The sequence below is a fragment of the Micromonospora sp. NPDC048830 genome, assembly GCF_043198215.1.
Taxonomy (GTDB): Bacteria; Actinomycetota; Actinomycetes; order Mycobacteriales; family Micromonosporaceae; genus Micromonospora.
In genome coordinates this window covers 289,603-345,695 of record NZ_JBICUP010000002.1, presented here as the reverse complement: position 1 = coordinate 345,695, position 56,093 = coordinate 289,603, and the positions used below count along the sequence as shown (strand labels likewise).

56 protein-coding genes (1 of these 56 running past the window's edge) are annotated in these 56,093 nt (G+C 74.9%); 27 read left to right on the top strand and 29 right to left on the bottom strand.

All coding sequences use genetic code 11. From position 1 onward, the window contains the following. The 6 genes from ACGFIZ_RS04030 to ACGFIZ_RS04005 all read right to left on the bottom strand — a co-directional run. On the bottom strand, positions 1–91 hold the start of the coding sequence (locus tag ACGFIZ_RS04030; RefSeq protein ID WP_393415567.1) for a BON domain-containing protein. Its footprint begins 578 nt before the window's first position; only the first 91 of its 669 coding nucleotides appear in the window; the start codon lies at positions 89–91; its stop codon lies beyond the left edge, outside the window. A 248-nt stretch (positions 92–339) separates the two neighbouring features. After that, a complete protein-coding gene (locus ACGFIZ_RS04025; protein WP_393415565.1) occupies positions 340–1,959 on the bottom strand; it encodes a S1C family serine protease in 1,620 nt (539 codons plus the stop codon). A gap of 62 nt (positions 1,960–2,021) precedes the next feature. Further along, positions 2,022–3,578 carry an ATP-binding protein gene (locus ACGFIZ_RS04020; RefSeq protein ID WP_393415563.1) on the bottom strand — a complete coding sequence of 519 codons (1,557 nt, stop codon included), beginning with the start codon at positions 3,576–3,578 and terminating at the stop codon, positions 2,022–2,024. Further along, complete coding sequence (locus ACGFIZ_RS04015; protein WP_347668631.1) at positions 3,575–4,276, bottom strand: response regulator transcription factor; 702 nt, start codon at positions 4,274–4,276, stop codon at positions 3,575–3,577. The genes ACGFIZ_RS04020 and ACGFIZ_RS04015 overlap by 4 nt, the downstream gene beginning before the upstream one ends. Before the next feature lie 76 nt (positions 4,277–4,352). Continuing rightward, entirely contained in the window at positions 4,353–5,234 is an 882-nt protein-coding gene (locus ACGFIZ_RS04010) for a lysophospholipid acyltransferase family protein (protein ID WP_393415560.1), read from the bottom strand. Further along, positions 5,231–6,061, bottom strand: a complete 831-nt coding sequence (locus ACGFIZ_RS04005; protein ID WP_393415559.1) for a GNAT family N-acetyltransferase — start codon at positions 6,059–6,061, stop codon at positions 5,231–5,233. The genes ACGFIZ_RS04010 and ACGFIZ_RS04005 overlap by 4 nt, the downstream gene beginning before the upstream one ends. A gap of 128 nt (positions 6,062–6,189) precedes the next feature. Between ACGFIZ_RS04005 and ACGFIZ_RS04000 the strand changes: the two genes are divergently transcribed. The 8 genes from ACGFIZ_RS04000 (at position 6,190) to ACGFIZ_RS03965 (ending at position 17,304) form a co-directional block, all read left to right on the top strand. After that, positions 6,190–6,849, top strand: coding sequence for a hypothetical protein (locus ACGFIZ_RS04000; protein ID WP_393415557.1), 660 nt, complete (start codon positions 6,190–6,192; stop codon positions 6,847–6,849). 235 nt (positions 6,850–7,084) lie between these two features. Continuing rightward, entirely contained in the window at positions 7,085–8,023 is a 939-nt protein-coding gene (locus ACGFIZ_RS03995; protein WP_393415555.1) for an ABC transporter ATP-binding protein, read from the top strand. Next, positions 8,020–8,847, top strand: coding sequence for an ABC transporter permease (locus ACGFIZ_RS03990; protein WP_393415553.1), 828 nt, complete (start codon positions 8,020–8,022; stop codon positions 8,845–8,847). Before ACGFIZ_RS03995 ends, ACGFIZ_RS03990 begins: the two co-directional genes overlap by 4 nt. A gap of 368 nt (positions 8,848–9,215) precedes the next feature. Next, on the top strand, positions 9,216–12,938 hold the full coding sequence (locus tag ACGFIZ_RS03985) for a multifunctional oxoglutarate decarboxylase/oxoglutarate dehydrogenase thiamine pyrophosphate-binding subunit/dihydrolipoyllysine-residue succinyltransferase subunit (protein ID WP_393415551.1): 3,723 nt from the start codon (positions 9,216–9,218) through the stop codon (positions 12,936–12,938). Between the two features lie 82 nt (positions 12,939–13,020). Continuing rightward, positions 13,021–13,197: a DUF6104 family protein gene (locus tag ACGFIZ_RS03980; protein ID WP_347668624.1), complete on the top strand. Its 177-nt coding sequence runs from the start codon at positions 13,021–13,023 to the stop codon at positions 13,195–13,197. A gap of 157 nt (positions 13,198–13,354) precedes the next feature. Then, entirely contained in the window at positions 13,355–14,056 is a 702-nt protein-coding gene (locus tag ACGFIZ_RS03975) for a DUF998 domain-containing protein (RefSeq protein ID WP_393415549.1), read from the top strand. Between the two features lie 69 nt (positions 14,057–14,125). Then, positions 14,126–16,192: a phosphate acetyltransferase gene (gene pta / locus ACGFIZ_RS03970; protein ID WP_393415547.1), complete on the top strand. Its 2,067-nt coding sequence runs from the start codon at positions 14,126–14,128 to the stop codon at positions 16,190–16,192. Beyond that, complete coding sequence (locus tag ACGFIZ_RS03965) at positions 16,189–17,304, top strand: acetate/propionate family kinase (protein ID WP_393415545.1); 1,116 nt, start codon at positions 16,189–16,191, stop codon at positions 17,302–17,304. The genes pta and ACGFIZ_RS03965 overlap by 4 nt, the downstream gene beginning before the upstream one ends. 42 nt (positions 17,305–17,346) lie before the next feature. On the opposite strand, the gene ACGFIZ_RS03960 is transcribed toward ACGFIZ_RS03965, so the two are convergent. Further along, positions 17,347–17,514, bottom strand: coding sequence for a hypothetical protein (locus ACGFIZ_RS03960; RefSeq protein ID WP_347668620.1), 168 nt, complete (start codon positions 17,512–17,514; stop codon positions 17,347–17,349). A gap of 159 nt (positions 17,515–17,673) precedes the next feature. Here ACGFIZ_RS03960 and ACGFIZ_RS03955 point away from each other — a divergent pair, with 159 nt between their 5' ends. Beyond that, positions 17,674–18,549, top strand: coding sequence for an alpha/beta hydrolase family protein (locus tag ACGFIZ_RS03955; protein WP_393415543.1), 876 nt, complete (start codon positions 17,674–17,676; stop codon positions 18,547–18,549). A gap of 84 nt (positions 18,550–18,633) precedes the next feature. Continuing rightward, positions 18,634–19,605: an alpha/beta hydrolase family protein gene (locus ACGFIZ_RS03950; RefSeq protein ID WP_393415541.1), complete on the top strand. Its 972-nt coding sequence runs from the start codon at positions 18,634–18,636 to the stop codon at positions 19,603–19,605. 80 nt (positions 19,606–19,685) lie between these two features. Here the strand turns inward: ACGFIZ_RS03950 and ACGFIZ_RS03945 are convergent, their stop codons facing one another. From ACGFIZ_RS03945 to ACGFIZ_RS03935, 3 genes are all read right to left on the bottom strand, one after another. Continuing rightward, a complete protein-coding gene (locus tag ACGFIZ_RS03945; RefSeq protein WP_393415539.1) occupies positions 19,686–20,648 on the bottom strand; it encodes a zinc-binding dehydrogenase in 963 nt (320 codons plus the stop codon). Between the two features lie 63 nt (positions 20,649–20,711). Beyond that, positions 20,712–21,890, bottom strand: a complete 1,179-nt coding sequence (locus tag ACGFIZ_RS03940; protein WP_393415537.1) for an NADP-dependent malic enzyme — start codon at positions 21,888–21,890, stop codon at positions 20,712–20,714. 149 nt (positions 21,891–22,039) lie between these two features. Beyond that, positions 22,040–22,432, bottom strand: a complete 393-nt coding sequence (locus ACGFIZ_RS03935) for a S24/S26 family peptidase (RefSeq protein ID WP_393415535.1) — start codon at positions 22,430–22,432, stop codon at positions 22,040–22,042. A gap of 35 nt (positions 22,433–22,467) precedes the next feature. Between ACGFIZ_RS03935 and sodN the strand changes: the two genes are divergently transcribed. Genes sodN through ACGFIZ_RS03920 form a run of 3 tightly spaced genes read left to right on the top strand, consistent with a single transcriptional unit; the run spans position 22,468 to position 23,720 of the window. Then, a complete protein-coding gene (gene sodN / locus ACGFIZ_RS03930) occupies positions 22,468–22,872 on the top strand; it encodes a superoxide dismutase, Ni (RefSeq protein WP_393415534.1) in 405 nt (134 codons plus the stop codon). Continuing rightward, the gene (locus ACGFIZ_RS03925; RefSeq protein WP_393415532.1) at positions 22,869–23,288 is read left to right on the top strand and encodes a GNAT family N-acetyltransferase; all 420 of its coding nucleotides are present in this window, start codon (positions 22,869–22,871) and stop codon (positions 23,286–23,288) included. Before sodN ends, ACGFIZ_RS03925 begins: the two co-directional genes overlap by 4 nt. A 24-nt stretch (positions 23,289–23,312) precedes the next feature. Next, entirely contained in the window at positions 23,313–23,720 is a 408-nt protein-coding gene (locus ACGFIZ_RS03920) for an ATP-binding protein (RefSeq protein WP_393415530.1), read from the top strand. A 151-nt stretch (positions 23,721–23,871) separates the two neighbouring features. On the opposite strand, the gene ACGFIZ_RS03915 is transcribed toward ACGFIZ_RS03920, so the two are convergent. After that, complete coding sequence (locus ACGFIZ_RS03915) at positions 23,872–24,303, bottom strand: hypothetical protein (protein WP_393415528.1); 432 nt, start codon at positions 24,301–24,303, stop codon at positions 23,872–23,874. Between ACGFIZ_RS03915 and ACGFIZ_RS03910 the strand changes: the two genes are divergently transcribed. Together ACGFIZ_RS03910 and ACGFIZ_RS03905 are read left to right on the top strand one after the other, a co-directional pair. Next, positions 24,302–25,252, top strand: coding sequence for a diacylglycerol/lipid kinase family protein (locus ACGFIZ_RS03910; protein ID WP_393415526.1), 951 nt, complete (start codon positions 24,302–24,304; stop codon positions 25,250–25,252). The two genes, ACGFIZ_RS03915 and ACGFIZ_RS03910, sit on opposite strands and share 2 nt — an antisense overlap. 447 nt (positions 25,253–25,699) lie before the next feature. Beyond that, complete coding sequence (locus tag ACGFIZ_RS03905) at positions 25,700–25,957, top strand: WhiB family transcriptional regulator (RefSeq protein WP_073834718.1); 258 nt, start codon at positions 25,700–25,702, stop codon at positions 25,955–25,957. 171 nt (positions 25,958–26,128) lie between these two features. Here the strand turns inward: ACGFIZ_RS03905 and ACGFIZ_RS03900 are convergent, their stop codons facing one another. The 4 genes from ACGFIZ_RS03900 to ACGFIZ_RS03885 form a co-directional block, all read right to left on the bottom strand. Then, complete coding sequence (locus ACGFIZ_RS03900; protein WP_347668656.1) at positions 26,129–26,860, bottom strand: CbiX/SirB N-terminal domain-containing protein; 732 nt, start codon at positions 26,858–26,860, stop codon at positions 26,129–26,131. A 149-nt stretch (positions 26,861–27,009) separates the two neighbouring features. Beyond that, positions 27,010–27,786 carry a phosphoadenylyl-sulfate reductase gene (locus ACGFIZ_RS03895; RefSeq protein WP_393415524.1) on the bottom strand — a complete coding sequence of 259 codons (777 nt, stop codon included), beginning with the start codon at positions 27,784–27,786 and terminating at the stop codon, positions 27,010–27,012. 110 nt (positions 27,787–27,896) lie between these two features. After that, a complete protein-coding gene (locus tag ACGFIZ_RS03890; RefSeq protein ID WP_145773481.1) occupies positions 27,897–28,055 on the bottom strand; it encodes an IS1 family transposase in 159 nt (52 codons plus the stop codon). A gap of 76 nt (positions 28,056–28,131) precedes the next feature. Further along, positions 28,132–29,844, bottom strand: coding sequence for a nitrite/sulfite reductase (locus ACGFIZ_RS03885; protein ID WP_393415521.1), 1,713 nt, complete (start codon positions 29,842–29,844; stop codon positions 28,132–28,134). 475 nt (positions 29,845–30,319) lie between these two features. On the opposite strand from ACGFIZ_RS03885, the gene ACGFIZ_RS03880 reads away from it, so the two are divergent. Next, positions 30,320–31,918 (top strand): glycosyltransferase family 39 protein, encoded by a 1,599-nt coding sequence (locus ACGFIZ_RS03880; RefSeq protein WP_393415519.1) that lies wholly within the window; start codon positions 30,320–30,322, stop codon positions 31,916–31,918. A 170-nt stretch (positions 31,919–32,088) separates the two neighbouring features. Here the strand turns inward: ACGFIZ_RS03880 and ACGFIZ_RS03875 are convergent, their stop codons facing one another. Together ACGFIZ_RS03875 and ACGFIZ_RS03870 are read right to left on the bottom strand one after the other, a co-directional pair. Next, positions 32,089–33,615: a sensor histidine kinase gene (locus ACGFIZ_RS03875; protein WP_393415517.1), complete on the bottom strand. Its 1,527-nt coding sequence runs from the start codon at positions 33,613–33,615 to the stop codon at positions 32,089–32,091. Positions 33,616–33,640: 25 nt separating this feature from the next. Next, positions 33,641–34,672 (bottom strand): SIS domain-containing protein, encoded by a 1,032-nt coding sequence (locus tag ACGFIZ_RS03870; RefSeq protein WP_393415640.1) that lies wholly within the window; start codon positions 34,670–34,672, stop codon positions 33,641–33,643. A 359-nt stretch (positions 34,673–35,031) separates the two neighbouring features. Here ACGFIZ_RS03870 and ACGFIZ_RS03865 point away from each other — a divergent pair, with 359 nt between their 5' ends. Next, a complete protein-coding gene (locus ACGFIZ_RS03865; RefSeq protein WP_393415515.1) occupies positions 35,032–36,867 on the top strand; it encodes a tetratricopeptide repeat protein in 1,836 nt (611 codons plus the stop codon). Positions 36,868–36,968: 101 nt separating this feature from the next. Here the strand turns inward: ACGFIZ_RS03865 and ACGFIZ_RS03860 are convergent, their stop codons facing one another. Beyond that, complete coding sequence (locus ACGFIZ_RS03860; RefSeq protein ID WP_393415513.1) at positions 36,969–38,558, bottom strand: MDR family MFS transporter; 1,590 nt, start codon at positions 38,556–38,558, stop codon at positions 36,969–36,971. 115 nt (positions 38,559–38,673) lie between these two features. On the opposite strand from ACGFIZ_RS03860, the gene ACGFIZ_RS03855 reads away from it, so the two are divergent. Beyond that, entirely contained in the window at positions 38,674–39,243 is a 570-nt protein-coding gene (locus ACGFIZ_RS03855) for a helix-turn-helix domain-containing protein (RefSeq protein ID WP_347668605.1), read from the top strand. A 72-nt stretch (positions 39,244–39,315) separates the two neighbouring features. Here ACGFIZ_RS03855 and ACGFIZ_RS03850 read toward each other — a convergent pair whose 3' ends face one another. After that, positions 39,316–39,831 (bottom strand): GNAT family N-acetyltransferase, encoded by a 516-nt coding sequence (locus tag ACGFIZ_RS03850; RefSeq protein ID WP_393415511.1) that lies wholly within the window; start codon positions 39,829–39,831, stop codon positions 39,316–39,318. After that, entirely contained in the window at positions 39,828–40,043 is a 216-nt protein-coding gene (locus tag ACGFIZ_RS03845; RefSeq protein WP_091068708.1) for a biotin/lipoyl-binding carrier protein, read from the bottom strand. The genes ACGFIZ_RS03850 and ACGFIZ_RS03845 overlap by 4 nt, the downstream gene beginning before the upstream one ends. A 264-nt stretch (positions 40,044–40,307) precedes the next feature. On the opposite strand from ACGFIZ_RS03845, the gene ACGFIZ_RS03840 reads away from it, so the two are divergent. Then, positions 40,308–40,382: a 50S ribosomal protein bL37 gene (locus tag ACGFIZ_RS03840; RefSeq protein WP_393415638.1), complete on the top strand. Its 75-nt coding sequence runs from the start codon at positions 40,308–40,310 to the stop codon at positions 40,380–40,382. Positions 40,383–40,501: 119 nt separating this feature from the next. Here ACGFIZ_RS03840 and rsrA read toward each other — a convergent pair whose 3' ends face one another. The 5 genes from rsrA to ACGFIZ_RS03815 form a co-directional block, all read right to left on the bottom strand. Continuing rightward, the gene (gene rsrA, locus ACGFIZ_RS03835; protein WP_393415508.1) at positions 40,502–40,789 is read right to left on the bottom strand and encodes a mycothiol system anti-sigma-R factor; all 288 of its coding nucleotides are present in this window, start codon (positions 40,787–40,789) and stop codon (positions 40,502–40,504) included. 1 nt (position 40,790) lies between these two features. Continuing rightward, positions 40,791–41,618, bottom strand: a complete 828-nt coding sequence (locus ACGFIZ_RS03830; RefSeq protein WP_347668602.1) for a sigma-70 family RNA polymerase sigma factor — start codon at positions 41,616–41,618, stop codon at positions 40,791–40,793. 299 nt (positions 41,619–41,917) lie between these two features. Next, positions 41,918–42,538, bottom strand: coding sequence for an alpha/beta family hydrolase (locus tag ACGFIZ_RS03825; protein ID WP_393415506.1), 621 nt, complete (start codon positions 42,536–42,538; stop codon positions 41,918–41,920). Positions 42,539–42,618: 80 nt separating this feature from the next. Continuing rightward, positions 42,619–43,011 carry a WhiB family transcriptional regulator gene (locus ACGFIZ_RS03820; protein ID WP_393415504.1) on the bottom strand — a complete coding sequence of 131 codons (393 nt, stop codon included), beginning with the start codon at positions 43,009–43,011 and terminating at the stop codon, positions 42,619–42,621. A gap of 215 nt (positions 43,012–43,226) precedes the next feature. After that, complete coding sequence (locus ACGFIZ_RS03815) at positions 43,227–43,934, bottom strand: SOS response-associated peptidase (RefSeq protein WP_393415502.1); 708 nt, start codon at positions 43,932–43,934, stop codon at positions 43,227–43,229. Between the two features lie 101 nt (positions 43,935–44,035). Here ACGFIZ_RS03815 and aroA point away from each other — a divergent pair, with 101 nt between their 5' ends. The 4 genes from aroA (at position 44,036) to ACGFIZ_RS03795 (ending at position 48,371) form a co-directional block, all read left to right on the top strand. Continuing rightward, positions 44,036–45,337, top strand: a complete 1,302-nt coding sequence (gene aroA, locus ACGFIZ_RS03810) for a 3-phosphoshikimate 1-carboxyvinyltransferase (protein WP_393415500.1) — start codon at positions 44,036–44,038, stop codon at positions 45,335–45,337. 132 nt (positions 45,338–45,469) lie between these two features. Beyond that, positions 45,470–46,450 (top strand): ribosome small subunit-dependent GTPase A, encoded by a 981-nt coding sequence (gene rsgA, locus ACGFIZ_RS03805; RefSeq protein ID WP_393415498.1) that lies wholly within the window; start codon positions 45,470–45,472, stop codon positions 46,448–46,450. 178 nt (positions 46,451–46,628) lie between these two features. Continuing rightward, on the top strand, positions 46,629–47,444 hold the full coding sequence (hisN, locus tag ACGFIZ_RS03800) for a histidinol-phosphatase (RefSeq protein WP_393415496.1): 816 nt from the start codon (positions 46,629–46,631) through the stop codon (positions 47,442–47,444). A gap of 27 nt (positions 47,445–47,471) precedes the next feature. Next, complete coding sequence (locus tag ACGFIZ_RS03795; RefSeq protein WP_393415494.1) at positions 47,472–48,371, top strand: hypothetical protein; 900 nt, start codon at positions 47,472–47,474, stop codon at positions 48,369–48,371. A gap of 20 nt (positions 48,372–48,391) precedes the next feature. Here ACGFIZ_RS03795 and ACGFIZ_RS03790 read toward each other — a convergent pair whose 3' ends face one another. Next, positions 48,392–49,594, bottom strand: a complete 1,203-nt coding sequence (locus ACGFIZ_RS03790; RefSeq protein WP_347668596.1) for a glycosyltransferase — start codon at positions 49,592–49,594, stop codon at positions 48,392–48,394. 161 nt (positions 49,595–49,755) lie between these two features. On the opposite strand from ACGFIZ_RS03790, the gene ACGFIZ_RS03785 reads away from it, so the two are divergent. The 3 genes from ACGFIZ_RS03785 (at position 49,756) to ACGFIZ_RS03775 (ending at position 52,259) form a co-directional block, all read left to right on the top strand. Continuing rightward, a complete protein-coding gene (locus ACGFIZ_RS03785) occupies positions 49,756–50,748 on the top strand; it encodes an SDR family oxidoreductase (protein ID WP_393415492.1) in 993 nt (330 codons plus the stop codon). Positions 50,749–50,807: 59 nt separating this feature from the next. Then, the gene (locus ACGFIZ_RS03780; protein ID WP_393415490.1) at positions 50,808–51,530 is read left to right on the top strand and encodes an ATP-binding protein; all 723 of its coding nucleotides are present in this window, start codon (positions 50,808–50,810) and stop codon (positions 51,528–51,530) included. 156 nt (positions 51,531–51,686) lie between these two features. Further along, positions 51,687–52,259, top strand: coding sequence for a DUF5709 domain-containing protein (locus ACGFIZ_RS03775; RefSeq protein WP_393415488.1), 573 nt, complete (start codon positions 51,687–51,689; stop codon positions 52,257–52,259). A 194-nt stretch (positions 52,260–52,453) separates the two neighbouring features. Here ACGFIZ_RS03775 and ACGFIZ_RS03770 read toward each other — a convergent pair whose 3' ends face one another. Both ACGFIZ_RS03770 and macS read right to left on the bottom strand, forming a co-directional pair. Next, positions 52,454–53,131, bottom strand: a complete 678-nt coding sequence (locus ACGFIZ_RS03770; protein WP_347668651.1) for a response regulator transcription factor — start codon at positions 53,129–53,131, stop codon at positions 52,454–52,456. 29 nt (positions 53,132–53,160) lie between these two features. Next, on the bottom strand, positions 53,161–54,294 hold the full coding sequence (macS, locus tag ACGFIZ_RS03765; RefSeq protein ID WP_393415486.1) for a MacS family sensor histidine kinase: 1,134 nt from the start codon (positions 54,292–54,294) through the stop codon (positions 53,161–53,163). A gap of 10 nt (positions 54,295–54,304) precedes the next feature. On the opposite strand from macS, the gene ACGFIZ_RS03760 reads away from it, so the two are divergent. Further along, complete coding sequence (locus ACGFIZ_RS03760; RefSeq protein ID WP_393415484.1) at positions 54,305–54,754, top strand: ATP-binding protein; 450 nt, start codon at positions 54,305–54,307, stop codon at positions 54,752–54,754. A gap of 144 nt (positions 54,755–54,898) precedes the next feature. On the opposite strand, the gene ACGFIZ_RS03755 is transcribed toward ACGFIZ_RS03760, so the two are convergent. Continuing rightward, on the bottom strand, positions 54,899–55,837 hold the full coding sequence (locus ACGFIZ_RS03755; RefSeq protein ID WP_393415482.1) for a ribose-phosphate diphosphokinase: 939 nt from the start codon (positions 55,835–55,837) through the stop codon (positions 54,899–54,901). Positions 55,838–56,093 lie beyond the last annotated feature (256 nt).

The following is a 56,093-nucleotide window of genomic DNA, read 5'->3' as shown; positions in this document are numbered from 1 at the left end:
TGGTCGGCGGTACCTGGGGGTCCCAGTCCAACTCGGCGAGGACGTCGCGCTGGATCTCCGGGTCGGTCCGGGTGGTCGCCGCCGTCGTCATGGCACTCCTCTCCCGCGCTGGGCGCTGCTGCCGTCACCGTGCCGGACGGCGGGGTGAGCGCGGCTCACCCGGACCGGGTGAGCCGGGCCGGGTGCCGCGGGATGCCGCCGAGTCGCCGACATGGGGATGTTCGAGCCCGTGGGATACCGCCATGCCGCCGACATGGCGCAGAAAAAGGCGGCGGGTGACGAGGCCAACCCCCTTGGCCCCGCCACCCGCCGCCAGGAGGAGGCAGGTCTGCGTGTCTGTTATGACGTCTCGGCGAGCGTCACGGTTGCCGTCGCCGGCGATCCGTTTCGCTGGTACTGCACCTCGACCTGGTCGCCCACCTTGCGAGACTGGACGGCGCCCACCAGGTCCTCGGAGTCGTTGACCACCGTGTCGCCGAACTTGGTGATCACGTCGCCCTGCCGGAGGCCGGCCTTCTCGGCGGCGCTGCCCGGCGTCACGGCCGCGACCACCGCCCCGCCGTTCTCGGCCGCGGTCACGCTCACCCCGAGCGAGGGGTGGCTCACCTTCTCGCCCCGCTGGAGCTTGCCGGCGACGTCCTTGGCCTTGTTGCTCGGGATGGCGAACCCGACGCCGATGTTGCCGGTGCTCTGCCCGGAGGTGGCGATGGCGGTGTTGATGCCGATGACCTCGCCCCGCGTGTTGACCAGCGCGCCGCCGGAGTTGCCCGGGTTGATCGGCGCGTCGGTCTGGAGCAGCCCGGAGATCGAGCTGGCGCCCTGCCGCGGATCCTGTTGCTGGCCGCTGCCGGCCTGGATCGTGCGGTCGCGCGCGCTGAGGATGCCGGCCGTGACCGAGCCCTGGAGGCCGAGCGGACTGCCCAGGGCGAGCACCTGGTCGCCGACCTGCATCGCGTCGCTGTCCCCGAACTTCGCCGCCTTCAGCCCGCTGACGCCGCTGGCCTTCACCACGGCCAGGTCGGTCTTCGGGTCGGTGCCGACGATCTCCGCCCGGACCTGCTTGCCGTCGGCGAAGACCACCCGGACGCTGTCGCCGCCGGCGGACGCGACCACGTGGTTGTTGGTCAGCACGTAGCCGTCCGCGGTGAGGATGACCCCGGAGCCCTCGCCGCTGCCCGTGGTGATCGAGACGACGCTGTCCTGGACGGACGCGGCGATCTTCGGCAGGTCCGCGCTGTTGATCACCGGCGCGGCCGAGTACGTGCGGGTGATCCCGCCGGAGCCGGAGTCCAGGGCGACCGCGAGCGCCCCACCGGCCACGCCGGAGCCGAGCATCAGCGCGAACACCGCGACGCCGGCGCCGGCCAGCTTCGCGATCCGGCTGGGCCGCACGGCCGTGCCCTGCGCCCACGGCGGGACCGGCTGGCCGGCGTGCTGCGGCGGGAACGGACCCGTCGGGTACGCGGGACCGCCCGGGTGCGGGGTGTATCCGCCGGTGCCGGGCTGGTGCTGCGCGCCCCCGGTCCAGCCCGACTGCTGCCCCTGCTGCCAGGGGCTGGCCGGGTACTGCGCGGCGGGCTGCGGCTGCCCCGACACCGGGTACGGCGGCGCGGCGGCCGGCTGGGCGTACCCGCCGTACGGATGCTGACCGGGCGCGGGGGCGGCGCCGGGCGCGACCGGCGGGGTGGAAGCGGGGGCGGGCGCGGCGTGCCCGGTGCCGGCGGCGGCCTCGCTGCCGGCGGAGGCGGTCGGACCCGCGGCGGGAGCGGCGCCGGCCACAGCGGGCGCCGCGGGGGCGGCGTCGGCCACAGCGGGCGCGGTGGCGGCCGGAGCGGCGGGCTCGACGACCGGGGAGTCGGAGTGCTCGCGCTCCGCGCGGGGCAGTTCGGCGGTGGGCTGCGACGGCTCGGCGTCGGAGGGCGCCGGCCGCCGCTGCGGGTCGGTCTCGTACTCGGTCATGTCCCCAGCTTGCCCGCCCCCACTGCGACCGGCCTGGAATCCACCTGGAAGTTCGCTGAAAGTCACTCGCCCTCACCGTCCGTGTCGGGTGCGAGGGGCAGCCGGACCCGGAACGTCGCTCCCCCACCCGGCGTCTCGTCCACCTCGACGGTGCCGTGGTGGGCGGCCACCAGCGCGGCCACGATGGCCAGGCCCAGGCCCGTCCCGGTGGCGCCCCCGGCCCGTCGGGTGCGGGCGGCGTCGGCCCGGTAGAAGCGCTCGAAGACCCGCTCGGCCTGCTCCGGGGAGAGCCCTGGGCCGGTGTCCGCCACCTCCACCACCGCCAGGTTGCCCGGCTCGCCGCGCAGCCGCAGGGTCACCGACGCCTCGGGCGGGGTGTGGGTGAGCGCGTTGGTCATCAGGTTGCCGATCACCTGGCGCAGCCGGGCGTCGTCGCCGTACACCAGCAGCGGCCCGGAGCCCGGCACGATGTCCAGCTCGATCCGCCGGTCCGGGGCCACCACGCGGGCCGCCTGCACGGCGTCGGAGGCCAGCACCGGCAGCTCCACGGGGGCCAGCGAGAGGGGGCGCTCCCGGTCCAGCCGGGCCAGCAGCAGCAGGTCCTCCACCAGCAGCCCCATCCGGGCGGCCTCGTCCTCGATCCGGCGCACCAGCCCGGCCGTCTGCTCCGGGGACCGCACCGCGCCCTGGCGGTACAGCTCGGCGAAGCCACGGATCGTGGTCAGGGGGGTGCGCAGCTCGTGCGAGGCGTCGGCGACGAACTGCCGCATCCGCTCCTCCGAGCGGCGGGCCCGGGCCTCGGACGCCTGCGCCGCGATGGCGGCGTCGCGGGCGCCGGCCTCCGCGGCCCGGGCGGCGGTCTCCGAGGCGGCCCGGGCCGTGAAGGCGGCCTCGATCTGGGTGAGCATGGCGTTCAGCGCCCGGGACAGCCGACCCAGCTCGGAGGTCGGGCAGGGATGCCCCTCCTCCGGGTCCGGCACCCGCCGGGTCAGGTCGCCCCCGGCGATGGCGGCGGCGGTCCGCTCGATCTCCACCAGCGGCTTGAGGCTGGTGCGGACCATCGCCGCGCCGAGCGAGGCGAGCAGGAGCAGCACGGCGCTGCCGACGAGCAGGTCGATCCAGACCAGCCGCTTCACCGCCAGGTCCACGTCGGTGAGGTGCTGGCCGATCACCGCCAGCTGCCCGTTGGGCAGTTGGGTGTAGAGGACCCGCCAGCGCACCGCGCTGTCCCGCGCCCGCACCGTGCGCGGCTCCCCCACCTTCGCCGCGAAGCCTGCCGCGTCGCTGGGCCAGGGCGGCAGGTCGTCGACGCGGAAGCGGTGGTAGTCGTACCGGTAGCCGCGGACCCGGCCGGTGTCCGGGTCGGTGGCGACCACCAGGTAGTCGGTGGGGATGATCGGGTCGCCGGCGTTGGCGGTGACCATGGCGGTCTCGATGCTGCTGGTGGCGGCGCGCAGCTCGCCGTCGACCTGGGCGACCAGATAGTTACGCAGGAAGTACGTGGTCAGCGCGCTGATCACCACCAGCGCCGCCGCGACCAGCGCCAGCACCGCGGCGACCAGCTTCACCCGCAGCGGTACGCCCCGCAACCGCCCCTTCGCCAGCTGGACGGCGTTCACGCCGCCGGCTTGCGCAGCACGTACCCCACGCCGCGCAGGGTGTGGATCAGCCGGGGCTGGGTGTTGTCCACCTTGCGGCGCAGGTAGGAGATGTACGACTCGACGATGTTGTCGTCGCCCCGGAAGTCGTAGTTCCACACGTGGTCGAGGATCTGCGCCTTCGACAGCACCCGGTTCGCGTTGAGCATCAGGTAGCGCAGCAGCTTGAACTCGGTGGGCGACAGCTGAACCCGCTGCCCCGCCCGGTACACCTCGTGGGTCTCCTCGTCCAGCTCCAGGTCGGCGAAGGTGAGCCGGGAGGGGGCCTGCTCCCCGGTGGTCGTCCGGCGCAGCACCGCCCGGATCCGGGCGGTCAGCTCCTCCAGGCTGAACGGCTTGGTGACGTAGTCGTCGCCGCCCAGGGTGAGCCCGCGGATCTTGTCGTCGGTGGCGTCCCGGGCCGTCAGGAAGACCACCGGCGTACGGGTGCCGCCCTCGCGGAGCATCCGGATGACCTCGAAGCCGTCGAGGTCGGGCAGCATCACGTCGAGCACCACCAGGTCGGGGCGGTGGTCCTTGGCGGCGCTCAGCGCGGCGCTTCCGCTGGTCGCGGTGGCCACGTCGAAGCCGGCGAAGCGGAGGCTCGCGGAGAGCAGCTCGAGGATGTTCGGGTCGTCCTCGACGACGAGCAGTCGCGCCTCGGTCTGGGTAGTGGCCATGCGGACCATCATCCGCGACGTCGCTGCGCCCGCGCTGGGCGCTTCCTGGAAAGTCCCTGAGAGCGGGGCCGGGCGCTCAGGCCGCCAGGCCCACCGCCACGGCGGGCTCCGCGGGCGGGGGCACGGCGGCGGGCCGGGGCGCCGGCAGGCGGACGGCCGCCTCGGCGGCCCGGGCGAGCGGTCGCCGGTCCGCCCCGGGCGCCGGGTGCAGCGCGGCGGTGATCGTCACCTCCGCCGTCAGGTCGCGCGACCCGAGCACCCGCCAGACCGACCGCGCCAGGCTCTCGTCGCCGAGGAAGGCCGCGGCCGTGGTCGACGCGCCGCCGCCCAGACGATAGCCGATCCGCAGCGGCACGACGGGCGCACCGGCGTCGATCGCCGCCTGGAACACCGCCGGGCGGAACCCGCCGCCGGGGCGGCACCCGGGCAGGACGCCGCACCAGGTCGTACCCTCCGGAAAGACCGCGACCGGGTGACCGGCCCGCAGCGCGGCCGCCACCCGGCCCACCGTGGCCGGCAGCGCCCGGGGGCGGGCGCGGTCCACGAAGAGCGTGCCCGCGGCGGCGGCCAACAGCCCGACCAGCGGCCAGCCGCGCACCTCGCGCTTGGCCAGCATCCGGGCGGGCGCCACCGCCAGCACGGCGGGGATGTCCAGCCACGAGAGGTGGTTCGCGACCACCAGCGCCCGCCGCCGGGGCAGCCGGCCCCGGACCACGAGCCGGACCCCGGAGGCCCGGGCCGTCGCCCGGGCCCAGCGCCGCACCGCCGAGCGCCGCGCCTCGACCGGCAGCGCGGGCAGCAGCGCGGCCAGCCCGGCCCCGGCCGCCAGCATGCCGAGTACGCCGGCCAGCCGGGCCAGCCGGCGGGCGACCGGCACGGCGGGGACCTCGCGCGGCCCGGGCAGGCAGTCCGGCCCGCAGCCGGAGGCCGGTCGCCAGAGGTGGCTGCCCGCGCTCACCGCTCGGCCTCGCCGAGGAAGTGCCGCAGGTAGCGGGGGTTCATCCGGTCCAGGGACAGCAGTACGTAGAAGTCGGCCACCCGGAAGTCCGGGTCGTACGCCGGCTCGCCGGCCACCCACGCGCCGAGCCGCAGGTACCCGCGCAGCAGCGGCGGGACGGCCACCCGGTCGGCCGCCGCTGCCGCGTCCGGGGCGACCTGCGGGGCACGGGCCCCCGAGGCGGGCAGCCACGCCACGGGGGGCTCTGGCGCGACCGCGCCCGGCTCGGCGAACCAGGGCCGCAGCGGGCGGACCCGCAGCGGCGGGGGCGCGAGGTGCCGGGCGGCCACCCGCGTCCACACCCCGGCGGCGAGCCGCCCACCGTCGTCGACCGGGACGGAGGCGCAGCCGCCCAGCCAGCGGGAGCCGCGCAGGTGCAGGTAGCGGGCGATGCCGGCCCACATCAGGTTGACCACCGCGCCGGAGCGGTGGTCCGGGTGGACGCAGGAGCGCCCGGCCTCCACGAGGACGTCGCGGAGTGGGTCGAGCGCGCCCAGGTCGAACTCGCCGTCGGCGTACCGGCGGCTGGTCCGTCCCGGCGGCAGCAGGCGGTACGTGCCGACCACCGCCCCGGTGCGCTCCTCGCGCACGATCAGGTGGTCGCAGTGGGCGTCGAGGTCGTCGGCGTCCAGGCCGGCGGGACCGGGGCGCAGGGTGGCCCCCAGCTCGGTGGCGAACACCTCGTGACGCAGGCGTTGCGCCGCCGCGACCTGTGTCGAATCGTCGGCGATCAGGAGGGTGTATCCGCTGGTCGTCAGGGGCGTACCAGCGACGGGCAGAACGGCCATGAGCACTGTGTAGGTGCTCCGGGTGCCGAGAGCGGAGACGACCGGTGTCGATCCGGTGAACGCCGTCCGGCGAGGGGCTTCTTCGCACGGCGGGTGGGCGTGCGAGGCTGCCCGCAGGAGGTTTGGAGATGATCATCCCAGCGAGGTTCAACGGCCCGCCCGGCTCGGGCAACGGCGGCTGGAGCGCGGGCGCCTTCGCCGGCGCGACGGGCCACGACGGTGGCGTCGCCGAGGTGACGCTGCGGCAGCCGCCGCCGCTGGACACGCCGCTGACCGTGGACGCGGGCGAGGTCCGGGACCACGACGGCCTCCTGATCGCGCAGGTGCGGACGGTGGACGAGGTCCCGGAGGCGGTGCCGCCGGTGGACGTCGAGACGGCGCGGACCGCCGCGGCGGCGTACCCCGGCCTGGTGGACCACCCGTTTCCCGGTTGCTACGTCTGCGGCCCCGAGCGGGCCGACGGGCTGCGGATCTTCCCCGGCCGGCTGGCGGACGGCCGGACGGCGGCGCCGTTCACCGCCCCGGCCGACGTCGACCCGGCGACGGTCTGGGCGGCGCTGGACTGCCCCGGCGGGTGGGCCGTGATCGCCCCCGGCCGCCCGTACGTGCTCGGCCGGATGGCCGCCGTGGTGGACGCGCTGCCGGCGCCCGGCGACGAGTGCGTGGCGACGGGCGTGGCCGTCGGCGGCGAGGGGCGCAAGGCGCTGGTGCGCACCAGCCTGTACGGCCCGGACGGGCGGCTGCTGGGCCGCGCCCGCGCCACCTGGATCGCCCTGCCCGGGGCCTGACCAGCGGCCCGATCACCCATCCGGGCCGCCGCCCCGGCCGCCGGGCAGGGGCGCGCGGGCGGTCCGGGCGGGAGCGGTACTCATCCGTGCGGAGGACGGCGTCCTGCCTGAGGAGGAGGCCGATGTAGGTGCCGCGCCTCATTGACCGGGTTGCGCCGCCTTGCCAGGCTGTGCGACGACGCGACCGCGTCGCGACACGTCGGCGCGACCTCGCGCCACGCACGGGAGGAGAACGATGGCTGACGGGCAGCGAAGCCCCACCACCAACAGCGGTCAGATCGTGGTGTCCGGCCTGACGAAGCAGTACAGGAACCTCCGGGCGGTCGACAGTCTGTCGTTCACGGTCGAACCGGGGCGGGTGACCGGCTTCCTCGGCCCGAACGGCGCGGGCAAGACCACCACGCTCCGCATGCTGCTGAACCTGGTGACCCCGACCGGCGGCACGGCGACGATCGGCGGGCACCGGTACGCCGACCTGGCCGACCCGCTGCGCCACGTCGGCGCGGTGCTGGAGGCGTCGAGCGCGCACAAGGGCCGCACCGGCGTCAACCACCTCCGGGTGATCTGCGCGGCGGCGGGGCTGCCGCGGCAGCGGGCCGACGAGGCGCTGGCCCTGGTCGGGCTGACCCCGGCGGCCGGGCGCAAGTTCAAGGGCTACTCGCTCGGCATGAAGCAGCGGCTCGGCATCGCCGCGGCGATGCTCGGCGACCCCCGGGTGCTGATCCTCGACGAGCCGGCCAACGGGCTCGACCCGGAGGGTATCCGGTGGATGCGCGACTTCCTCAAGGGGCTGGCCCACGAGGGCCGCACGGTGCTGGTCTCCAGTCACCTGCTGTCGGAGATGCAGCTCCTCGCCGACGACGTGGTGATCATCGCGGCCGGCAAGCTGGTCCGGCAGGGTCCGGTCGAGCAGGTGATCGGCTCGATGTCGCAGGGCGGGCGGGTCCGGGTGCGTACCCCGCAGGCCGAGGAGCTGGCCGCGGCGCTGCGGGCGCAGTCCGCGACCGTGGAGGCCGGCGAGCCGGGCCTGCTGCTGGTCGGCGGGGTGGACGCCCCGACGATCGGCCGGGTCGCCCTCGAAGCCAAGGTGGAGTTGCACGAACTGACCACGGAACGGCCCGACCTGGAGGGCGTGTTCCTGGAGCTGACGGCCGGGAAGGCGGGCATCCGATGAACCTCGTCCGATCCGAGCTGCTCAAGATCCGGACCACCAACACCTGGTGGGTGTTCGGGCTCATCACCCTGCCGCTGTGGGGCCTCACCCTGCTGATCAACTGGCTGCAGACCGAGACGCTGGCCAACGGCATCGGGGCCGGGGACGTCACCGCCGAGCAGGCCGACCAGCTCCAGGCCGCCGCGTCCGCCGACAGCCTGGCCGCCAACCTCTACACCAACGGCCAGTTCTTCGGGCTGCTCATCGTGATGCTGCTCGGGATCATCGTGGTGACCAGCGAGTTCTTCCACCAGACGGTGACCACCACGTTCCTCACCGCGCCGCACCGCACCGCGGTGATGGTGGCCAAGCTGGTCGCCGCGGCGGTGCTGGCGATCCTGTTCTGGCTGGTCACCACCGTCCTCAACCTGGTGTTCGGGGCGCTGATCCTGGCCACCGTGGACTTCGCCCCGCAGCTCGGCAGCGGCGCGATCTGGCGGGCGATCGGGCTCAACGCGCTGGCGTACCTGCTCTGGTCGGTGCTGGGCGTCGGCATCGGCGTGCTGATCCGCAGCCAGATCGGCGCGACCGTGACCGGCATCCTGCTCTACCTGGGCGGCTCGATCGGCGCGGCCATCGCGATCGGCATCCTGGCCACCCGCTTCGGCGACTGGATCAACAACCTCCAACTGCTGGTGCCGTCGCTGGCCTCGGGGCTGATGGTGACCGGCGCGGAGATCCCCGGCAACCCGCCGCGCTGGGCGGGCGCGGCGGTGCTGATCGGGTACGCCGTGGTGACGGGCGTGGTCGGCACGCTCACCATCCGGCGGCGCGACATCTCCTGACCCGCGGGCGGAGCGGGCCCCGCCGTGGGGCCCGCCCCGCCCGTTTCAAGATCCGCGCACTTTCCCCGAAGGTGTGGCCTTCGACGCCGCCGAGGCCACACCTTCGGGGAAGTTGTCCGGATCTTGGGATGCGTCCGTACGCCAGGGCGGGCGGACGACGCGCGACCGCCGCGGCGCGGAGTCGACGGAACACGCGGCGTTTACCGAGCTTCCGGCGTCTTCTGTGAAACCGAACACGCGACGGAGGCGGAAATGCTTACCGTATTCGTACGGCGTAGCCTGGGAGCCGTCTCCTGTTCGCCCGCGGGACGGGCGACGGCGGACACCGCGTGACACACAAACCCGCGTGAAAGAGGCGATTACCGGCCGTGTCGACCCAGCAGACTTCGCAGGAGAACCCACTGGCGGGTTTCGGCCCGAACGAGTGGATCGTCGAGGAGATGTACCAGCGGTACCTCGCCGACCCAAGCAGCGTCGATTCGGCCTGGCACGACTTCTTCGCGGACTACCGCCAGGCCCCCGGCGCCGCCGCGGCGAAGGGTGAGCCGGCGAAGGCCGCCCCCGCCGCGCCGGAGCCCGCCGTCGGGCAGGAGCCGGCCGCCACGGTCACCCAGCCGGCCGCGCCGACGGTCGAAAAGACGCCCGCGAAGCCGGCTCCGGCGAAGGCCGCGCCCGCCAAGGCCGCCGCGCCCGCCAATCCGGCCGCCAAGGCCGCCCCCGCGACGCCGGCCGCCGCCGGCGCCCAGACCACGCCGCTGCGCGGCGTCGCCGCGAAGATCGTCCAGAACATGGACGCCTCGCTGAGCGTGCCGACCGCGACCAGCGTCCGCGCCGTCCCGGCCAAGCTGCTGGTCGACAACCGGATCGTCATCAACAACCACCTCGCCCGCGGGCGGGGCGGCAAGGTCAGCTTCACCCACCTGATCGGGTACGCGCTGGTCCGGGCGCTGGTCGAGCACCCGGAGATGAACAACTCCTACGCCGAGGTCGACGGCAAGCCGGCGATGGCGCGTCCGGAGCACGTCAACCTGGGCATCGCGATCGACCTGGCCAAGCCGGACGGCAGTCGCGCGCTGGTGGTCCCGTCCATCAAGGGCTGCGAGCAGATGGACTTCCGGCAGTTCTGGCAGGCGTACGAGGACGTGGTCCGGCGTGCCCGCCGCAACGAGCTGACCATGGAGGACTACTCCGGCACCACGATCTCGCTGACCAACCCGGGCGGCATCGGCACGGTCCACTCGATCCCGCGCCTGATGACCGGGCAGAGCGCGATCATCGGCGTCGGCGCGATGGAGTACCCGGCGCCGTACCAGGGGATGAGCGAGAGCACCCTGGCCGAGCTGGCCGTCAGCAAGATCATCACGCTGACCAGCACGTACGACCACCGGATCATCCAGGGCGCGCAGTCCGGCGAGTTCCTCAAGGTGATGCACGAGCTGCTGCTCGGCGAGCGCGGCTTCTACGACCAGGTCTTCACCTCGCTGCGCATCCCGTACGAGCCGGTGCGTTGGATGCGGGACGTCGCGGTCGACTCCGAGGGCCAGATCAACAAGACCGCGCGGGTGCACGAGCTGATCCACGCGTACCGGGTGCGCGGCCACCTGATGGCCGACACCGACCCGCTGGAGTTCAAGATCCGCAAGCACCCGGACCTGGACGTCCTGGAGCACGGCCTGACCCTGTGGGACCTCGACCGGACCTTCCCGGTCAACGGGTTCGCCGGCAAGCAGCGGATGAAGCTGCGCTCGATCCTCGGCGTGCTGCGCGACTCGTACTGCCGCCGGGTCGGCATCGAGTACATGCACATCCAGGACCCGGAGGAGCGGCGCTGGATCCAGGAGCGGATCGAGCGCAAGTACGAGAAGCCGACCCCGGACGAGCAGAAGCACGTGCTCAACCGGCTCAACGCCGCCGAGGCGTTCGAGACCTTCCTGCAGACCAAGTACGTCGGCCAGAAGCGCTTCTCGCTGGAGGGCGGCGAGTCGCTGATCCCGCTGCTCGGCGAGGTGCTGGAGTGCTCCGCCGAGGCGGGGCTCGACGAGGTGGTCATCGGCATGGCCCACCGGGGCCGGCTGAACGTGCTGGCCAACATCGTCGGCAAGCCGTACGAGAAGATCTTCTCGGAGTTCGAGGGGCACCTCGACCCGCGCACCACGCAGGGCTCGGGCGACGTGAAGTACCACCTCGGCCAGAACGGCAAGTTCACCACCCCGGACGGCGAGCACGCCGTCAAGGTCTCGGTGGTGGCGAACCCGTCGCACCTGGAGGCCGTCGACCCGGTGCTGGAGGGCATCGTCCGGGCCAAGCAGGACCGGATCGACCTCAAGCTGGAGGGGTACACCGTGCTGCCGCTGGCGGTGCACGGCGACGCCGCCTTCGCCGGCCAGGGCGTGGTCGCCGAGACGCTGAACCTGTCCCAGCTGCGCGGCTACCGCACCGGCGGCACGGTGCACGTGGTGGTCAACAACCAGGTCGGCTTCACCACCGCCCCGGAGCACTCCCGGTCCAGCCTCTACAGCACCGACGTCGCCCGGATGATCCAGGCGCCGATCTTCCACGTCAACGGCGACGACCCCGAGGCCGTGGTCCGGGTCGCCCGGCTGGCGTTCGAGTACCGGCAGGCGTTCAACAAGGACGTCGTGATCGACATGGTCTGCTACCGCCGGCGCGGGCACAACGAGGGCGACGACCCGTCGATGTCGAACCCGCAGATGTACCAGATCATCGACTCGAAGCGGTCGGTCCGGAAGCTCTACACCGAGGAGCTGATCGGCCGGGGCGACATCACGGTGGAGGACGCGGAGGAGCTGCTGCGCGACTACCAGGCACAGCTCGAGCGGGTCTTCAAGGCCACGCGGGACGCCGCCTCGGCGCCGCGGCAGCTGGCCCGGCCGGCGCGCGAGGACGAGCCGGAGCCGCAGGTGGACACCGCCACCGACGCCTCCGTGATCAAGGCGATCGGCGAGGCGCACGTCAACCTGCCCGAGGGGTTCACCCCGCACAAGCGCATCCAGCAGCTGCTCGACCGGCGGGCCCGGATGTCCGTCGAGGGCAACATCGACTGGGGCTTCGGCGAGATCATCGCGTTCGGGTCGCTGCTGCACGACGGGGTCACCGTCCGGCTCGCCGGGCAGGACTCCCGCCGCGGCACCTTCGTGCAGCGGCACGCGGCGGTGGTCGACTCGAAGACCGGCGAGGACCACCTCCCGCTGAGCTCGCTCACCGGCGACGGCGCCCGGTCCCGGTTCTTCGTGCACGACTCCCTGCTCAGCGAGTACGCGGCGATGGGCTTCGAGTACGGCTACTCGGTGGAGAACCCGAACGCGCTGGTCTGCTGGGAGGCCCAGTTCGGCGACTTCGTCAACGGCGCCCAGTCGGTGATCGACGAGTTCGTCTCCTCCGGCGAGGTGAAGTGGGGCCAGCGCTCCGCGGTCACCCTGCTGCTGCCGCACGGCCACGAGGGCCAGGGCCCGGACCACACCTCCGGCCGGCCGGAGCGGTTCCTCCAGCTGTGCGCCGAGGACAACATGCGGGTGGCCATCCCGAGCACCCCGGCGAGCCACTTCCACCTGCTGCGTCGCCAGGCCCTGTCGCCGAAGCGCAAGCCGCTGGTGGTGTTCACGCCGAAGTCGCTGCTTCGGCACAAGCTCTGCGTCTCCCCGGTCGAGGACTTCACCACCGGCACCTTCCAGCCGGTGCTGCGGGACCCGGCCGCCCCGGCGCCGCAGCAGGTGAAGCGGGTGCTGCTCTGCTCGGGCAAGGTCTACTACGACCTGTTCCAGGCCCGGGCCGAGCGGGGCGTCACCGACACCGCGATCATCCGGATGGAGCAGCTCTACCCGCTGCCCGTCGAGGAGATCCGGGCGGCCCTGGCGCAGTACCCGAACGCCGAGGACTTCGCCTGGGTGCAGGAGGAGCCGGCCAACCAGGGCGCGTGGAGCTTCGTCGCGCTCAACCTGCTGGAGCACCTGTCCGACGTCCGGCTGCGCCGCATCTCCCGTCCGGCCGCCGCCGCCCCGGCGGTCGGCTCGGCCAAGATGCACGAGGTGGAGCAGAACGCGCTGCTCGAGGCGGCCCTGCCCCGCCCGTGACCTGACCGTACCGCCGACACCGGGGCAGCGACCGTGGGTCGCTGCCCCGGTCGCGTGGCGGTCCGTTCCTGAGAGGACCCACATGTACTTCACCGACCGCGGCATCGAGGAACTGGTCCAGCGCCGGGGCGAGGAGTCCGTCAGCATGGAGTGGCTCGGCGAGCGGCTGCGCGACTTCGTGGACCTGAACCCGGAGTTCGAGACGCCGATCGAGCGGTTCGCCACCTGGCTCGCCCGCCTCGACGACGACGAGGACTGATCCGACCCGTGCTCCCGCACGTGGGGCGTTTGATTTGTTCGTTTGCGCGACGGGTGACCGTTTGACCGGGTTTCGATCAATAGCGTCCGCTGCGAAGCTGGATCCAGGGCCGGCGAGGAGCCGCCGGCCAACCACCGCCAGCGCCAGGGAGGCCGCGATGGACCGCGAGCGCCCCAAGCCGCCGCAGGATGCGATGACCGTCCGCCGCCTCCGCCTCGGCATCGGATCCGTCGGTATCTCGCTGCCGGTCGTGCTGATCGTCGGGCATCTGATCGTCACCCGCCGGCCGACGCTGCTCGACTCGCTCAGCGGCTACTACCACACCGCGATGCGGGACATCTTCGTCGGCGCGATGTGCGCCGTCGGGGTGTTCCTGATCAGCTACCGCTACCGTCGGCTCGACGACGTGCTGGGCACGGTGGCCGGCGTGCTGGCCATCGTGGTGGCCCTGTTCCCCACCACGATGGGCGCGCCGGCCGGCACCGTCAGCGCTGCCGACCGGGCCACGGGGATGGTTCACCAGGCCGCCGCCGCGGCCCTGTTCCTGCTCCTCGCCGTCTTCTGCCTGTTCCTGTTCACCCGGCCCGACCGGGCCGGGGTGCCGCCCGGGCGGGCGGCGAACCGCTTCTACCGCGCCTGCGGAATGCTCATCCTGGTGGCCGTCGGGCTGGCGCTGGCCAGCACCGCGCTGCCCGCGGACGTACGCCACACCGTCAAGCCGGTGCTCTGGTGCGAGACCGTGGCCGTGCTCGCGTTCGGCGCCGCCTGGGTGGCCAGGAGCGAGGCCCTCTTCGCGGCGTCCCGCCCGCCCGAAGGCGCGCCGGAGGCCGGCCGGGAAGCCGCGCCCGCCCCGTCGTGATCCCGCAGGCCCCACGGCTCGGGTACGAGGACCCGGGCGGGGGGAACCGCGATCCACTAGCGTGAGGTCGTGGCGCGCAGCGTGTACCTGACCGGGGTGGGGGCGGGCGGTGGCAAGTCGACCGTCGCGCTCGGGCTGGCCGAGTTGCTGTCCCGGCAGGTCGAGCGGATCGGCGCGTTCCGGCCGCTGGTCCCCGGCCACGGCCCGGACCCGATCCTCGCCCTGCTGACCGAGCGCTACCGGATCGACCTGCCCATCGCGGAGCTGCACGGCGCGACGTACGCGGAGGCGGCCGCGCTGGTCGCCGACGGCCGGCGCGAGGAGCTGATCTCCCGGATCGTCCAGCGGTACCGGGACGTCGAGCGGCGCTGCCCGGCGGTGGTCGTGGTGGGCAGCGACTTCGCCGACGGCGGGGACGGCGCGGGCCCCCGCGAACTGGCGTTCAACGCCCGACTGGCCACCGAGTTCGGCAGTGTGGTGGTGCCCGTGATCGACGGCCTGGGGCAGGAGCCGGCGGCCGTCGCGGCGGCCGCGCGCGGGGCGTACCACGATCTGGACGAGCTCGGCGCGACGGTGCTGGCGGTGATCGCCAACCGGGTCCCCGGGCCGATGGCGCTGCCCGAGCTGCCCGTCCCCGCGTACACGATCCCCGAGGTGCCGACCGTTTCGGCGCCGACGGTGGCCGAGGTGGCGGCGGCGCTCGGCGCCACCCTGCTCGCCGGCGACGACGCGGCGCTCGCCCGGGACGTGCTCGACTACGTCGTCGGCGCGGCCCACGTGCCGACGCTGCTGGACCATCTGACCGACGGCGCGCTGGTCATCACCCCGGGCGACCGCGCCGACCTGCTGGTGGCGGCCGGCGCCGCGCACGTGGCCGGGCAGGTCTCCCTGGCCGGTCTGGTGCTCACCCTCGGCGAGCGCCCCGATCCCCGGGCGATGCGGCTGGTGGAGAAGCTGGGTACCGGGCTGGCCGTGCTGTCGGTGCCCAGCGACAGCTACGACACGGTGGCCGCGTCGAGCCGGATCGAGGGCCGGCCCAGCGCCGCCAACCCACGCAAGGTGGAGGCTGCGCTCGGCGTGTTCGAGGGCCGGGTGGACACCGTCGGCCTGGCCCGCCGGCTGCGGGTCAGCCGCTCCGAGCGGGTCACCCCGCTGATGTTCGAGTACGACCTGATCGACCGGGCCCGCGCCACCCACCGCCGGCTGGTGCTGCCCGAGGGGACGGAGGAGCGGATCCTGCGGGCGGCGGAGATCCTGCTGCGCCGGGGCGTCGCCGAGCTGACCCTGCTGGGCCGACCCGACGACGTCGCCCGGCGCTCCCGGGAGCTGGGCGTCGACCTGGCCGGCGCGGCCGTGGTCGACCCGGCGGCCAGCGACTGGCGCGACGGCTTCGCCGAGGAGTACGCGCGGCTGCGCGCCCACCGCGGCGTGCCGGTCGACCTGGCGTACGACGTGGTGGCCCAGCCGAACTACTTCGGCACGATGATGGTGCACGCCGGGCACGCCGACGGAATGGTCTCCGGGGCCACCCACACCACGGCGGCCACCATCCGGCCGGCGTTCGAGATCATCCGCACCGTGCCGGGCGTGACGGTGGCCTCCAGCGTCTTCTTCATGCTGCTCGCCGACCGGGTGCTCGTGTACGGCGACTGCGCGGTCAACCGCGACCCCGACGCCGCCCAGCTCGCCGACATCGCGATCTCCTCCGCCGGCACCGCCGCCCGGTTCGGCGTCGAGCCGCGAGTGGCGATGCTGTCGTACTCGACCGGAACCTCCGGGGCGGGCGCCGACGTGGAGAAGGTGGCGGCGGCCACCGAGCTGGTCCGTGAGCGCCGCCCGGGCCTGCTGGTCGAGGGCCCGATCCAGTACGACGCCGCGATCGACCCCCGGGTGGCGGCCACCAAGCTGCCCGGCAGCCCGGTGGCCGGGCGGGCGACCGTGTTCGTCTTCCCCGACCTGAACACGGGCAACAACACGTACAAGGCGGTGCAGCGCTCGGCCGGGGCGGTGGCCGTCGGGCCGGTCATGCAGGGCCTGCGGCGGCCGGTCAACGACCTGTCCCGGGGCGCCAGCATCCCCGACATCGTCAACACGGTGGCGATCACCGCCATCCAGGCCGCCGGGCAGCCGTCGTGAGCCGGGTGCTCGTCCTCAACTGCGGGTCGTCGTCGGTGAAGTACCGGCTCTACGACGGGGAACAGACCCTGGACCACGGCACGATCGAGCGGGTCGGCGAGCCGGGCGGCGACGCGGGCGACCACGGGACGGCGGTTCGTCGGATCCTCGCCCGGCTGGACCTGGCCGGCCTGGCCGCGGTCGGGCACCGGGTGGTGCACGGCGGGCGACGCTTCTCGGCGCCGGCACTGGTCGACGACGCCGTGCTCGCCGCGATCGAGGACCTGGTCCCGCTCGCCCCGTTGCACAACCCGGCGAACCTGGCCGGCATCCGGGTGGCGCGGGCGGCGCTGCCGGACGTGCCGCAGGTCGCCGTCTTCGACACCGCGTTCCACCACACGCTGCCCGAGGCCGCCGCGACGTACGCGATAGACCTGGCCACCGCGCGGCGGTACGGCATCCGCCGGTACGGCTTCCACGGCACCTCCCACGCGTACGTCTCCCGGCGCACCGCCGAACTGCTCGGCCGGCCGTACGCCGAACTGAACGTCATCACCCTGCACCTGGGCAACGGGGCCAGCGCCTGCGCGGTCGCCGGCGGGCGCAGCGTGGCCACCTCGATGGGAATGTCCCCGCTGGAGGGGCTGGTGATGGGCACCCGCAGCGGCGACCTCGACCCGGCCGTCGTGTTCCATCTGCGCCGCGAGGGCGAGCTCACCGTCGACCAGATCGACGACCTGCTCAACCACCGCAGCGGCCTGCTGGGCCTCACCGGCGTCAACGACATGCGCGAGGTGCTGGCCCGCCGCGACGCCGGGGACCCGGCGGCGACTCTCGCCTTCGACGTCTACTGCCGGCGGATCACCGGGTACGTGGGGGCGTACTACGCCCTGCTCGGGCGGGTCGACGCGGTCACCTTCACGGCCGGGGTGGGCGAGCGGGCCGCCCCGGTGCGGGCCGCCGCGCTGGCCGGCCTGGACCGGCTCGGCATCAGGATCGACCCGGGGCGCAACGAGGGCACGGGCGACCGCGTCGTCTCCCCCGACGGCGCCGAGGTCGCCGTGTGTGTGATCACCACCGACGAGGAACTGGAGATCGCCCGGGAGACCCGCGCGGTGGTGTCGGGCCGCTGACCCCGCGGCGGGCCGGGCGCGGCTGCGGGCCGGCGGGCCCGCTCAGCTCAGGGCCAGCCAGGCGGCCACGGCCACCAGCAGCACCACGACCACCACGACGCCGGCGACCAGCGGCGCGCGGGACGCGGCGGCCGGCGCATCGGCCTCCGGGGCATGGGCGAAGGCGCGGAACTGCTCGGTGTCGCCGCTCGGGTCCACGTACTCAGGCATGGCGCCGACCCTAGTGAACGGCCGCCACCTGGGCCGACCCCTGCGCGCCGGCGCGGCGCGGAACCGCCGGATCGGCCGAGCGGCCCCGACCGGGTGGCGTTCCGGACCGGTCCGGACGGCGGGGCCGCACCGGGTCCTCGGCCACCTACCGTGGCATCCGTGGGGGTACGACGGCTGGTCGCCGTGGCTGCGACGGCGCTGCTGCTGACCGGCTGCGGTGCGGCCACCGCCGCCACCTCCACCGTGCCGCCGGCCCGGCCCGCGCCCACCGTGGCGTACCCGGTCGGGACGCGAACCTTCACCCTCGACCCGGCCGGGCCGCGTCCGCTGCCGGTGACCGTCTGGTACCCGGCCGGCCGGGGCGGGGTCGCGGCGGGCCGCTTTCCCGTCGTCGTGTTCAGCCACGGGCTGGACAGCCTGCCCGAGCTGCACGCCCCGCTGGCCACCCGGTGGGCGGCCGCCGGGTTCGTGGTCGCCGCGCCGGCGTACCCGCACACCCGGCGCGGGGCGGCCCGGTTCACCCGGGCGGACGTGCGTAACCAGCCCGCCGACGCCTGGCGGCTGATCCGGCACCTGGTCCGGCTCGACGCCGGCCGGGGCGACCCGCTGGCCGGCCACCTGGACGTCGCCCGCTTCGCGGCGGCCGGGCACTCGGCGGGCGGCTTCACCACCGCCGGGATGTTCGCCTCCGGGCACTCGCCCCGGCTCCGGGCGGGCATCGTGATCGCCGGGGGCGGGCTGCCCGGTGCCTTCGCCGGGGCCGCCGCGCCGCTGCTGTTCGTGCACGGGGACGCGGACCCGATCGTCCCGGCGGCCGTCGGCCGCGCCGCGTACGACCGGACGCCCGGCCCGGCCGCGTTCCTCGCCCTGCCCGGCCGGGGTCACGGCGAGTACCTGGCCCCCGGCGACCGGGACTTCCCCCGGGTCCTCGCCGCCACCACGGACTTCCTCCGCTGGGCCCTCTACGCCGACCGGGCCGCCCTCCGCAGCCTTCCGGCGGAGCGGAAGGACCCCTTCTCGACGCCTCCGGTGTAGGAGGGTCCGCTCTCCCGGGCGGCCGGGCCGCGGCGGGCGGCGACGCCGGCCGGCACCCGCCCGAGGCGAGGCACAATCGGGTCCATGCGCCGCCGCCGTTCCGCCGCCCTGCTGCCCGCCACCCTGCTGCTCGCCGCCGGCCTGGCCGGCTGCTCGGGCGACGCCGGGCCGGCCAGGCGCGCCGCGCCGCCCGTGGAGTCGCCGAAGGCCACCGCCCCGGCGCCCCGGGCGCCCGATGGCAGCGCCCCGGGCGAGCCCTTCGCCGTCGGCGTACGCCAGCTGAAGCTGAACCGCGACGGCGACCGGCCGCTACCGGTGACCGTCTGGTACCCGGCCCGGGGCGCGGCGGGCGGAGCGGCGGAACGGCCGGCGGCCCCGGCCGCGGGGCGGTTCCCCGTCGTCATGTTCAGCCACGGGCTGGGCGGGCGGCCGGACGACTACGCCACCCTGCTCACCCGCTGGGCGGCGGCGGGCTTCGTGGTGGCCGCGCCGGCCTTCCCGCACACCGCCCGGGGCACCGACGGCAACGTGCTGGACGTGCTCAACCAGCCCGCCGACGTGTCGTACGCGCTGACGAAGGTGCTCGCCCTCGACGCGACGGCCGGCGACCCGCTGCGCGGCCGGCTGGCCACCGAACGGGTGGCCGCGGCGGGGCACTCGGCCGGCGGGGTGACCACGATCGGGCTGTTCACGGCCGGGCGGGACGACCGGCTGGACGCCGGGGTGGTCTTCGCCGGCACGGCGCTGGGGGTGGGCACCGCCTTCGCCGGGGCCGCCGCGCCGCAACTGTTCGTGCACGGGGAGGCCGACGAGGTGGTCGCCTACGCGGCCGGCCGGGCGGCGTACGACAAGGTGCCCTGGCCCAAGGCGATGCTGAGCCTGCCGAAGGGCGACCACGGGCGGGCGCTGCTCACCGACGGCGCCGCCCTGCGGGTCGTCTCGGACACCACCGTCGAGTTCCTCCGCTGGACGCTGTACGGGGACGCGGCGGCCAGACGCCGGCTCCCGACCGACGCGGCCCGGGGCGGGCTCGCCACCCTCGACGACCACCTGTAGGGAGGGCTCTCCCGCGCCTCCGGTGGAGAAGGGCCGCCCTCCCGCCGCCCGCGGCCGGTGCGGCGCACCGCGCCGGGCGGTCACGCCGTGTGGTCGATGACGATCTTGCCGAAGACCTCGCCGGAGGCCAGTCGGGCGAATCCCTCCTCGATCCGGCTGAACGGCACCACGCTGTCCACCACCGGGCGCACGTCGTGCTCGGCGCAGAACGCCAGCAGCTCGGTCAGCTCGCCGGGGGTGCCCATCGACGTGCCGAGGATCTCCAGCTGCATGGCGAAGACCCGCCGCAGGTTGACCTTCGGCTCGTACCCGGCGGTCGCCCCGGAGACCACGATGCGCGCATGCGGCGCGGCCGACTTGAGGGAGTGGTCGAAGGTGGCCGCCCCGACCGTCTCGATCACGACGTCGACCCGCTCGGGCAGCCGGGCGCCGGGCTCCAGGGCCGTCGCCCCCAGCTCCGTGATCCGCTCGCGCTTGGCGGCGTCGCGGCTGGTCGCGTACACCCGCTTGCCGAGCGCGACGGCGAGCGCGACGGCCGCGGTGGCCACGCCACCCCCGGCGCCCTGGACCAGCACCGCCTCGGCGTCGGCGACCCGCCCCTTGGTGGTGAGCATCCGCCAGGCGGTGAGCCACGCGGTGGGCAGGCACGCGGCGTCCGTCGCGGACACGCCGGCCGGCAGGGGCAGCAGGTTCATCCGGGGTACGGCGACCCGCTCGGCGAAGGTGCCGGGGAAGTGCTCGGAGAGGATGGACATCCCGCGCGGGTCGCCCGGGTCGGCGACCAGCGGGTAGACCACGACCTCGGCGCCGTCCGGGTCCACCCCGACGGCGTCGCAGCCGAGGATCATCGGCAGCCGGTCGGCGCCGAGCCCGACGCCGCGCAGGGACCAGAGGTCGTGGTGGTTGAGCGAGCTGGCCACCACCCGCACGGTCACCCAGTCGTCCTCGGGGTGGGTCGGCTCGGGGCGCTCGCCGACGGTCAGCGCGGCGAGCGGGTTGTCGGCGTCGAGGCTCGACGCGAAGGCAGCACGCATGATCGGCACCGTAACAAGGGAAGTGGGCGACAAGAAGGGGCCCGGCCCACACGGCGGGCCCCTTCTTCCGGGTCAGGCGCGGGCGACGCCGTCGCGGCGGGCGGCCTCGGCGACGGCCTCGGCGACCGCCGGGGCGACCCGGGGGTCCAGCGGGGACGGCACGATCGCGTCGGCGGTGAGCGTCTCGGCGACCACGTTGGCGATCGCGTCGGCGGCGGCCACCTTCATCCCGTCGGTGATCCGGGTGGCCCGGGCGTCGAGGGCCCCCCGGAACACGCCGGGGAACGCCAGCACGTTGTTGATCTGGTTCGGGTAGTCGCTGCGGCCGGTGGCCACCACCGCGACGTGCCGGGCGGCCACCTCGGGGTGCACCTCGGGGGTCGGGTTGGCCAGCGCGAAGACGATGCCGCCCGGGGCCATCCCGGCCACCGCCGCCTCCGGGATCTGCCCGCCGGAGACCCCGATCAGCACGTCCGCGCCGCGCAGCGCCTCGCCGATGTCGCCCTGTCGGCCCTCGGCGTTGGTGTCCGCCGCGAGCCCCGCCTTGCCGCCCGTGAGGTCGGTGCGGTGCCGCCCGATGATCCCCTTGGAGTCGCAGACCACCACCCGGTCGGGGTCCACCCCGCCGGCGATCAGCATCCGGGTCACCGCCACCCCGGCGGCCCCCGCCCCGCTGACCGCGACCCGCAGGTCGCCGAGCTTGCGGTTGAGCAGGGTGGCCGCGTTGCGCAGGGCGGCGAGCACGACGATCGCGGTGCCGTGCTGGTCGTCGTGGAAGACGGGGATGGGCAGCGCCTCGTCGAGCCGGCGCTCCACCTCGAAGCAGCGCGGCGCGCTGATGTCCTCCAGGTTGATGCCGCCGAACGAGGGCGCGAGGGCCGTCACCACCGCCACGATCTCGTCCACGTCCTGGGTGTCCAGGCAGACCGGCACCGCGTCCACGCCGCCGAACTGCTTGAACAGCACCGCCTTGCCCTCCATCACGGGCAGCGCCGCGCGCGGGCCGATGTTGCCCAGGCCGAGCACGGCCGACCCGTCGGTCACCACGGCGACGGTGTGCGCGGCCCAGGTGTAGTCGTCGGCGAGGGCGGGGTCGGCGGCGATCGCCTCGCACACCCGGGCCACCCCGGGGGTGTACGCGAGGGAGAGGTCGTCGCGGCTGGTCAGCGGCACGGTCGACGTGACGGCCATCTTGCCGCCGGCGTGCAACCGGAAGACGGGATCGGCGGGATCCACGGTGGACGAAGACATGGTGACTCCAGAATCTGTCGAGCAGACGAGGCGGCCGCCGCGGACGCGAGGTGGGGCGAGGAGCGGCGGTGACGCGGCGCGGGGGGTCACCCGGGCACCTGCCGAGTGTAGTGTCGGCGGTGCCTCCGAAGTGTGAGTAGGGTCATAACTTACGGGCGCGCGAAGAGACGCGGTCGAGGCCAGTAGCGGGCCACGACCCGGCCCTGCACGTCGGCCACGCCGTACGCCCGGGAATCGTCGGTCACCAGGGCGTTGTCGCCGCGTACCCACCAGCCGCCGTCCTCGGGGCGGACCGCGCGCTTGACGACGAGCAGGTCCGGGCGGGCGCGGAAGACCGCGACCACCAGGTCACCCGGGCGGACGGGGCGCCCGCCGCGCCGCACCAGCAGCGCGTCGCCGTGCCGCAGCGTGGGGGCCATGGACGGGCCGGTCACCAGCACCGCCGCGAGCGGCCCTCGCAGCCGGTCGGCGGCGCGGGGTTCGTCGGCGCGCACGGGTTTCACCTCCACGCCTCCGGGGAGCATCTCCAGGAGTAATGTCATCTTGGATCATCGCAAACATCCCATGGAGGACCCTGATGCGCCTTCCCCGCATCCTCACGCCGCGTGTGACCGTCAGCGCCCACTGCGACCTTCCGTGCGGCGTGTACGACCCGGCGCAGGCCCGGATCGAGGCCGAGTCGGTCAAAATGATCTGCGAGAAGTACCAGGCGAACACCGACCCCGAGTTCCGCACCCGGGCGATCATCATCAAGGAGCAGCGGGCCGAGCTGGTCAAGCACCACCTGTGGGTGCTCTGGACCGACTACTTCAAGCCGCAGCACTTCGAGAAGTACCCGCACCTGCACGCGCTGTTCAACGAGGCCACCAAGCTGGCCGGCGCGGCCGGCGCCAAGGGCGCCACCGACCCGGCGAAGGCCGACCAGCTGCTGCAGAAGATCGAGGAGATCTCGAAGATCTTCTGGGAGACCAAGCAGGCGTGACCCTGCCCGTCCAGGCTCCGACCGTACGGCCGGCACGTCCCGACGACGTGCCGGCCGTCGTCGCCATGGTGCACGAGCTGGCCGAGTACGAGCGCGCACCCGACCAGTGCCACCTCACCGCCGAGCAGCTCTCCGCCGCCCTCTTCGGCCCGGCCCCGGCTATCTACGGCCACGTGGCCGTGGACGACGCCGACCGGCCGCTCGGCTTCGCCCTGTGGTTCCTCAACTTCTCCACCTGGGCCGGGGGCGGCCCGCTTCTACGCCTCGATCGGCGCCACCGTGCTGGACGAGTGGGTGCCGTACCGGCTGGCCGGGCCGGCGTTGACCGAGCTCGCGGCCCAGGTGGGGCGCCCGGCGGCCGGTTCGTCGTCCCCGGCGGGCGCCGCGCCCGCCCACCCGACCGCCTGAGCGGGTAGAGTCCCGCACCGGGGGGATGAGGCGTGACTCAACTGACCGGCCAGCCAGCGACCGACGACGACGTCGTGCACCTCACGGTGCCCGCCGACGGCGGCTATCTCGGCGTGCTCCGCACCGCCACGGCCGGTCTCGCCGCCCGTCTCCAGTTCGCCCTCGACGAGATCGAGGACCTGCGGATCGCGGTGGACGAGGCGTGCGCGATGCTGCTCGCGGTCGCCACGCGGGACGCCGAACTGGAGTGCCGGTTCACGGTGACGGACGACGCGCTCACCGTCGAGGTGACCGTCCCGACCGTGCGGGGCGCGACGCTGCCCTCGGAGTCGTCCTTCGCCTGGAAGGTGCTGACCGCGCTCACCACGGCCGCCGCAGCGGACGCCGCGAACGGCCGGGCCACCATCTCCCTGCTGACCCGCCGCGCCTCCGGCTACTGACGCCCCCTGACCCGCTCCCGCCCCGCGCCCCCGCTCCCCACCCGCGCGATCTTGCAGTTTCTGCCCCGGCAAACCGAGGCATACGCCGCGTAACGAGGGCCCACAAGTGCAAGATCGCGGCGGGAGGGTCGGAGGCAGCGGGGCCGCGGGGTCAGAAGCCGAGGGCGCGGGTGGTCGGCGGGCTCACCAGCAGCGCGCTGACGCCGACGCCAAGTGCCATCAGCGGCACGCCCAGCCAGCCCAGCCCGCCCTGGATCATGTACCAGCCCACCGGCAGCAGCATGAGCTGGAGGACGATCGCCGGGGCGCGGGCCCCGGCCCGGCGCCCGCCCAGCGCGCCGCCGAGCGCCCAGAGCGCGGCGGCGCCCCCGCCGGCGAACGCGGTCACCAGCAGCGCCGACGGCAGGTCGGTGGTGTCGGCGGTGAGGTCGGCCCAGACCAGCCAGACGGCGACCAGGCCGAGGGCGACCGCCTCCGCCCGCAGCAACCGGACCGCCCAGGCGAGCGTGGTCGGATTCGGGTCAGGGTCGATGGTCACGGGCGACACGATACCGGTGGCGGCGCGCGGTACAGTGCCGCCCATGCGGGCCGTCCTGGTCGTCAATCCGAAGGCCACCACCACGAGCGAGCGCAGCCGGGACGTCCTGGTCCGGGCGCTGCGCAGCGAGGTCGACCTCGCCGTGCGGTACACCCGACGGCGGGGCCACGCCACCGATCTCGCCCGGGAGGCGGCCGAGGAGGGCGTCGACCTGGTGGTCACGCTCGGTGGCGACGGCACGGTGAACGAGGTGGTGAACGGCCTCATGACGGCCGAGCCGCCGACCATCCGCACCGGGACGACTCCGGCCGAGCGGCTGCCGGCGCTGGCCACCGTCCCCGGCGGGTCGACGAACGTGTTCGCCCGGGCGCTCGGGCTGCCCCGGGAGTGGCCCGAGGGCACCAGCATGATCCTGGAGGGGCTGCGGCTGGGCCGGTCCCGGACGATCGGCCTGGGGAGGGCCGACGGCCGCTACTTCACGTTCTGCGCGGGCTTCGGCATCGACGCCGCCGTGATCCGCCGGGTCGAGCAGGCCCGCCGCCGGGGGCGGGTCTCCACCCCGGCGCTCTACCTCCGCTCGACGGCGAGCCAGTACCTCCTGGGTTCGGAACGCCGGCACCCGACCATCACCTTGGAGCGGCCGGGCGAGTCGGCCGAGGCCGGGCTGGGCACCGTCATCGTGCAGAACACCGCGCCCTGGACGTACGTGGGCGAGCGGGAAATCAACCCGAACCCGCAGGCGTCGTTCGATCTCGGATTGGACGTGCTGGCGATGCGGCAGCTACGGGTGGTGAGTACGACACGGACAGTCACCCAGTTCTTTTCCCGGAACCCTGATCCGCGGGGCCGTCAGGTGCTGCGGCTGCACGACCTGGCCGAGTTCACCCTGCTCGCGAGCCGTCCGCAGGCCTTCCAGCTGGACGGGGACTATCTCGGTGAGCGGGAGAAAGTCAGATTCACATCCATTCCCGCCGCACTGAGAGTAATCTGCTAGGTCTCGGGTACAGCCATCGATCGGAGCGGTCCCCCACACCGCGGCCGGCGCTGGCCGCGACACCGAGGCGAGGTGCCGGAAATGTCAGCAATGTCACCGAGACTGTACTATATTGATCCGCGACTGTGGCAAGGCGGGCGACCGGATCTTCCGGGAACCCGGACAAAAGGGTCGTGAGCTTGCTCACCGCGCGGAGTTTTTCCGAGCGTCACCCTTGACATTGCGTGGGTTCGTGAAAGTATTCACAAGCGAACTTGAGTTACCGGGACATTGCCTGGATATGCTCAGCACGTTGAGCCGTTTCGAGCAGGTCCCAGGGGCCGCAAGAGCCTGCTCACGCAGCGCCGAATTGATGGACGCGAACCGTCACCATCGGCGTGCGGACGCATATAGGAAAAGCACCAAAGCAATATCTGCCACCCATCCAGAATGAGGAGTGTTGCCGCCATGGACTGGCGCCACGATGCCGTCTGCCGCGACGAGGACCCGGAGCTGTTCTTCCCGATCGGGACGTCCGGGCCGGCCCTGCTGCAGGTGGAGCAGGCGAAGGCCGTCTGCCGGCGCTGCCCGGTGACCGACCAGTGCCTGCAGTGGGCACTGGAGTCCGGTCAGGACGCCGGCGTCTGGGGCGGGATGAGCGAGGAGGAGCGGCGCGCCGTCAAGCGCCGCGGCGGCCTCCGGGTGCTTCGCGCTCACTCCGCCTGACCACCGCACCACGCTGCTCCACGCCCCGGCAGGGCTAGACCCCGCCGGGGCGTCGCGCTGTCCGGGCGCCGTACGACGGCCGCGTACATCGCCCAGGCCGCGCCCGATCGGGCGACGGCAACGTGGTCGGTGACACAGGCCCGTCGGGCGCAGCCAGATCGCGCCGCGCACTCACGCCGCAGACTCGGCGGCCACCCGGCGCAGCACCAGATCGACCAGCTCCGGGGCGTCGGTGAGCGGCCCGGCCACCGTCGCCGCGCCGGCCGCCCGGGCGTCCGCCACCACCGCGTCGTGGAAGAGGCCGGGGGCCAGGAAGTACGCCGACACGGCGACCCGGCGGGCCCCCGCCGCGCGCAGCCGGGCCACCGCGGTCCCCACCGCAGGCGGGGCGGCCGAGGCGTACGACACCCGGCAGGGCACGCCGTACGCGGCGCCGAGGGCCGCCGCCACCCGCCCCACGGACGCACGCGCCCGGGCGTCCCGGGTGCCCGCGGCGGCCAGCACGAGGGCGTCGAAGGGGTCCGGTCCCGCCTCGGTCAGCCGCCGCCGCAGCCCGGCCAGCAGCCCCGGATCGACCACCCCGTCGGCGGGGCCGAGCACGTCGCAGACGCGTACGGCCAGCGGCGGCCCCGACTCACGCGCCGCCGCGACGGCCGCCGGCACGTCGACCCGCCGGTGGTACGCGGCGGTGAACAGCAACGGCACCACCACGGCCCGGGGGTGACCGGCCTCCGCCAGCGACCGCAGCACGGCCGTCGGCCCGGGGTCGGTGTGGTCCAGCCAGCTCGCCCGGACCGGAATGCCCGGTCGGGCGGCGGCGACCGCGCGGGCGAGCGCCCTGGTCGCCGCGGCCGCCCGGGGGTCCCGGCTGCCGTGCGCGACCAGCACGACCGGCTCCGGCACGGCCGCGCCGACCGGCCCCGGACCGAGCGGGCCCGGGGCGGTCGCCGCGGGGACGGACGGGGCCACGGCGAACGGTGCCGCGCCGGCCGGGACCGCCGGGGCCCGGACAGCCGGCTTTGCCGCGTCCGGGGCCGACGGCGGCGCCGCGGTCAGAGGTGCAGCCCGCACTCGGTCTTCTCGAACATCGCCCACCGGCCGGCCCGCGGGTCCTCCCCCGCCCTGGTGCGCCGGGTGCAGGGCCAGCAGCCGATCGAGCCGTAGCCCCGGCGGAACAGCTCGTTGACCGGGATGTCGTGACGTGCGATGTAGGCGTCCACGTCGGCCTGCTTCCAGGCGGCGATCGGATTCACCTTCACCTTGCCCCGGCGGGCGTCGTACGTCACCACCGGCGTGTTGGCGCGGGTCGGCGACTCGTCCCGGCGCAGCCCGGTGGCCCAGGCGTCGTACCCGGTCAGGGCCCGCTCCAGCGGCTCCACCTTGCGCAGCTGGCAGCAGTCGTCCGGCGACCGGTTGAACAGCCGGGGCCCGTACTCGCCGTCCTGCTGGCCCACGGTGAGCCGGGGGCGGATCGAGCGGACGTTCACCGGCAGCCGGCGGGCCACCTCGTCGCGCACCCTCAGCGTCTCCGGGAAGTGCAGCCCGGTGTCGAGGAAGACCACGTCCACGCCGGGCGCGACGCGGGAGACCAGGTGGGCCACGACGGCGTCCGCCATCGAACTGGTCACGCAGAACCGGTCGCCGAACGTCTCCGCCGCCCAGCGGGCGATCTCCAGCGCCGGCGCCCCCTCCAGCTCGCGACCCGCCTCCTCGGCCAGGGCACGCAGTTCCTCCGGGCCGCGGCGGCCCGACTCGGCCGGGCTCGGCTCGCCGGGCCCGACCAGCCCGAGGTCGACGGCGGAGACGAGCCCGCCGCTCCGCGCACTCACCGGTGCTGGCCTTTCGTTCGCGACTGCGGGGCTCGCGAGCTCACTCCTCGCGCTCACCGGTGCTGGCCTTTCGTTCGCGACTGCGGGGCTCGCGAGCTCACTCCTCGCGCTCACCGGGCCACCGCCCGGCTGAGCAGACCCGTGAACCGCACGGTGAAGACCCGGGCGCAGGCGTGGCACTCCCACGCGCCGTGCCCGGCCTCGCTCGGACGTAGGTCCTCCTCCCCGCAGTACGGGCAGTACAGCGGCACCGAACGGGTTTCGCTCATCGCGACACCTCGCTTCGCTCGGCGTCGCGACGAAGCTCCACCACGCTGGGCCTGCCGGTTCGCTCGCTACGCTCGCTCATCGGAGTTCCTCCTCGTCGACCCTGATCACCCAGTTGGCGAACGTCTCCCCGGTGGTCCGGCCGGCCAGGTAGCGCCGGGCCAGCCGCTCCACGTACTCGGGAAGCTCGTCCGCGGTGGTCTTCAGACCGCGCAGCTTGCGGCCGAAGCCGGCCGTCTGCCCCTGCGCCATGCCCAGGCCGCCGCCCAGGTGCACCTGGAAGCCCTCGACCTGCCGGCCGTCCGGGCCGACCACGAGCTGGCCCTTCAGGCCGATGTCGGCGACCTGGGTGCGGGCGCAGGCGTTGGGGCAGCCGTTGAGATGGATGGAGATGTCCGCGTCGAAGTCGCGCAACCGCTCCTCCAGGCGGGCCACCAGCTCCTCGCCGCGCGCCTTCGTCTCGACGATGGCCAGCTTGCAGTACTCGATCCCGGTGCAGGCCATCGTGCCGCGCCGCCAGGCCGACGGCCGGGCCTCCAGGCCGATCCCGCGCAGCGCCGTCACCAGCGAGTCGGTCCGCTCCGGCGCCACGTCGAGCACCAGCAGCTTCTGGTACGGCGTGAGCCGCACCCGGCCGCTGCCGTGCGCCTCGACGACGTCGGCGAGCTGGGCGAGCTGGGCGCCGGAGACGCGGCCGACCACCGGGGCCGCGCCGACGAAGTTGCGCCCGTCGCGCTGCTGGTGCACGCCGATGTGGTCGATCGGCCTGTCGGGCAGCTCCGGGGCGGGGCCGTCGAGCAGGGCCCGCCCCAGGTACTCCTTCTCCAGCACCTCGCGGAAGCGCTCCACACCCCAGTCCGCGACCAGGAACTTCAGCCGGGCCCGGCTGCGCAGCCGGCGGTAGCCGTAGTCGCGGAAGATCCCCACCACGCCCGCCCAGACGTCCGGCACCTCGGCCAGCGGGACCCACACGCCGAGCCGCTTGGCCAGCATCGGGTTGGTGGACAGGCCGCCACCGACCCAGAGGTCGAAGCCGGGGCCGTGGTCGGGGTGGTCGACGCCGAGGAACGCGATGTCGTTCGCCTCGTACGGGGTGTCGACCAGCCACGAGATCGAGGTCTTGAACTTGCGCGGAAGGTTGGAGTACTGCTTGTCGCCGACGTACCGCTCGACGATCTCGTCGATCGCCGGGGTCGGGTCGAGCACCTCGTCCCGGGCCACCCCGGCGACCGGGCTGCCCAGCACGACCCGCGGGCAGTCGCCGCACGCCTCGGTGGTCTGCAGGCCGACCGCCTCCAGCCGGCGCCAGATCTCCGGCATGTCCTCGATCCGGATCCAGTGGTACTGGATGTTCTGCCGGTCGGTGATGTCGGCGGTGTCCCGGGCGAACTCCCGGGAGATGTCGGCCACGACCCGGAGCTGGGCCAGGGTGAGCTCGCCGCCGTCCACCCGGACCCGGAGCATGAAGAACTCGTCCTCCAGCTCGTGCGGCTCCAGCACGGCGGTACGCCCGCCGTCGATGCCCTCGCGACGCTGGGTGTAGAGCCCCCACCAGCGGAACCGACCGCGCAGGTCCTGCGGGTCGATCGAGGCGAAACCCCGGTGGGCGTAGATGGTCTCGATCCGCGCCCGGACGTTCAGCGGGTTGTCGTCCTTCTTCATCCGCTCGTTGGGGTTGAGCGGCTCGCGGTGGCCGACCGCCCACTGTCCCTCGCCGCGGGGGCGGCGGGGTGCCCGTGCCGCGGGCGCCGCGGGAGCGTCGGGCCGGGCGGGGGTGCTGCTGAGCGCCATCGCGGCGTCCTCCGTTGTCTGCTGTGCCTCGGCGGCGCGGGCGCGACGGCCGGCCCGTGGGACGGGCCGTGAGACGGCGATGTCGGATCGGCCGGCGCGGAGCGCACCCGAGACAGGTGGGTCGGGCGTCGTCAGTGGGCCGGACAGATGGCGCTACGCACGCGGCCGTAGTCGACGTGGCGACGGGCCACGAAGCGACGGACGATGGCGGCGAGCATGCGGCCATGCTCCCACATCTCCGGGGCCCTTCCAATGGCCCAGTGTGCGATCCCACATCACGGACCGTCGATGACGTGGACACTCCTCGCCCGGGCACCCCGTGCAGGCGGCCAGGTCAGGTACCCCGGCACTCGCCCGGCGGCGGTTCGGCCTCCCACCACACGCGGGTGTGCGAGGCTCTGGACGTGGCCGAAATGCCTGGAAGGCTGCATCACATACCGGTTTGTCGGCCCCGGCGAAGCCGGCCGGGACGGGCGTGAACGGCGGACGGGCGGCGGGCCGGGCCGCACCCGCCCCGCCGCGGCCGGTCCCGGTCTGGGTGGTTCCCGCCCTGCTCACGTTGGCCGTCACCCTGACGGGGGTCAACGGGGCGCAGCCGTGGCGGGACGAACTGGCGACGTGGAGCGCCGCGACCCGGTCGCCGGCCGGGCTGGCCCGGATGGCGGGCACCATCGACGCCGGCACCGTGCCGTACTACCTGCTCATGCACGGCTGGCTGGCGCTGACCGGCGACTCGGCGACCGCGCTGCGGCTGCCGTCCGTGCTGGCCATGGCCGGGGCGGCCGGGCTGACCGCCGTACTCGGCGAACGGCTGCTCGGACAGCGCGCCGGGCTGGCCGGCGGGCTGCTGTTCGCGGCCGTCCCCGGCACCTCCCGGTACGCCCAGGAGGCCCGCCCGTACGCGTTCGTCGCCCTGTTCGCGGTGCTGGCTACCCTGCTGCTGGTCCGGGCGCTCGACCGCCCCGGGTGGCGCGCCTGGGCCGCCTACGCCGCCGCCGTCACGGCGCTCGGCCTGGCGCACCTGGTCGCGCTCGGCCTGCTCGCCGCGCACGCCGTCGCCGTGCTCGCCCGGCGCGTTCGAGGGGCGGCACCTCGGGCCGGAGCAGCGCACAGCCGGGCCAGGGCAACGCCCAGCCGGGCAGCGGACGACCCGGCCAGCCGGCCAGCGGACGACCCAGCTGCGGACGACCCGGCCAGGGCAGCGCACAGCCGGGCCGGACCAGCCGGGCGCCGGGGCCGGCCGCTGCGGGGCTGGCTGACCGCGCTCGCCCCGGCGGCGGCCGTGCTGGCCCCGCTGGCGCTGCTGTCCGCCGGGCAGCGGGGCCGGCAGCTCGACTGGGTGGACCCGGCCCGCCTGGCCGACCTCGCCGCGCTGCCCGGCGCCCTGGCGCGCGCCGGCGCGGTGGGCGGGTTGCTGCTCGGCCTCGCCGTACTCGGGGCGGTCCGCGCGGGCCGGCGTGCCCTGCTGCCCGCCGCCGGGGTGGCGCTGCCGACGCTGCTGCTCTTCGTGGCCGGGCTGGCGGCGCCGGTGTGGGTGCCGCGCTACCTGTTCTTCACGGTGCCGTTCGCCTGCCTGCTGGCCGGGGCGGCACTGGCCACGGTGACGCTGCCGGCGACGTCGGCCGTCGTGCTCCTCGCCGCCCTGCTCGGCCTGCCCGACCAGGCCGCGCTACGGCGCAGCCACGAGTGGCCGCCCGGCGCGCTGGTCGACTACCGGGGTGCGGCCCGGGTGGTCGAAGAGGGGCGCCGCCCGGGGGACGCGGTCGTCTTCTCGCCCCGGGACGGCTGGCTCTTCCTCGACCTCGGCACCCGCTACCACCTCGGCGACCGCCAGCCCCGGGACGCGCTGGCCGTACGGGGACCGGACGCCCGCGGCGACTACTGGGCCGACGAGTGCGCGCGCCCGGCCGAGTGCCTGGCCGACGTACCCCGGATCTGGCTGGTCGTGGCGGGGCACCCGGCGGCCCCCGTGGACGCGGTGCCGGGGGCGAAGGGGGCGGCGCTGCGCGGCGCCTTCACCGTGGCGCGGGTCTGGGCCCGCCCGGGCGTGACGGTGGCCCTCCTGACCCGCTGACCCGCCCGGACTCCTCGGACACCACGACGCGGCCAAGGTTGGCAGCTGGGCGACGTTTCCGTCGGCGTGTCGAGTCAGTCGTCCGTCAACACTCGCGCGCAGGCCGCGCCGCCCGGCACCGCCCGCACCGCCCGGCACCGCTCGCGCCCCGGCGGCACCCTGTCCAAGGGTCAGGGGCGGGCCAGGGGGACGACCAGCAGGGCCTCCGTGCCGCCCTCCGCGCCGTTGCACAGCTCGATCGTGCCGCGCAGTTCCCCGGTGACCAGGGCCCGGACGATCTGCAGGCCGAGGTTGCCGCCGCGTTCCGCGTCGAACTCGGCCGGCAGGCCCCGGCCGTTGTCGGCCACCGTGACGTGCAGCTGCTTGCGGAACCGGTGCGCGGAGACCACGACCTCGGGCTCCGCCGCGCCCGGCGGGCGGCCCTCGCCCTCCTCGCCGGCCGGCGGGAAGCCGTGCTCGACGGCGTTGAGCAGCAACTCGTTGAGCACCATGACCAGGGAGGTGGCGATCTCGGCGGGCAGCACCCCGAAGCTGCCCCGCCGGTGCATCCGGACGGTCTGCTCGGTCGCGGCCACCTCGGTGGCGGCGCTGGCCACCCGGTCGACGATGCCGTCGAACTCGACCGCCTCGTCGCTGGACATGGAGAGCGTCTCGTGCACCAGGGCGATGGACGCGACCCGGCGTACGGACTCCTCCAGGGCCACCCGGGCCTCGGGCATGGCTACCCGGCGGGCCTGGAGGCGGAGCAGCGCGGCGACGGTCTGCAGGTTGTTCTTCACCCGGTGGTGGATCTCCCGGATGGTGGCGTCCTTGGTCATCAGGGCGCGGTCGCGACGGCGTACCTCGGTGACGTCGCGGACCAGGACCAGCGCGCCGATCGGCACCCCGGCGGGCATCAGCGGAAGCGCGCGGGTGAGCATCGTCGCACCGCGGGCGTCGATCTCGCGCCGGGGCGGCGCCTCGCCGCGCAGCGCGGCGAGGATGCCGTTGGCCGCGTCGGTCCCCTCCAACGGGTCGCCGGCCAGCCGCCGGTGCAGCTTGGCCAGATCCTCCCCCACCAGGTGCGAGGCGTAGCCGAGCCGCCGGTACGCGGACTGGGCGTTCGGGCTGGCGTAGGTGACCTTGCCGTCGGCGTCCAACCGGACCAGCCCGTCGCCGACCCGGGGCGCGGACGTGGTCTCGCCCGGGTGTCGGGGCGGCGGGAACGTCCCGTCGGCGATCATCTGGGCCAGGTCGTCGGCGGTGGTCAGGTAGTTCAGCTCGAGCTGGCTGGGCGTGCGGGCGGTGGACAGGTTCGTGTCCCGGCCGACGACCGCGACCACCTCGCCGGCCTCCCCGTCGGCGGTGCGCAGCCGGACCGGGATCGCCTCGTGCCGGGCCGGCACGTCGCCGTACCAGACGGGGTCACCCTCCCGCCAGATCCGGCCCTGCCCGTACGCGACGGCGAGGTGGGCCACCTCCGGCCCGCCGACGATCCGCCCCACCTGGTCGTCGAGGTACGCGGTGGGGGCGGTCGTCGGGCGGACCTGGGCCACGCAGAGGAACGTGCCGTCGGCGTCCACGGGCACCCAGAGCAGCAGGTCGGCGAAGGACAGATCGGACAGCAACTGCCAGTCCCCGGCGATCCGGTGCAGGTGGTCGATGTCGGCCGGGCGGAGCAGCGTGTGCTCCTCGGCGAGGTCGCGCAGCGTGGACACGCAGACCAGCGTGCCACGCCGCCGGTCACATCGTCGCGGTGACCTTCTTCAGCCCGCGCGGGGCGTCCGGGTCCTCGCCCCGCGCCAGCGCCAGAGCCAGCGCCAGCCGCTGCAACGGCAGGATGTCCAGCAGCGGGGCGTACCGCTCGTCGACGTCGGGCACGGCGATCCGGGTCGCCCCCTCGACGTCGGCGGAGCCGACCACCACCACGTCGGCGCGGCGCTCCCCCAGCCGGGGCAGCACCTCCCCCATCGACCGGCCGCCGGGGCCGGAGCCGACCACGGCCAGCACGGGCACGTCCGGGTCGGTCATGGCGAGCGGGCCGTGCAGCAGGTCGGCGCCCGAGAAGGCGAGCGCCGGCAGGTACGACGTCTCCATCAGCTTCAGCGCCGCCTCCCGGGCGGTCGGGTACGCGTACCCCCGGCCGGTGGTGACGAGCTGCGCGGCGAACCGGTACCGGGGCGCGAGCTGGGTCGCGGTGGCGTCGGCCAGGGTGCGGGCGGCCAGCTCGGGCAGCTCGGCCAACGCCGCCCGCTCCTCGGCCGGCAGCGCGCCGTCGCCGGCCCGGATCCCCTCCACCAGCATCAGCAGGGCCAGCAGCTCGGCCGTGTACGTCTTGGTGGCCGCCACCGCCCGCTCGTGCCCGGCGGCGATGTCGACGCTCAGCTCGGCGGCCTCGGCCAGCGGCGAGCCGGGCGCGTTGGTGACCGCGAGGGTCAGCGCGCCGGAGGCACGGGCGGTGCGCAGCACCTCGGTCAGGTCGGGCGAGCCGCCGCTCTGGCTGACCCCGACGACCAGCGCGTCGGACAGGTCGGGGCGGGCGCCGAACAGGGTGACCGCGCTGGGCGAGGCGAGCCCGGCGGGCAGGCCGAGGCGGATCTCGGTCAGGTACGCCCCGTAGAGCGCGGCGTGGTCGGAGGTGCCCCGCGCGGTGAAGACCACGTGCCGGGGGCGGTGCTCCGCGACCGCCGCGGCGACCCGGGCGATCGCCCCGGCGTGCTCGGCGGAGAGCAGCCGCTCGTAACCGGCCGGCTGCTCGGCGATGTCTGCGGCCATCCCGGCCCCTGCACCCGTCACGGAACACCCCTTTCCCGCACGGTTTCCCCCCGCGCGGACCCTTCCCTGCGCGGCATCCCCGCGCGGACCCTTCCCTGCGCGGCATCCCCGCGCGACCCTTCCCTGCGCGGCATCCCCGCGCGACCCTTCCCTGCGCGGCATCCCCGCGCGACCCTTCGCTGCGCGGCATCCCCGCGCGACCCTTCGCTGCGCGATTTCCGCGCGTTTGATGCTCAGCCTTGCACGTTTCACCGGCCGCAAGCAATGTAACGAACAGCATCGCGCAGGGATCACCACGGTGCCTCAACATCACCTAGGCTTGCCCGGCCGGGCGACGTAGCGACGAGCGGAAGGCACACGTGTCCGAGGGAAGGGACGATTCCCCGCTGTCGGCGGAGGAGGAGCTGGCCCTGGCCCGGCTTGCGCTCGACGAGGGCGACCTGCCGCACGCCGCCGGGCACGTGGCCGGCGCGCTGGCCCGGGCGCCGACCCTGCCCGAGGCGCACGAGACCCTCGCCCGGGTCGCCGCCGCCGGCGAGGGCGGGCTCGGCCTGTTCCCGCTGCACCACCGCGCCTTCGTCGGCGTCGTGGTGGCCCGCGCGCACCTGCTCGCCGCGGCGGGCCGGCCGGCGGAGGGGCTGGAGCTGCTGGCCGCCGCCACCGGCCACGACCGGCGGGCGGACTGGGCCGGCGTGCCCTGGGTGACGGCCCCCGAGCTGCCGGAACGGCTCGACCCGGAGCGCACCGCCGGGGTGCTCATGCAGGTCTGCGGCGTCCTGCCCGACCCGGTGCCGCGGGCGGAGCGGGCGCCGCTGCTGGCGTACCTCGCGCTGGCCCGCAACGCGGTCGCCGCCCACCCGGAGCACGGCCTGCTGCTCGGCGCGGCGTCCGCGCTGGCCCGGCGCCTCGGCGAGGTCGCCGTGGCGATCCGCTGGGCCAGCCGGGGCGTACGGACGCAGCCCTCGAAGCTCGGCGAGGTGTGGCTCGGGTACGCCTACCGCAGCGCCGGCCGGACCCGGGAGGCCCTGGCGGCGCTGCGCCGGGCCGTCGCGCTCGACCCGGACGACCTGGCCGTGTACGCCGACATCGCCGGCACGCTCGGCGACGTCGGCCGGCTCGACGAGGCGCTGGAGTGGATCGACCGGGCCCTGGCGCGGGACCCGACCTTCGACTGCGCGGTGCACACCGCGCACCGGCTGCGTTTCCAGCGCGACGGCGACGTGGCCCACCTGGTGGCGCTGGCGGACTTCATCCGCGACCACCCGGACGACTCCCACGAGCACGGCGACCTCGCCGAGTGCTGCCGCAGCCGGCCCTGGCTCGGTCAGGTCACGCCGGCGGCCGGCGCCATGGTCGAGGCGTTGCGCCGGGCCCTCACCGACGACCGCCACGGCCCGGGCGCCGCCGTACGGCTGGAGACGCTGGAGCCGCCGAGCGCGATGCGTACCGTCGAGGCGGCCGTGCCCGGGCTGCGGGTCGAGGTGGTCGCGGTGGCCGACCCTGACCCGCGCCAGCCCCGCCGGGCGACCGACCGGCCGCTGTGGCGCTACGACGGTACGGCCGTCGCCCCGACGTTGCCGGCGCCGTCGGCCGAGGCGGCGGCCCGGGTCCGGCAGCTCGCCCAGCCGGCGTGGTCGCACCCCCCGGCGGCGTACGACGCGGCGGTCGGCCTGGCCACCCTGGACCTGGCCGACCTGCTCGGGCTGCTCGTGCACCCGCCGCCGCCCCCGGCCACCGCCCTCGGCCGGGTGCTGGCCGGGCAGGACCCGTCGCTGTGGGTGCGCTGCGTGCAGGTGTGGGCGTGCCTGGGCCTGCTGCACCACCGCACCGACGAGCCGTGGGCCACCTCGGACCGCCGCCGTGTGCTGCTGGAGCTGGTCTGGGGAGTCGAGGACTGGATCACGGAGGCGGCCCTGTTCGCCCTGGTCACCGCCGCGTGGATCGACCCCTCGGTACGCCCGGACGTGGCGCGGGTGGTGGCCGAGCGGCTGGCCGACGCGGCGGCGGTGGCGCGGGACCGGCCGGTGCCCATCGGGGTCTCGCTGGCGTACCTGGCCCTGGCGACGCCGGGCCTGGACCGGGCGACGGCGGCGCTGGCCGGCGAGCTGATCGCCGGCCAGCCGCCAAGCCCACGCCGCCCCGGCCGGCTGGGCCGCCTCTGGACCTTCTGGCGCCTCCTCACCCGCCGCCCCTGACCCTCACCCGCTGCAAGATCCGCGCAACTTCACTGGAGGTGTTGCCGCCGACGGAGCAGAGGCACCAACTTCCCTGAAGTTGCGCGGATCTTGTGGAGGTGTCAGGCGGCCGGGGCCTTGCCCAGGGCCGTCTCGGCACGCTCCTCGCCGGTGGCGGACGGCGGGGGCTCGTTGGCCGTGCGCAGCGGGATCTCCTGGATGAACCAGGCGAGCACCGGCACGACCACGGTGAACAGCACCGCCCAGAAGAAGACGTTCGAGATGGCGTCGGAGAGGCCGCCCAGCACCAGCTCCCGCGCCTGCGCCGGCAGCTCCTTGAGCTTCTCCAGGTCCATCCGGCCGCCCTCGCCGCCGCCACCGCTGAACGCGGCGCCGGCCGGCGAGTCGGCGAGCCGGTTGGCGAAGATCGCGCCGAACAGCGAGATGCCGAACGAGCCGCCGATGGAGCGGAAGAAGGTGGCCGCGCCGCTGGCCGCGCCGAGGTCCTTCTGCTCCACGCTGTTCTGTGCAATCAGCATCGTGGTCTGCATGAGGAAGCCCATGCCGGCGCCGAGGACGATCATGTAGAGCGCCAGCTCCACCTTGCCGGTGTGCACGTCGAGCAGCGTCAGCAGCCCCATGCCGACGGTCATTCCCACGCCGCCGACGATCGGGAAGATCCGGTAGCGCCCGGTCCGGGTGATGGCCCGGCCGGCCACCAGCGAGACCACCAGCGTCCCGAACATCATCGGCAGCAGCAGCAGGCCGCTGTTGGTGGCCGAGGCGCCCTGCACGGTCTGCTGGTACAGCGGCAGGAAGTTCATGGCGCCGAACATCGCGAAGCCGAGCAGGAAGCTGATCGTCGAGATCAGCGCGAAGTTACGGTTGGCGAAGAGTCCCAGCGGCAGGATCGGCTCCGGCGCCCGCCGCTCGACGACGCCGAACGCGACCAGGGCGACCACGGTCAGCGCGGCGAGGCCGAGGATCTGCGGGGAGACCCAGTCGTACTCGTTGCCGCCCCAGGTGGTGATCAGCACGATTGCGGTGATGCCGACCGAGAGCAGGGCGGCGCCCAGCCAGTCGATCCGGTGCTCGGTGCGGTACTTCGGCAGGTGCAGGGTGGCGATGAGCAGCACCAGCGCGACGCCGCCGAGTGGCAGGTTGACGTAGAACGCCCAGCGCCAGGAGAGGTGGTCGGTGATGAAGCCGCCCACCAGCGGGCCGGCCACCATGGCGACCGCCATGATGCCGGCCATCATGCCCTGGTACCGGCCCCGCTCCCGGGGCGGCACGAGGTCGCCGATGATGGCCATGACGCCGACCATCAGGCCGCCCGCCCCCAGGCCCTGCACGGCCCGGAACGCGATCAGCTCGATCATGCCGCGGTCGGTGCCGCCGAACACGTCGGAGCCGGCCATGCCGCACAGCGCGGAACCGATCAGGAAGATCGCGACCGAGGTGAGGAAGACGGTCTTGCGGCCGTAGAGGTCGCCGAGCTTGCCCCAGATCGGGGTGGAGACGGTGGTGCCGAGCACGTACGCGGTGACGACCCAGGTGAAGTGGTCCACCCCGCCGAACTCGCCGACGATGCGCGGCAACGCCGTGCTCACGATCATGTTGTCGAGCATCGCGAGCATCATCGCGATCATCAGGCCGAAGAGCACGACCCGGATGTCCGGCCTCCGCTCCGGGGCCCGGTCTGCCTGAGCCATCGGTAAGCTCCCCCCGAGGTGCAACTGACTTACTTGCCGTCCGGCTAGTTACCTTACTAGCCGGACGGTAAGCTGAGGAGCAGGAAATCGTCAAGCGAGTTCGGATGGTGCACGGGTGAGGGAGAGCACAGGCACGCGGGAGCGCATCAAGACCGTCGCCCTGGAGCTCTTCACCGAGCAGGGGTACGAGAAGACCTCGTTGCGTGAGATCGCGGAGCGGCTCAACGTGACGAAGGCCGCGCTCTACTACCACTTCCGGAGCAAGGACGAGATCGTCGACAGCTTCGTGGCGGACCGGCTGCACCGGATGGACGCGCTCGTCGCGTGGGCCGAGGAGCAGCCGGCCACGCTGGCGACCCGCCGGGAGCTGATCGCCCGGTACGCCGAGGCCATGTTCACCAGCGAGCAGGCCGCGGTGATGCGCTTCTTCGAGCAGAACCAGACGGTGCTGAAGAGCCTGTCCGCCGGCAAGCAGATGCGCGAGCGGATGATGCGCCTGGCCGACGCGCTGGCCCGGGGCGACGACTCCCCGGCCGCCCAGCTGCGCGCCGCGCTGTCGCTGTTCGCCGTGCACAGCAGTTGGTTCGCGGTGCGTACCCCGAACATCACCGACGCGGAGCGGAAGGCCCTCGGGCTGGAGATCGCCGACGAGCTGCTGGCCCGGATCGCCGACCAGGACGGCTGAGCACGTCCTCGCCGGGCGGGGCGGGCGAACCCGGCCGGCGAGGCGGGCGGGCCGCCAGGGGCCGGCGGACCGTCAGGCCGGCGGGGCGGTCAGCTCGCGGCGGAGGCCGAGCAGCTCCACGTCGGGCAGCGGCGACCAGTCCCGCTCGGGCGTGCGGACGAAGCCCAGCCGCTCGTAGAGCCGCTGGGCGGTCTCGGCGAACCCGCTGCGCACGCAGATCACCACGGCCGCGCAGCCCAGCTCGGCCGCGCGGGACAGGCAGGCCCGGACCAGCGCGACTCCCGCGCCGCGGCCCTGCGCGGCCGGGTCGACCGCGAGCATCCGGAACTCCGCCTCGCCAGGGCCGGACAGCTCGGCGTACGGGGTGCCGGGCAGCACGAACGTGACGGAGCCGAGCACCTCGCCGGTGGCCTCGTCGACGGCGACCAGCACCTCGCCGCTCTCCGCCCGGGTGGCCACGTCGGCGAGCACCGTGCCGTAGCCGTTCTCACCCTTGAGCTGCCCGTCGGCCTCGTACGCGGCGACGGTCAGCCGGGCCACCGCCGTGAAGTCGGCCGCGGTGGCCCGCCGGACGAGCAGGCCGGTCAACCGATCACCGCGATCAGGTCGCCGTCCTGCACCACGTCGCCCTCGTTGACCGCCAACTGCTGCACGACACCGTCGGACTCGGCGACGACGGGGATCTCCATCTTCATCGACTCCAGGATGACCAGGGTGTCCCCCTCGGACACGGTGTCCCCGGCGGACGCGACGACCTTCCACACGTTCGCCACCATCTCGGCGCGGATCTCCTCGGCCATCTCGGCCCTCCCTCTCCACCGGTGTCTGCGATCCGTATCCAATCATGCGTCCACACCCGAAGGGCGCGGAGCGGCACGGCGCCGCTGCCAACCCGCCGTCCTCGGCCAACCCGCCGGCCTCGGCCAACCCCCGGCCCGCCGGGCGGACGTACGCGCCCGACGCATTAGCATCAGCGGGTCGGACCCCGGGCGCCCGGGAGGCCGGTACGCGACCACCGCCGCGCTCCCGCGCGGCGGACGTGACCAGCACATGAGGAGGTCAGCATGGCGAAGAAGGCCCGTAGGAAGAGGGCGCGCAAGAAGAGCAGCGCGAACCACGGCAAGCGCCCCAACTCCTGAGCGGGGCGGCGGCGCGTCCGCCCTCCGTTCCGGCGTACCGGCCGACCGGCCGGACGTGACGGTGGCCCGGGTCTGTCGACCCGGGCCACCGTCGTGTGTGGTTCGTCGCGCGACGCGCGTCAGTCGGTCAGCTCGCGCGACTCGCTCGTCTCGAAGACGACCAGCTCGGTCAGGCGGATCCGCAGCCGCTCGCGCAGCTGCTCCGGCGCGGTCTCGTTGCCGCAGCAGCGGGCGACCAGCGCCTTCACCTCCTGCTCCAGGCCGTACTCGCGCAGGCAGGGCCCGCACTCGTCGAGGTGCCGCCGGATCAGCGTGCGGCGCTCCTCCGCGCACTCCAGGTCGAGGTAGAGGTAGACCTCCGCGAGGACCTCGCGGCAGTCCGTCTCGTGCGGCTCTCCACAGCTCACGTCACACCTCCCGACCGGCCGCGGCCGAGCCCTTGCCGGACGACGCGGCGGTGAACCCCCGGTCGGCGGCGTACCGCTCGAGCAGCTTGCGCAGATTACGACGGCCGCGGTGCAGCCGGGACATCACGGTGCCGATGGGCGTGCCCATGATGTCGGCCACCTCCTTGTAGGAGAAGCCCTCGACGTCGGTGAGGTAGACGGCCAGGCGGAACTCCTCCGGCAGCTGCTGGAGGGCCTCCTTGACATCGCTGTCGGGCAGGCGGTCCAGCGCCTCCGTCTCGGCCGAGCGCAGCCCGCTGGAGGTGTGCGACTCGGCCTCGGCGAGCTGCCAGTCGGTGATCTCGTCCGTGGGCGCCTGCACCGGCTGGCGCTGCCGCTTGCGGTAGGAGTTGATGTAGGTGTTGGTCAGGATCCGGTACAGCCAGGCCTTCAGGTTGGTGCCCTGCTCGAACTGGTGGAAGGCGGCGTACGCCTTCAGGTACGTCTCCTGGACCAGGTCCTCGGCGTCCGCCGGGTTACGCGTCATGCGCAGCGCGGCGGCGTAGAGCTGGTCGACGAAGGGCATCGCGTCCCGCTCGAAGCGGGCCCTGCGCTCGTCCGTCTTCTCGGTGGTCAACCGCACATCCCCTCGGGTCGGATGCCTTCCCGCCGAGGATACGCGCCGGCTCACATCCGCAGATCCGCTTCCGGCCGGTGTGCTGGTACTCACCACCTCCCGCGGCTGGGCCGGCGGCACCGGCACGGACCAGTCCGGCCCGTCCAGCAACTGCCTGAGCAGCCCCGCCTGGAGCTGTTCGTCCCGTTCCCGGCTCCGGGTCTCCGTCGGCACCGGTCACCCCCTCGAAGCAGAAGTCTCGTCCGAGGGTGGTAACGCGGGGTGTGGGGCGCCGCATTCCGGCTCGCCGGCCCCCGTTCCTGGTCCCGGCCCCGGCGGACGCCGGCGCTGGGACCAGGAAGGGCCTGGGAGGGACGGCACGGAGGCCCGGACCGGGCCCCCGGCACCATCGGAGTCAACGACGCGCGCCGCACGCGGACACGGTCGGCGGGCTCCCCGGCAGGCCCGCGCCGCCGGGCGCAGCCGGAGCCGGGCCGGCGCCGGGCGGCGGACCGACGGCCGGGCGTGCCCGCTCAGAGCGTCGACGCCCAGCCCCGCTCGCGCAGCCAGTCGACCACCACGGCGGCCGTGCCGGCCGGGTCGGCGCGCAGGTCGTGCCGCTCACCGGGGCGGACCACCACCCGGACCGGCGGACCCGCGTCGGGCACGCCGAACGGGTCGCGGTCGCCGTTGACCACCAGCGTCGGCAGCCCCGTGGGCAGCTCCGCGGCCCGGGAGCGTTCCGGCCGGCCGGGCGGGTGCAGCGGGAAGGCCAGCGCCACGACGCCGTCGGCGCCGACCGTGGTCGCCGTGCGGCACGCGACGCGGGCGCCGCTGGACCGGCCGCCGACCACGAGCGCCGGCACGCCGGGACACCTCCGACGCAGGTCGGCCAGTACGGCCGCCCACGCCTCGTCGAGGTGCCCCGCGGGGGCCGGCGCCCGCCTGCCGGCCACCCGGTACGGCTGGGTGACCAGGGCCACCGCCACGCCGGCGGCGACCGCCGCGTCCCGCAGGGCGCGCAGATCCGGCGCGTCGACGTCACCGCCCGCGCCGTGGCCGAGCACGAGCAGGGCGGCCGCCGGGCCGACGGGCAGGCTGACGTCGACCCGGGCGGGCCCGCGTGGTGTCTCGATCTCGTCGTCGTGCCGCACCGGCCCATTCTGCGGGTCGGCGCTCCCGGGTCGGCGCGGGCGCTGGAAGAGCCGCCCGTCGACCCGGGAGGGCGGCCCGGTCAGCTCAGCGGGACCAGGGCGAGCAGCCGGTCCCGCACCGGCGGGCCGGCCTCGTCGGCCGCGTCCGGGTCGGGATCGACCTCGCCGCGCCACGCGACCAACATCGCGCGGCGCTCGCGCGGTGTCGTGCCGCCCCACACGCCGTGGCAGTCACCGACCTCCAGCGCCCACGCCAGGCAGGAGCCCTGGACGTCGCAACTGCGGCAGAGCGCGACGGCCGCGTCGGCCGGTTCGTTGGGCGCCGGAAAGAATGTCTCCGGGTCCACGCTCTGGCAGGTTCCCCTGGTCCGCCATGCATCGTCCTGTCGCCGTTCGCGCAGCGCCCGCAACAGTCGCGGATCCCGTCGCGCGGCAGCCACCTCGTGCGGGCGGGGCATACGCGCCCGTGTCATCCACCCACCTCCCCCGTGGGACCGGAAAAAAATGCCGGTGGGCGTCGTTCGCACCGTACGAATCGACACCCACTACGGCGCTGTGTTGTATCGCACTTCGGGACGCGGGGACAAGGGCCCGCCCGGAAACTCGCCTAAAAGCCGACCGGACAGGTGGCCGACGATCCGTCGCAAACGCCGACAAATCAGTGCGCGACAATGCACGCAAGCAACTGTCAGAAAAGCGTCATTTTTTCGGCCGGCGCGTCCGGCGCGGGAATGCGGGCGATCAACTGCGGCCCGTCGTTGCGCACGTTGCCGACCGCCGGCCCGACCGGCCGGATCTCCAGCCCGGCCAGCCAGTCCGGCGCGGGCGGGGCGAGCAGCGCGGCCCGGTCGTCGGCCGGGCCCAGCCAGGCGGACCAGCGCTCGCGGGGCAGCAGCAGCGGCATCCGGTCGTGCACCTCGGCCAGTTCGCCGATTGCCGGCACGGTCAGCACGCTGAAGCTCAGCAGCGGCCCGGACGGGCCCTCCCAGACCGACCAGATGCCGGCCAGGGCCAGCACCGAGGAGTCGGCCGGGGTCATGTAGTACGCCTGGCGGCCGCCGTCCGCCCGCCGGACCCACTCGTACCAGCCGTCGGCGGGGACCAGGCAGCGGCGGCGGGCGAACGAGGGCGCGTACGCCCGGCTCGTGGCCACCGTCTCGGCCCGCGCATTGATCATGCGGGCGGCGCCGGCGGGCGAGGAGGCCCAGGGCGGGACCAGCCCCCAGCGGCCGGCGGAGAGCGCCCGGTGCCCCTCGGCGGTGAGCCGCACCAGCGGCACGGAGTCGGTCGGGGCCACGTTGTGGCTCGACCTGGCGCCGCCGTCGGTCTCGTCGTACGACTCGAAGAGCGCGCTCAGGTCACCCGTGCTCCGGGTCGTGGCGTACCTACCGCACATGGGCACACGCTAGCGCCCCGGGCCGGACCCGGCTGTCCCGCCAGCCGGGAGCGGACCACGCGGCCGGTCGTAACACGCCGGGAATACGGCAGAATGTCACCGTGGGGAACCTGACCGCGACCCGGCCGCTGCGGCCGTGGACCGCTCCGACCGCGTCCGATCCCGTGGTGGCCTCGCTGCGGCTGCCCGGCTCCAAGTCGATGACCGCCCGCGCGCTGGTGCTCAGCGCGCTGGCCGGTGGTCCCTCCACGCTGGCCCGGCCGCTGCGCGCCCGGGACACCGAGCTGATGGCGGGCGCGCTGCGCGCGCTGGGCGCGCACATGTCGATCGCCGACGACGACCGATGGCTCGTCCGGCCCCACCCGCTCGCCGGCCCGGCGCACGTCGACGTGGGGCTCGCCGGCACCATCATGCGGTTCGTGCCGCCCGTCGCCGGCCTGGCCGAGGGGCGGATCACCTTCGACGGCGACCCGCAGGCCCGCACCCGGCCGCTCGGCCCGCTGATCGGCGCGCTGCGCTCCCTCGGCGTACGCATCGAGACCCCGGCCACCGGCAGCCTTCCGCTGACCGTCTTCGGCGCCGGCCGGGTCACCGGCGGCGAGGTGGTCATCGACGCCTCCGCCTCCAGCCAGCTCGTCTCGGGCCTGCTGCTGGCCGCGCCGCGCTTCGACCGGGGGGTCGTGGTCCGGCACGTCGGCCCGCCGGTCCCCTCCGCGCCGCACCTGCGGATGACCGTGCAGATGCTGCGGGCCGCCGGGGCGGCGGTCGACGACACCGTGCCCGACGTCTGGGTGGTCGAGCCCGGGCCGCTGTCCGGCCGGGGCTGGGAGATCGAGCCGGACCTGTCCGGCGCGGTGCCGTTCTTCGCCGCCGCGCTGGTCACCGGCGGCGAGGTGACGCTACGCGGCTGGCCGCGCAGCAGCGCGCAGCCGGTCGAGCAGCTCCGTGGGCTGTTGCAGCGCATGGGCGGCGAGGTGAGCCTCAGCACCGAGGGGCTGACCGTGCGCGGCACCGGCACGGTGCGCGGCATCGACGCCGACCTGTCCGACGTGAGCGAGCTGACGCCGGCGCTGACCGCGCTCGCCATGCTCGCCGACTCGCCGTCCCGGTTCACCGGCGTCGCCCACATCCGGGGTCACGAGACCGACCGGATCGCCGCGCTGGCCCGCGAGTTCACCGCCGTCGGGGCGGACATCACCGAGTCGACGGACGGCCTGGAGATCCGCCCCCGCCCGCTGCGCGGCGGCGTGTTCCGGACGTACCACGACCACCGGATGGCGCACGCCGCGGCGGTGGCCGGGCTCGCCGTCCCCGGCATCGAGCTGGACGACGTGTCGTGCACCTCCAAGACCATGCCGGAGTTCCCGGCGCTATGGTCGGCGATGGTGACCGGAAAGAGCTGACACGACGGGGGGACGGTCCTGGCGACCAGACGGCGGGAGTACGACGAGGACGACGTACGGGTCCGGCCCGGGAGGTCCTCGCGCCCGCGTACCCGGACCCGCCCCCGGCACGCCGAGGCGGTCGAGGGGTTCGTGACGGCCGTGGACCGGGGGCGCTACACCTGCGTGCTCGCCGACGCCGGCGGCCCGGACGCGCCGACCGTCACCGCGATGCGGGCCCGGGAGCTGGGCCGCAAGTCAGTCGTGGTGGGCGACCGGGTGGGCCTGGTCGGCGATACGTCCGGCACGGCCGGGGCGCTGGCCCGGATCGTCCGGATCGCCGAGCGCAGCTCGGTGCTGCGGCGCACCGCCGACGACGACGAGACCACCGCCGAGGGGAAGCTCGAACGGGTGGTGGTGGCCAACGCCGACCAGCTCGTCATCGTCAGCGCGCTCGCCGACCCGCCGCCGCGCACCGGCTTCATCGACCGCTGCCTGGTGGCCGCGTACGACGCGGACGTCGAGCCGCTGCTCTGCCTGACCAAGGCCGACCTGGCCGGCCCCGAGCAGGTGGTGGGCTACTACGCCGAGCTGGAGCTGCCGTACGTGCTCGTCCGGCCGGACTCCGACCTCGACGGGCTGCGCGGCCTGCTCGCCGGGCGGGTGTCGGTCCTGGTGGGGCACTCCGGGGTGGGCAAGTCGACGCTGGTCAACCGCCTCGTCCCGGACGCCGCCCGCGCGGTCGGCAGGGTCAGCGCGATCGGCCGGGGCCGGCACACGTCCAGCAGCGCCGTGGCGCTGCGGCTGCCGCCCCGCCCTGGCTCCGCCGCCGACCCGGGCTGGATCGTCGACACCCCCGGGGTGCGCAGCTTCGGGCTGGCGCACGTGTCGGCCGAGAGCCTGCTGCACGGCTTCCCCGACCTGGTCGAGGGGACGGTGGACTGCCCGGCGAACTGCCAGCACACGGCAGACGAGACGGCCTGCGCGCTGGACGCCTGGGTGGCCGCGGGCCGGGCCGACCCGCGCCGGCTGGCCTCGTACCGCCGGCTGCTGGCCTCCCGCACCGGGGAGGCCGACCCCCGCGAGACCGACCGCGAGCCCGACCGCGACCCCGACGCCCCGCCCGCGGCGTGACACCCGCCGCCCAGCCCGAGCGACCCGCCCGCGTGACCCTGTAGCCCCAGCCCGAGCGACCCGCCCGCGTGACGCCCGCCGCCCCGGCCCGGCCGCGAGCCGCCGGCGGCGCTCCCATGCCGTGACACCCGGCGAGCCGCCCGCCCCGGCGCGGCCCGGCGGTCGCTACGGTTTCGCCATGACCGGGTACGCCGACGACCTCGCCCTCGCCCACCTGCTCGCCGACCGCGCGGACGCCGTCTCCACGGCCCGGTTCCGCGCCCTCGACCTGCGGGTCGAGGCGAAGCCCGATCTCACCCCCGTCTCCGACGCCGACACGGCCGTCGAGCGGGAGATCCGCGCGCTGCTCGCCGAGCACCGGCCGGGCGACGGCCTGCTCGGCGAGGAGTACGGCGAGCAGCCCCCCGCCGGGTCGGGCGGGCGGCGCTGGGTGGTGGACCCGATCGACGGCACCAAGAACTTCGTCCGGGGGGTGCCGATCTGGGCCACCCTGATCGCTCTGCTGGAGGGCGACCGGCCGGTGGCCGGGCTGGTCTCCGCGCCGGCGCTGGGCCGCCGCTGGTGGGCCGCGCGGGGCGCGGGCGCGTACGCCGGGCCGGACGCCGCCCACGGCGAACCCATCGCGGTCTCCCGCGTCGGCCGGCTCGCCGACGCCAGCTTCTGCTACTCGTCGCTGTCCGGCTGGGAGGACGCCGGGCTGCTGGAGCCGATGCTCCAGCTCATGCGGGACACCTGGCGCAGCCGCGCGTACGGCGACTTCTACGGCTACATGCTGCTTGCCGAGGGGGCGCTGGACGTGATGGTCGAGCCGGAGCTGTCGCTGTGGGACGTCGCCGCGTTGGTGCCGATCGTCACCGAGGCGGGCGGGACGTTCACGGACCTGGCCGGTCGACCCGCCCCGGCCGGGGACGCCGCCGGGCACAGCGCCGTGGCCAGCAACGGCGCGCTGCACGGCGACATCCTGGCGAGGCTCGGCCGGCCGGCCGAGCGGTGATCCGGTAGCAGCCTCTATCCTCGCCAGGTGGTGTCCTCCGGCTGGTGCTTCCTGGCGGCGATGATCGTCGCGTACGGCATCGCCAACCTCCTCCAGTCCGTGGCCGCGGCCCGGACCACGCTGCACCACACGTTCGACCCGGGGTTGCTGCTGCGGCTGGCCAGCCACCGCACGTACCTGGTCGGGCTGGCCTGCCAGGTGGGCGGGTTCGTGCTGGCCTTCCTGGCGCGCCGGGACCTGCCGCTGTTCCTGGTCCAGGCGAGCGTGGCGGCCGGGCTGGGGGTGACGGCCATCCTCGGCGTGCTGGTGCTCAAGTGGCGGCTGCCCACCGCCGAGGTGGCGCTGCTGGTGCTGCTCTTCGCGGGCATCACGGGCCTGGTGCTGTCGGCGCAGCCCGCGCCGTCGCGGCAGCTGGGCACCGCAGGGCTGGCCGCGCTGGCCGTGGCGCTGGCCCTGATCGCCGTGCTCGGCTTCTTCGCGGTACGGCTGCACGGCGCGCCCGGGTCCGTGGCGCTCGGCTCGCTGGCCGGGCTGGCCTTCTCCGCCGCCGCGGTGGCCGCCCGCCCGCTGGCCTCCGCGTCGACCGCCGAGGCGCTCGTCCGCGACCCGCTGCTCTACCTGCTGGTGGCCCACTCGGTGGTCGGGCAGCTGCTGCTCGGGCTGGCGATGCAGCGCGGGTCCACCACGGCGGCCGTGGCCGCCATGGACGCCGCGGGCGCGGTGCCCGCGGCGATCGTCGGGCTGCTGCTGCTGGGCGACCGGATCTGGCCCGGCCGGGAGTGGCTGGCCGGGCTCGGCTTCCTGGCCACGCTGGCCGCGGTCATCGGGCTGACAAGGTACGCCGAGCCGCAGCATCACCACGAGGTGGCCCGGGACCGCGACCGGGGCATGGTGCCGGCCGGCGTCCCGGTACGCCCCCGCCGCTGAGCCCCGCCGCTGTCCCCTACCTAGGCCGCCTCGACCGGCTTGCGGCGGCGGACCACCCGCTCGTAGAGCCGCTCCAGCGCACCGGCCGTCCGCTCCCAGGTGTAGCTGCACCGCACCCGGTCCACCGCCGCGTGCCCGTACGCGAACCGCCCCGCGTTGTCGCTGAGCAGCCGGCGCAGCGTGAGCCCGAGGGCGCGTACGTCGCCCGGCGGCACCAGCTTGCCGGTGACCTCGTCGACCACGGCGTCGGCGATGCCGCCCATGGCGTACCCGACGACGGGCACGCCGCAGGCCATCGCCTCCAACGACACCCGCCCGGCGGAGGAGTAGTGCGGGGTGCAGGCGACCACGTCGGCCGAGCGGTACCAGGTGGCCATCTGGTCGTGCGGCACCGCGCCGACCAGGGTCACCTGCTCGGCCACGCCGACGCGCTCGGCCAGTTCACGCAGGCGGCGGGCCTCCGCGTGGCCGGCGAGCTGCTCGGCCGGCGGCCCGCCCGCGATGATCAGTTCGGCGTCGCCGACCAGCCGCATCGCCCGGATCAGGTCGTCCTGCCCGTGCCCGGCCGACAGCCCGCCCACGGAGAGGATGCGGGCGCGCTGGTCGCGCGGGGCCGCCTCCCCGTCAGGATGGAACCGCTCCACGTCCACCCCGGCCGGCACCATCGCCACCGAGGCCCGTTGCAGGCCCATCCGGGTCAGCTCGTCGACCTCGTCGTTGCACTGCGCGACCGCGATGTCCACGGCGCGCGTCAGCGCCCGCTCCAGCGGGATGCGGGCGCCCGGGCCGTCGTACCCGGGGCCCAGATGCCGGAGCTGCTCGACGCCGAGGGAGTGGAAGGTCTGCACGACCGGGACGTCCGTCTCCCGGACGGCGTGCGCGGCGGCCAGCCCGCCGACCCAGTAGTGCCCGTGCACCACCTCCGGGGCCCACTCCCCCGCCCACCGCTCGGCCAGCCACCGACCGAACTCGGGCACGTACGGGACCAGCTCGGCGGTCGGCGCCGGGGCGGCCGGACCGACCGGGACCCGCTCCGCCCGGTACCCGTCGACCTCGACGGCGGCCGGCAGGTCCGGGTCGTCCCGGCGCTCGTAGAGGTGCACGTCGTGGCCACGGGCGGCCAGCTCGGCGGCGACCCGCGTGATGTGCTCGCGCGTGCCGACGGGCGGACCGTCGGCGGGCCTGGACGGGCCGGAGTGCGCGCACACTAGGCCGACGCGCATGGGTCACCTCCATGCGTTTCTCGAGCTGGCGGATCCTCCCGGTCAGAGGGTCCCATTAACCGGGCGCCCACGAGCCGAAACCTGGCAAGTCGGAAACGTACGACCCGGCCGCCGGGAAACTCCGCCGGCATGAGCGGCCCGCACGGGGGTACGGGCGAGTAATGCCTCTCACCCGCAGTCTCGACGACGCCACGATCGTGCTCACCGGCGCCTCCAGCGGCATCGGCACCGCCGCCGCGTACGCGCTGGCCCGCCGGGGTGCCGCGGTGGTGCTGGCGGCGCGCAGCGAACAGGCGCTGGGGCGGGTGGCGGCGCGCTGCCGGGAGCTGGGCGGGCGCCCGCTGGTCGTACCGACGGACGTCACGGACCCGGTGGCGGTGCAGCGCCTCGCCGCCCGCGCGGCCGACGAGTTCGGCCGGATCGACGCCTGGATCAACAACGCGGCGGTCAGCGCGGTGGGCCTGTTCGACGAGATCCCGGTGCGGGAGTTCCGCCGGGTGCTGGAGGTGAACCTGCTCGGCGTCGTGCACGGGATGAAGGCGGCCCTGCCGTACCTCGACGCCGCCGGCGGCGGGGTGCTGGTCAACAACGCCTCCGTGCTGGCCGAGGTGGCGATGCCCTACCAGTCGGCGTACAACGCCGCCAAACACGGCATCCGGGGGCTCGCCGACACGGTCCGCCAGGAGCTGCGGGTCACCGGGCGGGGCCACGTCTCCGTCTGCACGGTGCTGCCGGCGAGCATCGACACCCCGTTCTTCCGGCACGCCGCCAACCACACCGGCCAGGAACTGGTGCCCCCCGCCCCGGTGTACCCGCCGGAACTGGTCGCCGAGACCATCGTCCGGCTGCTGCGCCGGCCGCGCCGCGAGGCGTACGCCGGGGGCGCGGCCCGGCTGCTCGGCGCCCAGTGGCGGCTGGCCCCGGCGCTGGTCGAGCGCGGCCTCGGCTGGTACGGCCGCCGCTTCCAGTTCGGGCCGGCGCACCGGCCCGACAGCACCGGCAACGTCTTCACCGCCGACGCGACGGGCGAGCGGGAGGGCGGCTGGCGCGGGCGGCGCGGGGGGCTGGTCAGACTGACCGCCGCGTTCGGGCTCGCGGCGGCGGGCACGGCGGTGGGAACCGTGATGGCCAGAAGAGTCCGGACGGAAGCGTGATGAACGGGGCCGGCCGGTTGGATGCGCACCCGGTAACCGGAGTGCACAATGGGGCGATTATGCCGACACACGTGCGATGTCTGGTGGAGACGGACGAATCGTCCGGCGCGCTCCGGCTGACCGGGGTGCTCGACACCACCGCCACCGGCACCGTACGCGACGCGCTGCTCGCGCGGCTCTGCGAACGGCCCGGCCCCGTGGTGGTCGACCTGTCCGGGGTGCGGATCACCGACCGCGCCGCCCGCCGCACGTTCGCCGAGGTACGCCGGGAGGTCGCCGACTGGCCGGCGGCGGACCTGCTGGTCGTCGACCCCACCGGGAGGACGGCCGGCGACGAGCTGCCCGTCTGGCCGACCCTCGACGAGGCGACGGCCGCGCTGGCGGTGCTCCCGACGGCCACGGCGGCCACGACGGAGCTGCCGCCGGACGTCGGGGCGGCGCGGCAGGCCCGGGCGCTGGTGCTCGACGGCTGCGCCCGCTGGGGGGTCGACGAGCTGGCCGAGGCGGGCTGCATCGCGGTGACGGAGATGGTCAACAACGTGGTGGCGCACGCGGGCACCCCGATGACCGTCCGGCTCGCGCCGCGCGGGGACACCCTGCACATCGGGGTACGCGACCACTCCCCGCGGCAGCCGACGTACGCCGGACTGGCCCCGGTGGACACGGCCGGCGGCCGGGGCCTGCTCCTCATCGACACGGTCGCCCGCCGCTGGGGCAGCACGCCGCTGCGCGACGGCAAGCTGGTCTGGGCGGTCCTGCACACCGAGGACGAACGCCCCTGACCTCCTTCCCCCTCCCGCGATCTTGCACTTTCCGCCCGGGCAAACCGGGCATTTCGCCCGAACTGGGGGCACAAACTGCAAGATCGCGGCGCCTCGCCCGACCCGCGCCCGGTCCCCCGCCGGTTACGGGTGGGGGGCAGCGGGTAGTGCTCAGGCATGCGCGACGACGAGTACCCGACCCCCGTCTCCGATCCCGAGGCGGAGGGGCTTCCCCAGACCGCCGACGACGACTCGACGGCCAACGACGACCTCTTCACCGGCCGCGAGGCGGACGGCCCGGAGCCGGCCCAGCTGCCGGGGGACCGCACGCCGGTCGCCGTGGACCGGTACGGCACCACCGCCGAGGAGCAGCTCGACGGGGAGTCGCTGGACTACAAGCTCGGGCGGGAGGTCTACGAGCGTCCCGCCGACGACCCGCTGGCCGCCCCGGTCGACCCGGACATCGCGGCCGAGGCCGACAGCCCGGCGGCGGCCGCGCAGGCGCAGCTCGACGCGGACGTCATCGACCCCGGCCCCACCTCCGACCCGAAGTCCCCGATCTCGGTCTACGACCACGGCCGGCTCGGCGGCGTCGCCGACACCACCGTCGGCCGCCTGGTGGAACCGGACGAGGGGGCACACAGCGACCTGGAGACCGACAGCGTCGCGTACGACGCGGGCTCGGCCGGCGGCGGGGCGAGCGCCGAGGAGCTGGCGATCCACGAGACCCGCCCGCCCGAGTCGCGCTGACGGCGTCCGCCCCTTCCTGCGCGAGAGTTGGCAGTCCAGGTACTCGACACGCCGGGAGAAGCGCGGCCCGGCCGTCAACCTTCCCCATCAGCGATCGACCAGCCAGCCCACCCACAGGTCACGCCAGCCACGACCCACCAGCCCACCCACAGTCACGCCGGCCACCGCCTCGACAGCCGATCCCCGACCTGGAATCAGCCGTCGAGGCCGCGCTCGATCGCGTACCGGGTCAGCTCGACCCGGTTGTGCAGTTGCAGCTTGCCCAGCGTGTTCTGCACGTGGTTCTGCACCGTCCGGTGGGACAGCCCGAGCCGCTCGGCGATCTGCTTGTACGACATCCCCTTGGCCACCAGCCGCAGCACCTCGGTCTCCCGGTCGGTGAGTCGGGGCGCGCCGTCGTCCCGGCCGGCGGGACCGGCCGTCCGGACGCCGGAGGCCGTGCCGCGCCGGCTCGGCCCCTCCCCGGCGAGCCGGCGGAACTCCCCGAGCACCAGCCCGGCCAGACCGGGCGTGAAGACGGGCTCGCCCGCGGCGGTGCGCCGCACCGCGTCCAGGAACTCGGCCGGCGCGGCCGACTTGACCAGGTACCCGGTGGCCCCGGCCTTCACCGCGTCCAGGACGGTCTGCTGCTCCCCGCTGGCCGAGAGCATCAGCACCCGCACCCCGGGCAGCGCCGCCCGCAGCCCCCGGATCACCTCCACCCCGGAGATGTCCGGCAGTTGCAGGTCGAGGACGACCACGTCGGGACGGGCGGCGGCGGCCACCCGCACCGCCTGACGCCCCTCGCCGCTGGTGGCGACCACCAGGTGGCCGGCCTCGGTGAGGTCGCGGGCCACCCCCTCGCGCCACATCGGGTGGTCGTCCACCACCATCACCCGTACGCTGGCGTTCCCCGACGTGTTCACCGGGCGGCCCTCGGCACGGTCAACTCCACCTCGGTGCCCGCGCCGGGCGCGGACGTGATGGTCACCGTCCCGCCCAGGTCGGCGATGCGGCCCCGGATGGACTGCGCCACCCCGAGCCGGCCCTGCCGGGCGGCCTCGTCGAGCCGGCCGGCGGCGATGCCGGGGCCCTCGTCGCGTACCGAGACGGTCACCGTCTCCCCCTCGTCCTCGATCAGCACCCACGCCCGCCCGCCCGCGTGCCGGTCCACGTTCTCCAGCGTCGCCCGGGTCGCGGCGGCCAACTCCCGGGCCGTCCCGGCGGGCAGCGGGACCCCGGTGGCCGGCGCCGACACCGAGACCGCCGCCGAGGCGTACCGGCCGAGCAGGGCGCGCAGGTCCAGGGTGCCCGGGTCCGCCTCGGCCCCGCCGTCGGGCGGCGGCGCACCCGCGATCAGGGCGCGCAGCGCCGCCTCCTGCTCCCCCGCCAGCCGGGCCAGCTCGCCGGCCTCGCCGTCGAGGTGGGCGCCCCGCCGCTGCACCATGGCCAGCACCTGGAGCACCGAGTCGTGAATGCCCCGGGCCAGCCGCTCCCGCTCCCGGGTCGCCGCCTCCAGCTCGACCGCCCGTTGCAGCCGCTGCTCGGCGGTCACCGCGAGCCGTGCGACGTGCCCGACCACGACGCCGGCCAGCAGCAGGAGGATGACACCCGTGACGGTGGACTGGCCGATCCGCTCCCGGGTGGCCAGGTCCGCCGCACCCATCGCCAGCGCGGCCACCGCGCCCCGGCGCCGACCGCCGGAGACGGCCCAGGCCAGCACCGGCCCGGCCAGCCAGACCACGGCCAGGCTCGGTACGCCGCCCGCGAGCCCCGTTCGCCCGATCACCCACGGGCTGGCCAGCAGGACCGCGAGCACCACCGCGAGGTCGGCCGCCAGCAGCGGCCAGCCCCGCCGCCGGGGGCGGGCGTAGCCGAGGGCGGTGAGCACCGTCCAGCCGAGCATCGCCAGCAGGACGATCCCGGCGACCAGCGGGTGGGCGTACCGGTCGGCGTCGCGCAGGGCCAGCACGCCGACGTACGCCAGGGCGGCGAACCGGAACACCGCGACGGCCCGCCAGAGCGGGACCTCGAAACCACCAGGCGGCGACGGCACGCCCGACACGATGCCACAGCCCGTCGGGACGGAATCCCGCGCGCCGCGTACGGTGGTGTCCATCGACACCACCGTCCTGATCGCCGAGGCCTTCGACCAGGCCCAGGTGACCGAGCTACGGCACTCGGTCACCTCCTGCGCCCACGCGGCCGGGCTGGACGGGCAGCGCCTCGACGACTTCGTGCTGGCGGTCAACGAGCTGATCAGCAACGCGGTCCGGCACGGCGGGGGGCGGGGCTGGCTGCGGCTGTGGCACGAGCCGGGACGGGTGGTCTGCGAGGTCGCCGACCACGGGCGGGGCATCAGCGCGGGGCGGCTCGGCCAGCGTGGGCGCCCCGCCACGGACGTCCCCGGGGGTTGGGGCCTCTGGCTGGCCCGGGAGCTGAGCGACGCCATGGACATCGACACCGGCCCGGCCGGCACCGCGGTCCGGATCAGCGCGGCGGTCGGGGCCGGGTAGCGCCCGACCCTCGCCCTCGCCCGGCCCTCGCTTGGCCGGGCCATGTCGGCGACATGGCGGTATCCCAGCGGCCGTGATGCCGCCATGTCGCCGACATGGTGCCCGGCGGCACGCGCAGGCGGCACGCGCAGGCCGTCGGCCGGCTCAGCCGAACAGGGCGCTGACCGACTCTCCGTTGTGGATCCGCCGCATCGCCTCCGCCAAGGCCGGCGCGACGGAGAGCACCTCCAGCTTGGGCACCCGCTTCTCGGCCGGGATCGGCACCGTGTTGGTGCAGACGATCTCCAGCACCCCGGGCTGCTCGCTGAGCCGCTCCAGCGCCCCGCTGGAGAAGAGGCCGTGGGTGCAGGCCAGCCGGATCGACCGGGCCTTCAGCTCGCGCAGGTGGGCCATCAGCTCGATCACCGTGCTACCCTTGGCGATCTCGTCGTCCAGCACGATCACGTCCCGGTCGGCCACGTCACCGATCACCGTACTGATCTTGACCCGGTCGTCGCTGAACCGCTGCTTCGCGCCGGCCGCGACCGGGGTCCCGAGCATCCGCGCGAAGGCCGCCGCCTCCTTGGCGTTACCCAGGTCGGGCGAGACCACCACGGCGTTGCCCAGGTCGTACCGCCGGAAGTGGCCGGCCAGCTCGCGCAGCGCGTGCAAATGGTCCACCGGGACGCTGAAGAAGCCGTGCACCTGCGGGGAGTGCAGGGTCATCGCCAGCACCCGGTCCGCGCCGGCCGAGGTGAGCAGGTCCGCGACCAGCCGGCCGCCGATCGAGATGCGCGGTGCGTCCTTCTTGTCCGACCGGGCGTACGCGTAGTGCGGCAGCACCACCGTGATCCGGCCGGCCGAGGCGCCCCGGGCCGCGTCGATCATGAGCAGCAGCTCGACCAGGTTCTCCTGCACCGGCGGGACCAGCGGCTGGATCAGGAACACGTCCCGCTCACGGCAGTTCGCCTGCAACTGCACCTCCAGGCAGTCGTTGGCGAACCGGGACACCCGCACCGGGTGCAGCGGCACCCCGAGATGGGTGCAGATCTCGGCGGCGAGGTCGGGATGGGCGGTTCCACTGAAGACGGCGATGTCGCGCACGTCCACAGATCGTACGGCCGGTGACGCCTCCCGTCGCCCGTGGACCGGCGACGGCGGACGAGCGCGGGCGGGCGCGAGCGCGGGCAGGCGCGAGCGCGGGCGGGCGCGGGCGGGCGCGGGCGGGCGCGGGCGGGCGCGGGCGGGCGCGGGCGGGCACTAACGGGCACTGGCGGGCACTGGCACTGGCGGGCACTGGCGCGGGCGGGCACTGGCGGGCACTGGCGCGGGGCGGGCACTGGCGCGGGCGGGCGCGAGC

Coding starts and splice junctions, on each gene's coding strand:
- ACGFIZ_RS03870 (WP_393415640.1), bottom strand. CDS start 34,672: ATGGCCGCAGACATCGCCGAGCAGCCGGCCGGTTACGAGCGGCTGCTC.
- ACGFIZ_RS03995 (WP_393415555.1), top strand. CDS start 7,085: ATGGCTGACGGGCAGCGAAGCCCCACCACCAACAGCGGTCAGATCGTG.
- ACGFIZ_RS04005 (WP_393415559.1), bottom strand. CDS start 6,061: ATGGCCGTTCTGCCCGTCGCTGGTACGCCCCTGACGACCAGCGGATAC.
- ACGFIZ_RS04025 (WP_393415565.1), bottom strand. CDS start 1,959: ATGACCGAGTACGAGACCGACCCGCAGCGGCGGCCGGCGCCCTCCGAC.
- ACGFIZ_RS03760 (WP_393415484.1), top strand. CDS start 54,305: ATGCCACAGCCCGTCGGGACGGAATCCCGCGCGCCGCGTACGGTGGTG.
- ACGFIZ_RS03975 (WP_393415549.1), top strand. CDS start 13,355: ATGGACCGCGAGCGCCCCAAGCCGCCGCAGGATGCGATGACCGTCCGC.
- ACGFIZ_RS03990 (WP_393415553.1), top strand. CDS start 8,020: ATGAACCTCGTCCGATCCGAGCTGCTCAAGATCCGGACCACCAACACC.
- ACGFIZ_RS03860 (WP_393415513.1), bottom strand. CDS start 38,558: ATGGCTCAGGCAGACCGGGCCCCGGAGCGGAGGCCGGACATCCGGGTC.
- ACGFIZ_RS03915 (WP_393415528.1), bottom strand. CDS start 24,303: ATGGGCGGCACTGTACCGCGCGCCGCCACCGGTATCGTGTCGCCCGTG.
- ACGFIZ_RS03820 (WP_393415504.1), bottom strand. CDS start 43,011: ATGACACGGGCGCGTATGCCCCGCCCGCACGAGGTGGCTGCCGCGCGA.
- ACGFIZ_RS03815 (WP_393415502.1), bottom strand. CDS start 43,934: ATGTGCGGTAGGTACGCCACGACCCGGAGCACGGGTGACCTGAGCGCG.
- ACGFIZ_RS03885 (WP_393415521.1), bottom strand. CDS start 29,844: ATGGCGCTCAGCAGCACCCCCGCCCGGCCCGACGCTCCCGCGGCGCCC.
- ACGFIZ_RS03980 (WP_347668624.1), top strand. CDS start 13,021: ATGTACTTCACCGACCGCGGCATCGAGGAACTGGTCCAGCGCCGGGGC.
- ACGFIZ_RS04000 (WP_393415557.1), top strand. CDS start 6,190: ATGATCATCCCAGCGAGGTTCAACGGCCCGCCCGGCTCGGGCAACGGC.
- ACGFIZ_RS03775 (WP_393415488.1), top strand. CDS start 51,687: ATGCGCGACGACGAGTACCCGACCCCCGTCTCCGATCCCGAGGCGGAG.
- ACGFIZ_RS03935 (WP_393415535.1), bottom strand. CDS start 22,432: ATGACATTACTCCTGGAGATGCTCCCCGGAGGCGTGGAGGTGAAACCC.
- ACGFIZ_RS03910 (WP_393415526.1), top strand. CDS start 24,302: ATGCGGGCCGTCCTGGTCGTCAATCCGAAGGCCACCACCACGAGCGAG.
- ACGFIZ_RS03845 (WP_091068708.1), bottom strand. CDS start 40,043: ATGGCCGAGGAGATCCGCGCCGAGATGGTGGCGAACGTGTGGAAGGTC.
- ACGFIZ_RS04015 (WP_347668631.1), bottom strand. CDS start 4,276: ATGGCCACTACCCAGACCGAGGCGCGACTGCTCGTCGTCGAGGACGAC.
- ACGFIZ_RS03960 (WP_347668620.1), bottom strand. CDS start 17,514: ATGCCTGAGTACGTGGACCCGAGCGGCGACACCGAGCAGTTCCGCGCC.
- ACGFIZ_RS03785 (WP_393415492.1), top strand. CDS start 49,756: ATGCCTCTCACCCGCAGTCTCGACGACGCCACGATCGTGCTCACCGGC.
- ACGFIZ_RS03770 (WP_347668651.1), bottom strand. CDS start 53,131: ATGGTGGTGGACGACCACCCGATGTGGCGCGAGGGGGTGGCCCGCGAC.
- ACGFIZ_RS03905 (WP_073834718.1), top strand. CDS start 25,700: ATGGACTGGCGCCACGATGCCGTCTGCCGCGACGAGGACCCGGAGCTG.
- hisN (WP_393415496.1), top strand. CDS start 46,629: ATGACCGGGTACGCCGACGACCTCGCCCTCGCCCACCTGCTCGCCGAC.
- ACGFIZ_RS03940 (WP_393415537.1), bottom strand. CDS start 21,890: ATGTCTTCGTCCACCGTGGATCCCGCCGATCCCGTCTTCCGGTTGCAC.
- ACGFIZ_RS03890 (WP_145773481.1), bottom strand. CDS start 28,055: ATGAGCGAAACCCGTTCGGTGCCGCTGTACTGCCCGTACTGCGGGGAG.
- ACGFIZ_RS03780 (WP_393415490.1), top strand. CDS start 50,808: ATGCCGACACACGTGCGATGTCTGGTGGAGACGGACGAATCGTCCGGC.
- ACGFIZ_RS03790 (WP_347668596.1), bottom strand. CDS start 49,594: ATGCGCGTCGGCCTAGTGTGCGCGCACTCCGGCCCGTCCAGGCCCGCC.
- ACGFIZ_RS03950 (WP_393415541.1), top strand. CDS start 18,634: ATGCGCCGCCGCCGTTCCGCCGCCCTGCTGCCCGCCACCCTGCTGCTC.
- sodN (WP_393415534.1), top strand. CDS start 22,468: ATGCGCCTTCCCCGCATCCTCACGCCGCGTGTGACCGTCAGCGCCCAC.